General features: G+C 51.0%; 32 protein-coding genes, 1 tRNA gene and 3 pseudogenes. 20 read left to right on the top strand and 16 right to left on the bottom strand.

Annotated elements, in window-relative coordinates:
- A partial coding sequence (locus tag ENTHG_RS11620; RefSeq protein WP_044179853.1) for a CYTH domain-containing protein occupies positions 1-654 on the bottom strand: 654 nt, incomplete at its 3' end.
- Between the two features lie 233 nt (positions 655-887).
- On the opposite strand from ENTHG_RS11620, the gene ENTHG_RS11615 reads away from it, so the two are divergent.
- A complete protein-coding gene (locus ENTHG_RS11615) occupies positions 888-1,508 on the top strand; it encodes a TIGR04211 family SH3 domain-containing protein (protein WP_044179852.1) in 621 nt (206 codons plus the stop codon).
- A gap of 65 nt (positions 1,509-1,573) precedes the next feature.
- A complete protein-coding gene (locus ENTHG_RS11610) occupies positions 1,574-2,815 on the top strand; it encodes a multifunctional CCA addition/repair protein (protein ID WP_044179850.1) in 1,242 nt (413 codons plus the stop codon).
- Positions 2,816-2,826: 11 nt separating this feature from the next.
- Here ENTHG_RS11610 and bacA read toward each other — a convergent pair whose 3' ends face one another.
- Complete coding sequence (gene bacA / locus ENTHG_RS11605; protein ID WP_044179848.1) at positions 2,827-3,645, bottom strand: undecaprenyl-diphosphate phosphatase; 819 nt, start codon at positions 3,643-3,645, stop codon at positions 2,827-2,829.
- Between the two features lie 107 nt (positions 3,646-3,752).
- Complete coding sequence (gene folB, locus ENTHG_RS11600) at positions 3,753-4,121, bottom strand: bifunctional dihydroneopterin aldolase/7,8-dihydroneopterin epimerase (protein WP_044179846.1); 369 nt, start codon at positions 4,119-4,121, stop codon at positions 3,753-3,755.
- 107 nt (positions 4,122-4,228) lie between these two features.
- Here folB and plsY point away from each other — a divergent pair.
- Positions 4,229-4,837, top strand: a pseudogene (plsY, locus tag ENTHG_RS11595) (glycerol-3-phosphate 1-O-acyltransferase PlsY); the annotation flags it as partial.
- A 27-nt stretch (positions 4,838-4,864) separates the two neighbouring features.
- Here the strand turns inward: plsY and tsaD are convergent.
- Positions 4,865-5,879 (bottom strand): annotated as a pseudogene (tsaD, locus tag ENTHG_RS11590) (tRNA (adenosine(37)-N6)-threonylcarbamoyltransferase complex transferase subunit TsaD).
- A 237-nt stretch (positions 5,880-6,116) separates the two neighbouring features.
- Here tsaD and rpsU point away from each other — a divergent pair.
- The 8 genes and pseudogenes from rpsU to ENTHG_RS11550 all read left to right on the top strand — a co-directional run bounded on the left by rpsU (position 6,117) and on the right by ENTHG_RS11550 (position 18,107).
- Entirely contained in the window at positions 6,117-6,332 is a 216-nt protein-coding gene (gene rpsU, locus ENTHG_RS11585; RefSeq protein WP_001144069.1) for a 30S ribosomal protein S21, read from the top strand.
- A 114-nt stretch (positions 6,333-6,446) separates the two neighbouring features.
- A complete protein-coding gene (gene dnaG, locus ENTHG_RS11580) occupies positions 6,447-8,189 on the top strand; it encodes a DNA primase (RefSeq protein ID WP_044179844.1) in 1,743 nt (580 codons plus the stop codon).
- Between the two features lie 287 nt (positions 8,190-8,476).
- Positions 8,477-10,324 carry an RNA polymerase sigma factor RpoD gene (rpoD, locus tag ENTHG_RS11575; RefSeq protein ID WP_044179842.1) on the top strand — a complete coding sequence of 616 codons (1,848 nt, stop codon included), beginning with the start codon at positions 8,477-8,479 and terminating at the stop codon, positions 10,322-10,324.
- Between the two features lie 489 nt (positions 10,325-10,813).
- A complete protein-coding gene (locus ENTHG_RS11570; protein ID WP_042111155.1) occupies positions 10,814-11,782 on the top strand; it encodes a KpsF/GutQ family sugar-phosphate isomerase in 969 nt (322 codons plus the stop codon).
- A 71-nt stretch (positions 11,783-11,853) separates the two neighbouring features.
- Entirely contained in the window at positions 11,854-13,005 is a 1,152-nt protein-coding gene (locus ENTHG_RS11565) for a capsule biosynthesis protein (protein WP_042111153.1), read from the top strand.
- Between the two features lie 32 nt (positions 13,006-13,037).
- Positions 13,038-14,714 (top strand): polysaccharide biosynthesis/export family protein, encoded by a 1,677-nt coding sequence (locus ENTHG_RS11560; RefSeq protein WP_044179834.1) that lies wholly within the window; start codon positions 13,038-13,040, stop codon positions 14,712-14,714.
- Between the two features lie 95 nt (positions 14,715-14,809).
- On the top strand, positions 14,810-16,843 hold the full coding sequence (locus ENTHG_RS11555; RefSeq protein ID WP_044179832.1) for a capsule polysaccharide biogenesis protein: 2,034 nt from the start codon (positions 14,810-14,812) through the stop codon (positions 16,841-16,843).
- 26 nt (positions 16,844-16,869) lie between these two features.
- Positions 16,870-18,107, top strand: a pseudogene (locus ENTHG_RS11550) (capsule polysaccharide biogenesis protein).
- Positions 18,108-18,138: 31 nt separating this feature from the next.
- Here ENTHG_RS11550 and ENTHG_RS11545 read toward each other — a convergent pair.
- The 8 genes from ENTHG_RS11545 to mug form a co-directional block, all read right to left on the bottom strand.
- Positions 18,139-18,735 carry an acyltransferase gene (locus ENTHG_RS11545; RefSeq protein ID WP_052332703.1) on the bottom strand — a complete coding sequence of 199 codons (597 nt, stop codon included), beginning with the start codon at positions 18,733-18,735 and terminating at the stop codon, positions 18,139-18,141.
- A gap of 59 nt (positions 18,736-18,794) precedes the next feature.
- A complete protein-coding gene (locus ENTHG_RS25475; RefSeq protein ID WP_145973665.1) occupies positions 18,795-19,646 on the bottom strand; it encodes a glycosyltransferase in 852 nt (283 codons plus the stop codon).
- A complete protein-coding gene (locus tag ENTHG_RS11540) occupies positions 19,633-21,945 on the bottom strand; it encodes a capsule polysaccharide biogenesis protein (protein ID WP_044179829.1) in 2,313 nt (770 codons plus the stop codon). The genes ENTHG_RS25475 and ENTHG_RS11540 overlap by 14 nt, the downstream gene beginning before the upstream one ends.
- A 79-nt stretch (positions 21,946-22,024) precedes the next feature.
- Entirely contained in the window at positions 22,025-22,729 is a 705-nt protein-coding gene (locus ENTHG_RS24255; protein ID WP_275404606.1) for a right-handed parallel beta-helix repeat-containing protein, read from the bottom strand.
- A gap of 11 nt (positions 22,730-22,740) precedes the next feature.
- Positions 22,741-22,998 (bottom strand): hypothetical protein, encoded by a 258-nt coding sequence (locus ENTHG_RS25470; RefSeq protein WP_145973664.1) that lies wholly within the window; start codon positions 22,996-22,998, stop codon positions 22,741-22,743.
- Between the two features lie 24 nt (positions 22,999-23,022).
- Entirely contained in the window at positions 23,023-23,682 is a 660-nt protein-coding gene (locus ENTHG_RS11530; RefSeq protein WP_044179828.1) for an ABC transporter ATP-binding protein, read from the bottom strand.
- Positions 23,679-24,455: an ABC transporter permease gene (locus tag ENTHG_RS11525; RefSeq protein ID WP_044179826.1), complete on the bottom strand. Its 777-nt coding sequence runs from the start codon at positions 24,453-24,455 to the stop codon at positions 23,679-23,681. The genes ENTHG_RS11530 and ENTHG_RS11525 overlap by 4 nt, the downstream gene beginning before the upstream one ends.
- 547 nt (positions 24,456-25,002) lie before the next feature.
- Positions 25,003-25,509 carry a G/U mismatch-specific DNA glycosylase gene (gene mug, locus ENTHG_RS11520; protein ID WP_044179824.1) on the bottom strand — a complete coding sequence of 169 codons (507 nt, stop codon included), beginning with the start codon at positions 25,507-25,509 and terminating at the stop codon, positions 25,003-25,005.
- A gap of 125 nt (positions 25,510-25,634) precedes the next feature.
- On the opposite strand from mug, the gene ENTHG_RS11515 reads away from it, so the two are divergent.
- The 6 genes from ENTHG_RS11515 (at position 25,635) to ENTHG_RS11490 (ending at position 31,075) form a co-directional block, all read left to right on the top strand.
- A tRNA-Ile gene (locus tag ENTHG_RS11515) sits at positions 25,635-25,710 on the top strand.
- 566 nt (positions 25,711-26,276) lie between these two features.
- Positions 26,277-26,567, top strand: a complete 291-nt coding sequence (locus ENTHG_RS11510) for a hypothetical protein (RefSeq protein WP_044179822.1) — start codon at positions 26,277-26,279, stop codon at positions 26,565-26,567.
- A gap of 480 nt (positions 26,568-27,047) precedes the next feature.
- Entirely contained in the window at positions 27,048-28,262 is a 1,215-nt protein-coding gene (gene manD / locus ENTHG_RS11505; protein ID WP_044179820.1) for a D-mannonate dehydratase ManD, read from the top strand.
- A 30-nt stretch (positions 28,263-28,292) separates the two neighbouring features.
- Entirely contained in the window at positions 28,293-29,270 is a 978-nt protein-coding gene (locus ENTHG_RS11500) for a C4-dicarboxylate TRAP transporter substrate-binding protein (RefSeq protein ID WP_044179818.1), read from the top strand.
- 57 nt (positions 29,271-29,327) lie between these two features.
- On the top strand, positions 29,328-29,798 hold the full coding sequence (locus ENTHG_RS11495; RefSeq protein WP_044179816.1) for a TRAP transporter small permease: 471 nt from the start codon (positions 29,328-29,330) through the stop codon (positions 29,796-29,798).
- Positions 29,795-31,075, top strand: coding sequence for a TRAP transporter large permease (locus ENTHG_RS11490; protein WP_044179814.1), 1,281 nt, complete (start codon positions 29,795-29,797; stop codon positions 31,073-31,075). The genes ENTHG_RS11495 and ENTHG_RS11490 overlap by 4 nt, the downstream gene beginning before the upstream one ends.
- Positions 31,076-31,156: 81 nt before the next feature.
- On the opposite strand, the gene ENTHG_RS11485 is transcribed toward ENTHG_RS11490, so the two are convergent.
- The gene (locus ENTHG_RS11485; protein ID WP_044179812.1) at positions 31,157-32,182 is read right to left on the bottom strand and encodes an acyltransferase; all 1,026 of its coding nucleotides are present in this window, start codon (positions 32,180-32,182) and stop codon (positions 31,157-31,159) included.
- 464 nt (positions 32,183-32,646) lie between these two features.
- Between ENTHG_RS11485 and ENTHG_RS11480 the strand changes: the two genes are divergently transcribed.
- Positions 32,647-33,816 (top strand): DNA repair protein, encoded by a 1,170-nt coding sequence (locus ENTHG_RS11480; RefSeq protein ID WP_044179810.1) that lies wholly within the window; start codon positions 32,647-32,649, stop codon positions 33,814-33,816.
- Between the two features lie 321 nt (positions 33,817-34,137).
- On the opposite strand, the gene ENTHG_RS11475 is transcribed toward ENTHG_RS11480, so the two are convergent.
- On the bottom strand, positions 34,138-34,911 hold the full coding sequence (locus ENTHG_RS11475) for a siderophore-interacting protein (RefSeq protein WP_275404605.1): 774 nt from the start codon (positions 34,909-34,911) through the stop codon (positions 34,138-34,140).
- 224 nt (positions 34,912-35,135) lie between these two features.
- Between ENTHG_RS11475 and ENTHG_RS11470 the strand changes: the two genes are divergently transcribed.
- Positions 35,136-35,651: a PadR family transcriptional regulator gene (locus ENTHG_RS11470; RefSeq protein WP_044179806.1), complete on the top strand. Its 516-nt coding sequence runs from the start codon at positions 35,136-35,138 to the stop codon at positions 35,649-35,651.
- Here ENTHG_RS11470 and ENTHG_RS11465 read toward each other — a convergent pair.
- The gene (locus ENTHG_RS11465) at positions 35,648-37,210 is read right to left on the bottom strand and encodes a methyl-accepting chemotaxis protein (protein ID WP_044179804.1); all 1,563 of its coding nucleotides are present in this window, start codon (positions 37,208-37,210) and stop codon (positions 35,648-35,650) included. The genes ENTHG_RS11470 and ENTHG_RS11465 overlap by 4 nt on opposite strands.
- A gap of 437 nt (positions 37,211-37,647) precedes the next feature.
- A complete protein-coding gene (locus ENTHG_RS11460) occupies positions 37,648-39,168 on the bottom strand; it encodes a methyl-accepting chemotaxis protein (RefSeq protein ID WP_044179802.1) in 1,521 nt (506 codons plus the stop codon).
- A 431-nt stretch (positions 39,169-39,599) separates the two neighbouring features.
- Here ENTHG_RS11460 and ygjG point away from each other — a divergent pair, with 431 nt between their 5' ends.
- The gene (gene ygjG, locus ENTHG_RS11455) at positions 39,600-40,979 is read left to right on the top strand and encodes a putrescine aminotransferase (RefSeq protein WP_044179800.1); all 1,380 of its coding nucleotides are present in this window, start codon (positions 39,600-39,602) and stop codon (positions 40,977-40,979) included.
- The last annotated feature ends 24 nt before the right edge of the window (positions 40,980-41,003 follow it).

The following is a 41,003-nucleotide window of genomic DNA, read 5'->3' as shown; positions in this document are numbered from 1 at the left end:
CTTCGCTGGCACACTGAGGATGGCGGTAGGCCGCCGCTGGCGCACGGCGTTCCCCTGCGCCAGATGGTAGCCGCGGGCCGCTTTGCTCAGGCTGCCCTGACGCAGGCCGGAGAGCGTAACCAGCTGGCGGGCGAGTTTGAGGATATCCGCCGGGTCGCCGCTCAACAGTTCCAGTTCAAGCTCGCAGAGAGGCTCCGCGTCGTCGCCCGCTTTGACTTCACCCAGATCAAGGCCGATTTCAATGCGGCTTTCGCCCATATTCACCAGCCACTTCTCGCGGTAAAAATCGGTGCTGAACAGCGGACGAACGCGCGACTGTAAATCGTCCGGCAGATGCCCCTGCGGCCAGACTTCCGCCGGAAAGCGCGCCAGGTCAAGTTCAGGCTTTTCCAACGGGATGTTATATTCAGGGCGCTGGTGCAGCCCGCCGATAACCCGCCCGGCGATTTTCATCGTCATTTCGTAGACGCCGTTATTGCCCCGGATACGCAGCCCCATATCATGGCTGCGCAGCCAGCTGTCCGGCGTCTCGTAGTAGATGTTCAGCAACTGCGTTGCCGCGACCCGCTCTTCGGTCAGGGTGTGGAGGTGTTGACGAAGCGTCTCAACGCTTTCGGGGTGCACGATAAACTTTAATTCGATTTCCTGAGCCATGGCCTTGCACTTATGGTTGTGTCACATCAGTGAAAATTTCGGCGAACTAACGCGCCCGATGTTTGTCAGTAGATAGTATTTTGTGTCAGATTGCCATGCAATGCGCGATCTGCCGGGCGTAAAGTTCCGTGAGTGCCTGCCCGACCCGGAAGATTCCGATTGATGCCGCCTGCCGGCTGTCGTCAGACTGTCGGCACTTTATGTTCACGTTTTAAGATTATAATGATTGCCTGATGCTTAAATTACGCCTGATTGGATTGACCTTATTTGCGCTTAGCGTTACCACCCTCGCGCATGCCGAAGAAAAACGTTACGTTTCTGATGAACTTAACACCTGGGTACGTAGCGGTCCGGGCGACAATTATCGTCTTGTCGGCACCGTTAACGCCGGTGAAGAGGTGGAACTGCTGCAGACCAACGAAAACACCAACTATGCTCAGGTTCGCGACAGCAGCGGCCGTACCGCCTGGATCCCTCTTAAAGAACTGAATACGCAACCCAGTCTGCGCACGCGCGTACCGGAGCTGGAAAACCAGGTGAAGAGCCTCACCGACAAACTCGCCAATATTGATAACACCTGGAATCAACGCACTGCGGAAATGCAGCAAAAAGTGGCGGCCAGCGATGGGGTGATCAACGGGCTGAAAGAAGAGAACCAGAAGCTGAAAAACGAGCTTATTGTGGCCCAGAAGAAGGTAAACGCCGCAAATCTGCAGCTTGATGACAAGCAGCGTACCATCATCATGCAGTGGTTTATGTATGGCGGCGGCGTGCTGGGCGCAGGCCTGCTGCTTGGGCTACTGTTACCGCACATGATCCCGCGCCGTAAGCGAAAAGATCGCTGGATGAACTGAGTGAGTTAGCCATCTTCTCTACACTTACGTATTATCTGGCCAAATTAAGTGAGGAGTAGGACGGCGTGAAAACATATCTGGTCGGCGGCGCGGTTCGCGATGCCTTATTGAGTCTGCCGATCAAAGACAAAGACTGGGTGGTGGTCGGCGCCACCCCTGATGAGATGATTAACGCGGGCTACCAGCAGGTAGGCCGCGATTTTCCTGTTTTTCTCCACCCGCAGAGCCGGGAGGAGTATGCCCTCGCCCGTACCGAGCGAAAATCGGGCTTCGGCTACACCGGCTTTAGCTGCTATGCCGCGCCGGATGTTACTCTCGAACAGGATCTGCAGCGCCGGGACCTTACGGTGAATGCCTTAGCGCAGACCGAAAACGGCGACATCATCGATCCTTACGGCGGCCAGCGCGATCTGCAGCAGCGGATTTTGCGCCACGTCTCCCCTGCTTTCGCCGAAGATCCGCTGCGGGTACTGCGCGTGGCCCGTTTTGCCGCCCGTTACGCCCATCTGAGCTTTCGGATTGCCGACGAGACCATGACGCTGATGCGCGATATGACCGCCGCTGGCGAACTGGCGCACCTGACCCCGGAACGGGTATGGAAGGAGACGGAAAACGCCCTCAGAAGCCCTAACCCGCAGGTCTTTTTCCAGACGCTGCGCGACTGCGGCGCGCTGGCCGTGCTCTTCCCTGAAATCGACGCGCTGTTTGGCGTTCCCGCTCCGGCCAAATGGCACCCGGAAATCGACACCGGCGTCCACACGCTGATGACGGTGACGATGGCGGCGATGCTCAGCCCGGATGTGGATGTCCGTTTCGCCACCCTCTGCCACGACCTGGGTAAGGGTTTAACGCCCCCCGAACTCTGGCCACGCCATCACGGCCATGGCCCGGCGGGCGTCCGGCTGGTAGCTGGCGTCTGCGAACGCTTACGGGTGCCGAATGAAATTCGTGACCTGGCGAAGCTGGTGGCCGAATACCACGACCTCATCCATACCTTCCCGATGCTGCAGCCGAAGACCATTGTGAAGCTGTTCGACGCTATCGACGCCTGGCGTAAACCGCAGCGGGTAGAGCAGATTGCGCTGACCAGCGAGGCGGATGTGCGCGGACGTGCGGGGTTTGAAGCCAACGACTATCCGCAGGGACGCCTGCTGCGTGAGGCCTGGGAGGTTGCCAGATCCGTCTCCACCAAAGCGGTGGTTGAGGCTGGCTTTAGCGGAATTGAGGTGCGGGAAGAGCTAAGGAAGCGGCGTATTCGCGCCGTGGCGGAGTGGAAAGCGCAGCGTTGCCCCCAGCCGCAGGGCTGAGGGCAGGCCCGTTACATAAAGACCATGTAAACGGCGGCGGCGACGATAAAGCGATAGATGGCAAACGGAATAAACGAGATCCGCTTAATAATTTGCAGGAACGTCTTGATAGCGATCAGCGCCACAACAAACGCGGTGATAAAGCCCACGGCAAACATGGGAATATCGCCAACCGTTAAGAACTTCAGGCTCTTATAGAGATCGAGCGCCGTCGCGCCCATCATCATCGGCACCGCCAGCAGGAAAGAGAACTCTGACGCGGCATAGCGGCTGACGCCCATCAGCATGCCGCCGGAGATGGTCGCCCCGGAGCGGGAAAACCCCGGCCACAGCGCCAGGCACTGAAAGCAGCCAATCATAAACGCCTGGCCATAGGTCATGTCGTCCAGCCCCGGTGCGCGCGGCTCTTTCGGCTTGAAACACTCGGCGGCTATCAGCAGCACCCCGCCCACCACCAGCGCATACATCACGTTAATCGGGTTAAACAGCGACTTGATGGCATCGTGGAAAAGCAGCCCCAGCACCACTGCGGGCACCATGCCCAGCAGGATATGGATAAGGGTCAGGCGACCTTTACCGGTGCCCTCATGAGGCGGGCGGCCAAAGTGAATGCCGATCAGGCCAAACAGCCGCCGCCAGAACATCACCACCACCGCCAGAATCGATCCTAGCTGAATCACGACTTCGAAGGTTTTTGCCGTCTCGCCTTCAAACCCCAACAGGTGCCCTACGATTATCATATGGCCGGTACTGGAAACCGGCAGGAACTCGGTCAATCCTTCGACAACACCCAAAATTGCCGCTACCAGCAGCGAGTGCATATCGCTCATTAAATAAACCCCTAATAAACATAAAAAACGGCTTACCCCTCGGGGAAGCCGCGAAATGGCCGTGATGTATGACCTGAAGACTAGCGTTTGGTTTAACGATTATGAATTTAAATAGTTTTTTTCAGATTATTGCCACGCTCAATGATTACGCCAACGTTAGCCGCGCGCGCGACCGCGCCAGGCTTGCTCAATTTGATTCTCACCCAGGGAGAGTTAAAGCGGCTTAGTAACAGATCCGCTACCTCTTCGGCTACCCGCTCCACCAGCGCAAAGCGCCCCCCTTCCACATGCTTTACGACCGTTTCGGCGATATCGGCATAGCTCAGGCAGTCGTTGACGTCGTCGCTTTTCGCCGCCAGACGGTTATCCCATGCCATTTCGATATCGAAAATAAGCTTCTGTTCAATGGTTTGCTCCCAGTCATACACACCGATGGTGGTGATTACTGAAAGTTGCTCTATAAATACTATGTCCATCACGCCCCGCCTGCTTTTTGGCTAACCTGGATACCACTTTCCATAAATTATGCGTATTATCCACTGATGCAGATAATAAAACGACATTTTCACAATGGAACAGCGTTATGAGTGCAATCGCGCCTGGGATGATCATCCTCGCGTATCTTTGCGGCTCAATATCCAGCGCCATTCTGGTTTGCCGTCTGGCTGGTCTGCCTGACCCGCGCGTGAGCGGCTCCGGCAATCCAGGCGCAACCAACGTATTACGAATTGGCGGCAAAGGAGCAGCCGTAACGGTACTGGTTTTTGACGTGCTTAAGGGCATGTTGCCGGTGTGGGGCGCTTATGCGTTAGGCGTGACCCCTTTCTGGCTGGGGCTTATTGCCATTGCCGCCTGTCTGGGCCATATCTGGCCTGTGTTTTTCCACTTTCAGGGCGGTAAAGGCGTCGCGACGGCGTTCGGCGCCATTGCCCCTATCGGCTGGGACTTAACCGGCGTGATGGCGGGAACCTGGCTGTTAACCGTGTTATTAAGCGGATACTCTTCTCTTGGCGCGATTGTCAGCGCGCTGATCGCGCCATTTTATGTGTGGTGGTTTAAACCGCAGTTTACCTTTCCGGTCGCCATGCTCTCCTGCCTGATCCTGCTACGTCATCACGACAATATTCAGCGTTTATGGCGGCGGCAGGAGACCAAAATCTGGCGTAAGTTCGGCAAGAAAAAAGCTAACCCCGGCAGGCAATGCGCGCCGGGGTTAGGGTCAGGCAGCGGGCAGCTCAGCCAGCGGCCAGCGCGGACGCACGGTAACGCCCAGCCCGGCCACGCTGCCTGCTTTCAGGCGCACCATTCCGGCGTAGGCGATCATCGCGCCGTTATCGGTGCAAAATTCCGGGCGTCGCATAGAACACCTCGCCGCGACGTTTTTGCATCATCTCCGCAAGCTTTGAACGCAGCGTGCGGTTGGCGCTTACGCCCCCCGCCATCACCAGCCGCGTGAAGCCGGTTTTATCCAGCGCGCGTTTGCATTTGATCATTAAGGTATCGACCACCGCGTCTTCAAACGCCCTGGCGATATCGGCGCGGGTCTGTTCGTCGTTACCGTTATTACGAATGGTATTCGCGGCAAAGGTCTTCAGGCCTGAGAAGCTAAAATCCAGCCCCGGGCGGTCGGTCATCGGACGGGGAAAGACAAAACGCCCTTCGGTTCCCTGTGACGCCAGCTTAGAGAGCATGGGGCCGCCGGGATAATCCAGCCCCAGCAGCTTGGCCGTTTTATCAAACGCCTCGCCCGCCGCATCATCAATGGATTCCCCCAGCAACGCATACTGACCGATGCCGGTCACGCTGATAAGCTGGGTGTGACCGCCGGAGACCAGCAGCGCCACAAACGGAAATTCCGGCGGATTATCTTCCAGCATTGGCGCCAGCAGGTGCCCTTCCATATGGTGAACCGGAATAGCCGGAACGTCCCAGGCGAACGCCAGCGAGCGGCCTACGGTCGCGCCCACTAACAGCGCGCCTACTAGCCCCGGCCCTGCGGTATAGGCCACCGCATCGATCTCTTTTGCCGACAGCCCCGCCTCTTTCAGCGCCGCCTGGATAAGCGGCACCGTCTTGCGCACATGGTCGCGGGAGGCCAGCTCCGGCACCACGCCGCCGTAGTCGGCGTGCAGTTTCACCTGGCTATACAGCTGGTTGGCTAAAAGACCGTTTTGATCGTCGTAAATAGCGATGCCGGTTTCATCGCAGGATGTTTCAATGCCCAGTACACGCATGACTTTTTCTACCTCACTCAGATACCGCGCAGTGTAGGGTCTCTGACCGTGGATGTAAAACTTTGTTCGCCCCGGCAAAGGGCCTCGTGTATACTCCCCACCCTTACAAAAGTCCCTTTCAAAAAAGGCAGCGGTGCTTTACAAAGCAGCAGCAATTGCAGTAAAATTCCGCACCATTTTGAAATAAGCTGGCGTTGAAGCCAGCGGCAAACCGATTTAATCAAAGGTGAGAGGCACATGCCGGTAATTAAAGTACGTGAAAACGAGCCGTTCGACGTTGCACTGCGTCGCTTCAAACGTTCCTGCGAAAAAGCAGGTGTTCTGGCGGAAGTTCGTCGTCGTGAGTTCTATGAAAAACCGACTACCGAACGTAAACGCGCCAAAGCATCCGCAGTGAAACGTCACGCGAAGAAACTGGCTCGCGAAAACGCACGCCGTACTCGTCTGTACTAATTGATTGAGAGCAGTCGCTCTCAATTCAGACAGAGTTGTAGTTGAAAGGCCGTGCTTCCGAAAGGAATGCGCGGCTTATTTTCGTTTATGAATTGCTAACTACTTGCGGGGCTTATGGCTGGACGAATCCCACGCGTATTTATTAATGACCTGCTGGCAAGAACCGATATCGTCGATCTGATCGACGCGCGGGTGAAGCTGAAAAAGCAGGGCAAGAATTTTCATGCGTGCTGTCCGTTCCATAACGAGAAAACCCCCTCTTTCACCGTAAACGGTGAAAAACAGTTTTACCACTGCTTCGGCTGCGGCGCGCACGGTAACGCTATCGACTTTTTAATGAACTACGACAAGCTCGAGTTCGTGGAAACCGTCGAAGAGCTGGCCGCCATGCACAACCTTGAAGTGCCCTTCGAAGCGGGCAGCGGTCCCAGTCAGATAGAGCGCCACCAGCGGCAAAATCTCTATCAGCTGATGGACGGTCTGAACGCGTTTTATCAGCAATCCCTGACGCAGCCTGCCGCTGAGCCTGCTCGCCAGTATCTGGAGAAGCGCGGCTTAAGTAGCGAAGTCATCACCCGTTTCGCCATTGGTTATGCCCCTCCCGGCTGGGATAACGTGTTAAAGCGTTTTGGCGCAAACCGTGAAAACCGGCAGTCGCTGATTGATGCGGGCATGCTGGTGACCAACGATCAGGGGCGCAGTTACGACCGCTTTCGTGAGCGGGTCATGTTCCCGATCCGCGATAAACGCGGCCGGGTAATGGGTTTCGGCGGGCGCGTACTGGGCAACGATACGCCCAAGTACCTCAACTCGCCGGAGACCGATATTTTCCATAAGGGCCGCCAGCTATATGGCCTTTATGAAGCGCAGCAGGATAACGATGAACCCCAGCGGCTTTTAGTCGTCGAAGGGTATATGGATGTGGTGGCGCTGGCGCAGTACGGCATTAACTATGCGGTAGCCTCGCTTGGCACCTCCACCACGGCGGATCACATTCAGTTACTCTTTCGGGTAACGAAAAACGTGGTCTGTTGTTATGACGGCGACCGTGCAGGTCGCGCCGCCGCCTGGCGCGCGCTGGAGACGGCGCTGCCCTATATGAGCGACGGGCGTCAGCTGCGTTTTATGTTTCTGCCGGATGGCGAAGACCCGGATACGCTGGTGCGTAAAGAGGGTAAAGCGGCGTTTGAGGCGCGGATGGAGCAGGCTATGCCGCTCTCCACGTTCTTATTTAACAGCCTCTTACCCCAGGCTGATTTGACCACCCCGGACGGGACGACGCAGCTTGCCGCGCTGGCGCTGCCGCTGATTTCCCAGGTGCCGGGGGAAACGCTGCGTATTCAGCTGCGTCAGCTGCTAGGAAATAAGATTGGCATTTTCGACGATGCGCAGCTTGATCGATTAATGCCTAAACAGGCAGAAAATGCCGCGCCGCGCCCGGCGAGTCAGCTAAAACGTACGCCCATGCGTATACTTATCGGACTGCTGATTCAGAACCCGGACCTGGCGCCCAAAGTGCCGCCGCTGGATGGATTAGATAAAACCAGAATGGCGGGCCTTGGCTTATTTACGGAACTGGTCAACACTTGTTTGTCACAGCCCGGTCTGACCACCGGTCTGCTTCTGGAGCAGTACCGGGGAACAAAAGAGGCGGCCACCCTTGAAAAACTGGCCATGTGGAACGATATAAAAGATGAAAACGTCGAAAAAACGTTCACCGACACACTAAACCGTATTCTTGATTCGATGCTTGAACAGCGACAGGAGGAGTTAATCGCTCGCGATCGCACCCACGGTTTGAGCAACGAAGAACGCCGGGAACTCTGGCAACTTAACCAGGAACTGGCGAAAAAATAAATGAATGAAAGACAAAATCATTCAAGTTGCATCAAGGCAGCAAGTGAACGTATTCATGGGAGTGTACATAAGTACATGACCAGGATAAGGGAACGCAGCTAACGCAGAGGCAGCTTGAAGGATGAAGTATTAAACGGCTTAAGTGCCGATAATCGCTCGGGAAGCACCCGACAGCCGCATTGAGGGGCAGCGGCAATAAATCAAGTACGCCCTCGTTAGAACCAAGTTGGCGGTTTTATTTCGCTAACCGACACCAACCCTCTTGAATTAAGTGTGGATACCGTCTTATGGAGCAAAACCCGCAGTCACAGCTGAAACTTCTTGTCCAACGAGGAAAGGAGCAAGGCTATCTGACCTATGCCGAGGTCAATGACCATCTGCCGGAAGATATCGTCGACTCCGATCAGATCGAAGACATCATCCAAATGATTAACGATATGGGCATTCAGGTGATGGAAGAGGCGCCGGATGCTGATGATCTGCTGCTCGCTGAAACCTCCAACAACACCGACGAAGATGCGGAAGAAGCCGCTGCCCAGGTTCTGTCCAGCGTAGAATCTGAAATCGGCCGCACCACCGACCCGGTGCGCATGTATATGCGCGAAATGGGTACCGTTGAACTGCTGACCCGCGAAGGCGAAATTGATATCGCCAAACGTATCGAAGATGGTATCAACCAGGTCCAGTGCTCCGTTGCTGAATATCCGGAAGCGATCACCTATCTGCTGGAGCAGTATGACCGCGTCGAAGCCGAACAGGCTCGCCTGTCCGACCTGATCACCGGTTTTGTCGATCCGAACGCCGAAGAAGATCTCGCGCCTACCGCGACCCACGTTGGTTCTGAGCTCTCCCAGGAAGAGCTGGACGACGATGACGACGAAGACGAAGAAGATGGCGACGACGACAGCAGCGACGATGACAACAGCATCGACCCGGAACTGGCGCGCGAAAAATTCGGCGAACTGCGCACGCAGTATGAAGTGACCCGCGACACCATTAAAGCGAAGGGCCGCAGCAACCCGGCGTCTCAGGACGAGATCCTGAAACTGTCTGAGGTCTTCAAACAGTTCCGTCTGGTGCCGAAACAGTTCGACTACCTGGTGAACAGCATGCGCGTCATGATGGACCGCGTGCGTACCCAGGAACGCATCATCATGAAGCTGTGCGTTGAACAGTGCAAAATGCCGAAGAAAAACTTCATTACTCTGTTCACCGGCAACGAAACCAGCGAAACCTGGTTCAATGCCGCGCTGGCGATGAACAAGCCGTGGTCAGAGAAACTGCAAGACGTGAAGGAAGAAGTACAGCGCAGCTTGCAGAAACTGCAGCAGATTGAAGAAGAGACCGGCCTGACCATTGAACAGGTGAAAGATATCAACCGTCGTATGTCCATCGGTGAAGCGAAAGCCCGCCGTGCGAAGAAAGAGATGGTTGAAGCGAACCTGCGTCTGGTTATCTCTATCGCCAAGAAATACACCAACCGTGGTCTGCAGTTCCTCGATTTGATTCAGGAAGGCAACATCGGCCTGATGAAAGCGGTAGATAAGTTCGAATACCGCCGCGGCTATAAGTTCTCCACCTATGCAACCTGGTGGATCCGTCAGGCTATTACCCGCTCTATCGCGGATCAGGCGCGCACCATCCGTATTCCGGTGCATATGATTGAGACCATTAACAAGCTCAACCGTATTTCCCGCCAGATGCTGCAGGAGATGGGCCGCGAGCCGACGCCGGAAGAGCTGGCCGAACGCATGCTGATGCCGGAAGATAAAATCCGTAAGGTGCTGAAGATCGCCAAAGAGCCTATCTCCATGGAAACGCCGATCGGCGACGATGAAGATTCGCATCTGGGTGATTTCATCGAGGATACCACCCTCGAACTGCCGCTGGACTCTGCCACCACCGAGAGCCTGCGTGCCGCCACTCACGACGTGCTGGCGGGCCTGACCGCCCGTGAAGCGAAAGTTCTGCGTATGCGTTTCGGTATCGATATGAATACCGACCACACGCTGGAAGAGGTGGGTAAACAGTTCGACGTTACCCGCGAACGTATCCGTCAGATCGAAGCGAAAGCGCTGCGCAAGCTGCGCCATCCGAGCCGTTCTGAGGTACTGCGTAGCTTCCTCGACGATTAATCGTTTCTGCGCCAGAGACGCCGCCCCCAGGGCGGCGTTTTTTTTGCCTGTCGCCTGGGCAAGTGAAACGCCTGACACGGCGAAATAAACGTAATATTTTCCTGAATATTAAATTATTAAGTATTTGTAATTATTAAGAAGACAAGCCGTACCCTTGTTTGTAAATAAAGACGGTTTTTATCTGAATGAGCATAAAGCCAGCTAACATTGCGCGTGGAAAAGTACAAGCTATTAATTCTGGTATAGCAAACTCGTTGAGGTTGTGTATAAAAGCCGCTTGTGCTAAAAAGCAGGGAAAATAAATACAGTCCCCGACATTGCAAATGTCATCGTACCCAAAATCGGTGCCCGTCCGGTGCCGGGGTATTTTTTGCATTCCTACAAAAAGGCTGGCAACGGCGTGGTGCAAACCCAACCGGTTGCTGTGGCGGCGTGCCTGCAAACTGTGGTCCGGATACCGTCACTTAAAATTTACCAACAGGATAGAAGATGGATTTTAACTTGAAGACGGAAACAGAAGAGCAAACGCTGATTGATAGCGTGCGCAATACGTTGACGGAGCAAGGTGATGCCCTCCGCCATCTGGCAGAAGTGATTGATGCAAACGAGTACAGCACCGCGTTATCGCTGATGCTGAACTGCAAAGGTCACGTTATTGTCTCCGGTATGGGTAAATCCGGGCATGTCGGGCGTAAAATGTCCGCCACGCTCGCCTCGACCGGTACCCCCAGCTTCTTTATTCACCCGGCGGAAGCTTTCCACGGCGACCTCGGCATGATCACCCCTTATGACGTGCTGATCCTCATCTCCGCCAGCGGGGAAACCGACGAAGTACTGAAACTCGTCCCCTCTTTAAAGAACTTCGGCAACAAAATCATCGCTATTACTAATAATGCTAACTCCACGCTGGCGAAACATGCTGACGCTACGCTGGAACTGCATATGGCGAACGAAACCTGCCCGAATAACCTGGCGCCGACGACCTCAACAACGCTGACTATGGCGATTGGCGATGCGTTGGCGATTGCGTTAATTCACAAACGCCATTTCAAACCTGATGACTTTGCCCGCTACCATCCGGGCGGTTCACTGGGCCGCCGTCTGCTGACGCGCGTTGCCGACGTAATGCAGGTTCACGTGCCCAATGTCGATATTAACGCTACTTTCCGGCAGATTATTCAGGAATTGACCAGCGGCTGTCAGGGTATGGTCGTAGTAAAAGAGAACGGCAAACTGGCCGGGATCATTACCGATGGCGACCTGCGCCGCTATATGGAAAAATGCGAAGACTTCGTTAACGGCACCGCTCAGTCGATGATGACCCGCAATCCGATCACCATGCCGCTTGATAGCATGATCATCGACGCGGAAGAGAAGATGACTAAGCACCGCATTTCCACGCTGTTGATCACTGATAGCACCCAGGATGTCATTGGTTTAGTTCGTATTTTCGACTAGATCCTGGCTATACAGAAATATAAGTAACCCCCCAGCGGTTTGTTGCCGGGGGGCTCAACGTTGAAAGTGACATGTCTACACACAAAGTAAAGTTGCTGGCTTCCTCGCTACGTGCGCGTACGGCCAAATTTAATCTTGCCTGGATCCAGCAACACCTTGCATGGATTGTAATTGCCGCCCCGATGGCGCTGCTGATCGTCTACCTGGTGATCTTCAGCCAGCCGCGTTATATGAGCGAATCCAAAGTCGCCGTAAAGCGCCCCAGCGATATTGAAGGCGCCAGCCTCAACGTCGGGCTGCTGCTTGGCGCGTCAAACCCCAGCTCCGCGGAAGATTCGCTGTATCTGAAAGAGTACATTAACTCCGCAGATATGCTGCGCGTGCTTGATAAACAGCTTAATTTCCACGACGCGTGGAGCAAAAGCGGGCTGGACTTTATCTATCATCTCCCTAAAAACACCACCTCGGAACAGTTCCTGAACTATTACCGCGACCGTGTTTCCGTAGTGTTTGATGATAAAACCGGCCTGCTGACTATTCAGACTCAGGGGTTTAACCCGCAGTTTGCCCAGCGCTTCAACCAGGCGGTATTAAAAGAGTCCGAGCGGTTTATTAACGAACTGTCGCACAGCATTGCCCGCGACCAGTTGAACTTTGCCGAAGATGAGCTGCGCCAGGCGCGCGCGCGTCTGGATAAGAGCAAAGCGGAGCTGCTGGCTTATCAGAACAAAAATAACATTCTCGACCCGGAGGCCAGCGCCACTGCGGCGACCTCGCTGGTGATGACCCTGCAAGGCAAGAAAGTGGAGCTGGAAGCCGAACTGCGCAACCTGCTCACTTATTTGCGTGAAGACGCGCCGCAGGTCATCAGCACCCGCAACGCCGTTAAAGCGCTGCAGGCACAAATTGACGCCGAGCAGAGCAAAATCACCGCGCCGGACGGCAAACAGCTGAACAGCATGGCGGCGGATTTTGACGAAATTAAAGCGCGGGTAACTTTCGATACTGAAATTTACTCCATGGCCATTAAGGCAATTGAGAAGACCCGCCTTGAGACGGCCCGCAAATTAAAAGTGTTGTCGGTTATCAGTTCGCCACAGCTCCCTGAAGAGTCCAGCTTCCCCAACAGCGGTTACCTGCTGGCAAGCTGGCTGCTGGTTTGCTGCCTGCTGTTCGGCACCATTAAATTGCTGCTGGCCGTAATTGAAGATCACAAAGACTAATTTTTGACGCACGCAACGTTACAGAGTTGAACATGAAATTACTGAAATCGGTACTGCTCCTTCTGGTCTGCCAGGCGGCATATGCGGCAAGCCCGACCGACATCACGGCCGATCCCAATCTGACAGGGGCGGCCCCGCTGCCCTCGCTTATTTCCGGCAAAACGGAAGAACCCCAGACCGCATCTGGCTTTGACGACACGCCGCCGCCGGTGGCCGCCGCGCAGCCAAGCCGTATGTTCGGCGCGCAGCTGTTTACCTCTATCAGCGCCGCTTCCGGCGCGGGCCTGGGCTTTAACCCAGGCTATGTGATCGGCCTTGGCGACACCATTCAGGTGCGTCTGTGGGGCGCGTTCCAGTATGACGGCGCGCTAACCGTTGACCCGAAAGGCAACATTTTCCTGCCGAACATTGGCCCGCTGAAAGTCGCTGGCATGACCAACGCGCAGCTGAACAACACGGTGACCAACAAGATCAAGGAGGTTTACACCTCTAACGTCAACGTTTATGCCTCGCTGTTGCAGGCGCAGCCGGTGAAAGTGTTCGTTACCGGCTACGTGCGCAGCCCCGGCCTGTATGGCGGCGTGGCGTCTGATTCGCTGCTCTCTTACCTGAGCAAAGCAGGCGGCGTGGACAGCGAACGCGGCAGCTATGTTGATATCACCGTCAAACGCGGCAAGTCGGTGCGCTCAAGGGTGAACCTGTACGATTTCCTGCTTAACGGTAAGCTGGGGCTGTCGCAGTTTGTCGACGGCGACACCATCGTGGTTGGCCCGCGTCAGCACACCTTTAGCGTGGAAGGCGACGTCTTCAACAGCTACGATTTTGAATTCTCCAACAGCACCATTCCGGTAACGGAAGCACTGAGCTGGGCGCGTCCTAAGCCGGGCGCGACCCACATGACGATTATCCGCCAGCAGGGCGCGATGAAGCGCAGCGAATACTACCCGCTGAGCTCCGCGCCGGGCCGCTCGTTGCAGGATGGCGACAAGCTGATCATCAGTTCCGACCGCTATGCGGGCACTATTCAGGTGCGCGTTGACGGCGCCCATTCCGGCGAACATGCCGTGGTACTGCCGTACGGCGCAACCATGCGCCAGGTGCTGGCGCAAATCCGTCCGAACAGCATGTCTCAGCTCAGCGCGATTCAGCTTTACCGCAAATCGGTTGCTATTCGTCAGAAAGAGATGTTGGACCTGTCGCTGCAAAAACTGGAAGAGGCTTCGCTGTCGGCGCAATCCTCCACCCAGGAAGAGGCGCGTCTGCGTATGCAGGAAGCGCAGCTGGTGAGCCGCTTCGTAGCGAAAGCGCGTACCGTGGTGCCGAAAGGGGAAGTGGTGCTCAATGAGAGCAACATCGACTCCGTGCTGCTGGAAGATGGCGATGTCATCATGATCCCGGAGAAAACGTCTCTGGTGATGGTGCATGGCGAAGTGCTGTTCCCGAACGCCGTAAGCTGGCAGAAAGGGATGGATGCTGACGACTACATCAAAAAATGCGGCGGCCTGACGCAGAAATCAGGTAATGCGAAAATCATCGTCATCCGCCAGAATGGCGAATCGATAGATGCCGACGACGTCGACGATCTGCGTCCCGGTGATGAAATCATGGTCCTGCCGAAGTACGAATCGAAAAATATCGAAGTTACCCGTGGCATTTCGACCATTCTTTACCAGCTTGCCGTTGCCGCCAAAGTGGTGTTGACGCTGTAACAAGCCGGTTCTTAAGTCTTTCCCCGGCACAGGCCGGGGAAAGCTATTTATCCATTCCGGATTTTTTCTTACTGAACAATGTATTGATGGAGCGAATGAACAGCGTACTGGGCGTTTATTCTGGCGGCATCTGGCGTATTCCCTATCTGGACAGTTTCCTGCCCGGCGAGCGTGTCCGACTCTCGCCTTTTAAAGCCATCCCGGCCAATGTCAACGCTATCGCCGTCTGGGGCTATCGCCCGAGCGCGCAAAAACCGGCTGCGCTGGCGCAGGCTGCGGGCCTGCCCGTTATTCGCCTGGAAGATGGGTTTATTCGTTCTTTAGGGCTTGGCGTACAGGACTGCCCTCCCCTGTCGATAGTGATCGACAGACTGGGTATCTATTACGATGCCTCTACCCCCAGCACGCTGGAAACACTGGTACAGGACCGCGAGGGAAATCGCCCGCTGGCAGATGAAGCCCACGGGTTAATGCGCGCTATCGTGGATAGCGACCTGTCGAAATACAACCAGGCGCCGCCGTTTATTCCTCCCGCCGTGATGCCGGACGCGGTGCTGGTCGTCGACCAGACTTTTGGCGATATGTCCGTTGCGAAAGGCAACGCCAGCGCCGACAGCTTTCGCCTGATGCTGGAGACCGCGAAAGCGGAAAACCCCAATGCTGAGGTGTGGGTGAAAGTGCATCCGGACGTATTGTGCGGCAAAAAAGCAGGCTACTTTACCAGCCTGCAAAACGATCCGCGGGTAAAACTGTTTGCCGAAGACGTTAGCCCGCAGTCGCTGCTGCGTCACATGCAGAAGGTCTACGTAGTGACCTCGCAGTACGGCTTTGAAGCGCTGATGGCGGGTAAACCGGTTATCTGCTTTGGTCAGCCGTGGTACGCAGGCTGGGGGCTGACGGATGACCGTCATCCCCAGGCTGCGATGCTTGCCAAACGCCGCCAGCCCGCTACGCTTATCGAGTTATTTACCGCCGCCTACCTGCGCTATTGTCACTACCGGCACCCGGTCAGCGGCGAGCCGACAGGCCTTGCCGAGGTTGTCGACTGGCTGGCGTTACAGCGCAGCCACACGCTGGCGCGCCAGGGCACGCTGTGGGCGCCGGGGCTGAGCCTGTGGAAGACGGCCATCCTTAAGCCGTTCCTGAAAACCGCAGGCAACCGGGTGCGTTTTGCCGCTAAATGCCCACAGGCCAGCGCGCTTATCGCCTGGGGAACGCGGGGTGAAGCCCGATGGCAGGCACAGGCCGCCCGGCAAGAGATCCCACTCTGGCGCATGGAAGATGGCTTTATTCGCTCATCCGGGTTAGGGTCTGACCTGCTGGCGCCGCTTTCGCTGGTGCTGGATAAGAGCGGGATTTATTACGACGCCACCAGGCCAAGCGATCTGGAGAACCTGCTGAACGCCAGCAACCTGAGCGAACGCCAGCGCGCCCGTGCGCAGGCGCTGCGTTTGCTGCTGGTACAGAGCAAGGTCAGCAAGTACAATCTTGGCCAGGACTGGCATTTGCCGGCTGGAGCCGCGGGTAAAAAAGTGTTGCTGGTGCCCGGCCAGGTGGAAGACGACGCCTCTATTGCCACCGGCGCGCTATCTATTCGCACCAACCGCGACCTGTTGCGTACCGTGCGCGAGCGTAACCCGGAGGCGTTTATCGTTTTTAAGCCGCACCCGGATGTGCTGGTCGGTAATCGTAAAGGGATGGTTGACGTCGAGGATGTCGCCCGCTGGGCTGACTGCCAGGCGCTGGACGCGGACATCATTCAGTGTATTCAGCACGCTGATGAGCTGCATACCATGACGTCGCTTTCGGGTTTTGAAGCGTTGCTGCACGGCAAACGCGTATTTTGTTACGGCATGCCGTTTTATGCCGGTTGGGGCCTGACGCACGATGAGCATTCTATTGCCCGGCGTTCAAGCTCGCTTAGCCTTGATGATTTAGTCTGGCAGACATTAATTGCCTACCCGACCTATATCCACCCGCAACGCCTTGAGCCGATGCTGGCGGAAGAGGCGGCATTATGGCTGAGCGCCGCACCGCGCGGTGAAATGAAAATATCAAAAAAGAATATTGGCCGTTTAGCCAGACAGTACCGTAAGTTATTGATGTTTTATAAAGTTAGATTTGGTTAGCCTGCTCTCTGGATACATGGAAGATGATGCAAAACACAACCGTTAAGACATTACTCGCAGGGAAAAAATATCTGCTGCTGCAAGGACCGATGGGGCCTTTCTTTAATGATGTCGCTAACTGGCTGGAAACGCTGGAGCGCGAAGCGGTAAACGTTGTCTTTAACGGCGGCGATCGCTTTTACTGCCGCAATCGTCCTTATCTGACCTTCACCCAGACGCCAAAAGAGTTCCCCGGCTGGCTGAAAGAGACTGGAAGGATTACCCTTTCGATACCATTCTCTGCTTTGGTGACTGCCGTCCTTTGCATCAGGCGGCGCGGGCCTGGGCAAAAGCGAAGGGCATTCGTTTCCTGGCATTCGAAGAGGGCTACCTGCGCCCGCATTTTATTACGGTGGAAGAAGGCGGCGTTAACGCCTACTCTCCCCTTCCCCGCGATCCCGATTTTTATCGTCATCTGCCCGATATGCCCCCCGCAGAGGTTCAGCCGTTAAAGCCGTCTGCTGGACGCCGTTATATTCACGCGACCTGGTATTACCTGGTGGGCTGGCGCTATCGTCACGAGTTCCCCCGCTATCGTCACCACAAGTCTTTTTCGCCCTGGTACGAGGCACAGTGCTGGGTACGCGCCTGGTGGCGCAAGCAGTGGTACGGTTTTAAGCAGCGTAACGTGCTGGAGACGCTGCAAACGACGCTCGATCAGCGTTACTATCTGGCAATCCTGCAGGTTTATAACGACAGCCAGATTCGTAACCACAGCCCGTATGCCGACGTGCGCGATTATATTAACGATGTGATTTTCTCGTTTTCCCGCAAAGCGCCGCTGAGCCATGTGCTGGTGATCAAGCACCATCCTATGGATCGTGGCCATCGCCTGTACGGACCGTTGATTAAGCAGTTGAGTAAGAAGTATGGCGTGACAAGCCGGGTGGTTTACGTTCACGACCTGCCCATGCCGGAGCTGCTGACCCATGCGAAGGCGGTGGTAACGATTAATAGTACGGCGGGGATTTCAGCGCTGGTGCATAACAAGCCGCTGAAAGTGATGGGCAGAGCCCTGTACGACATCAAAGGCCTGACGTACCAGGGGCATCTGCACCAGTTCTGGACCGCGGACTTCAAGCCAGATATGAAGCTGTTCAAGAAGTTCCGCGCGTATTTGCTGGAGAATACACAGATTAATGCTGTGTATTATGGGGAGGAAAACGTACAGATTATTAATAACAACCCAAAACCAATTACGGGTTATAAATCAGCTCTATCCTAAGATACCCAGTATGTAAATAGAAGAGCGAAGTTTATCTTTCCCAGCGTATGTTTTGCTTAACTACCTTTGCAGGCGTACCTGCTATAATACTATTTGGGATTGTGAATTCTTTATTCACAAAAGATGAAGCACCAACGACACAACCGCTAGGTATTACGCTTCCCTTAGAAATAATGACTCTTGCTGCAATCCAAACATGATCACCAATCATTATTTTTTTGGCAGGATTAAGACGTTCCCCAGTATTAATATCATAAATTTTATGAACATCTGTTGAGCGTATTTCTATCTCCCTTGAAAACATGCAATCGCTTCCAATTGAAACATCCTCATCTCGACTTAAAATATATACACCTTGAGCAGTGGTATTTTTACCAATCTCCACAATCCTATTTGAACCAACTATAAGTATATGCCCAGTAAATTTAACATCATCGCCAAAAATTAGCTTATTATTATGCCCTTTTATCACTATTTTAAGGGAGTTACAGTAAAAGTTCGCACTAAAATCAATCAAATTTCCGGAAGATTGTCTCCAAAAATTGATCTGGTTATCTCCAATGGCATCAAAATCTAGATGTTGGATGGTATTCGCAGATACGTTGCCTGTGATTTTAATATTTTTCATCTTTTCCCCAGTTGAGGCGCATAGCAATAAAAATGAGATATTGCAATCTCACTGTATAATTATTTTAAGGAACCAAATCGAGACTGATATTTCTTTTTCAAGAAATCAACATTTTTCTCGATCCATTCCTCCAGTATATATGGTGATGAAGCAAGTTTTGTAGCATCCGTAAGGTAACGCTCACGTTTTCTTAGTGCGGCTATCATATAATTAGCAAGCTGACGATGACTTTGTCCGGTTTTAACAGTTGACCATCGACCCGGTGGAAACCAGCGAGGAGTGGTAACTACTGCTTTACCACAAGCGCATGCTTCATAAACACTTAGAGGTACGCCAGGACTGATAGAAGCTGTAAATAGAACATCAATACGCTCATAATCTTCTGGACCGGCAGCTCTTTGCTCATATATACCTAATTCAGCTATATGCTCTAATCCACGACCAATCATTATTACATCAAAATCAATTTCTTTTTTTGCAGCCAAAACGACTTTTTTGAAAACGTCGGAACCTTTCCATCTAAGCCTATTCTCTCCACAAAAAAACCCAACTGTTGGACGTTCCGGTATAGTTTGAAAGGGCTGTATAATTTTTCTAGCACCGATAGGAATAATTACTGATTGACCATTAAAACCGCTTCTTCTCCATAGCCATTCTTGCATAGGATGCGTAAATACAACTCCTAAGCACGCGTTAAATAAATGTATATCATGAGGTTCCATATTGTGAACTTGCACGACAGTTTTAGTAATGTCTGGCGAAAATTTCATTTCCGAAGATCTAATACATATCCAGGCATCATTTTTTCGTTCTGGGCTAGTACTTATTTTGCAGCCTAACTGTTGAAATTGTAATTTCAGATCATTAAAAAGCCAGCCTTTATCAAGACAAAATGCATTAACTGCTTTCATGGATTTTCTTCACAGTATTAATAAGTTGGGTGTCAATTTTCTTGGAAACTAAATCTAAAGCTTTTTTAACACTCTGTAATTCATTCTTTATAATTAAGATGTCATCTAATTTAATATCAGCATCTTCAACTTTTTCATCTTCTTTCTCATCAGATTTGTTAAGGCTGGTGAGATGTTTCATTTTTATAAGATAGTCTAAAGCTTCTTCTGGTGTTATATATTTTCTTGTCAAAGGATTTAAATACTTTGGATATAAAATATAAGCAGCAGTAAATAACTCATCTATAGTTAAAGTACGAGTTCTCCGTGGGTTTAGTTGGCGATCATCAGTTAAACCCCAACCAGAATAAAATGGGCACCCCATTGTTGTTACTTTAATATTTCTTATTAGAGCCTCAAAACCAGCTAAGGAAGAAATTGTATATACATGATCGATAGTTTCCAATGCTTGCGAAAGGGGCAAATCTTCAGTAATAACTTGACAAATGTTCTGTACATCTTTGGGATCGGATTGAAATTTTCTAAAACCATTCAGAACATCAGGGTGTGGTTTATAAAATATTTGAGCATCAGGATTTTCGAGACGTGCTATTGTTACAAGCTCATTGTTTGTATATTTTATAAGCGACCCATATTCAATAGAAGCATCGTCTTCAACTTGACCAACAACTAATATACGTTTTCCACTTTTTAAGCCATAAATAGCATTTATATCAATTGGGTTAGAATTATTATATTTACTTATACCTGATTTAATGAGTTTTTCTTTAAAGTTACGACCTCGCTCTAATAATTTCTCATCAAAGTCGAATGTGTTTAACAATGATTCAAGATCTGATTCTTCCCTAGCGTTAAAATATAATGTTTTAGAATCAAAATTGAGTGAAAGAGGCGGTGTATGAGCGGCTCCAAGACCAACAGATCTGAGAAAACCATCCTCAACATAAGTTTTTTTAATATCAATTGATTTGAAAGCTTGCGGTAAACGCATTCCCCAAATAAGCAATTCAGCATTTTTCTGACTATTGATTTTTTTTATCCAGCGTTCAATCGTAGCCTTATCTTTAAAATTGAATGGAACATAAATAAATTTTTTATCGGGAAACCAAGTTTCGATGATAGGACGCTTCCAATCATTAATATGAAAGCCAAAAACAGTAGTAACAGTTGGTTCTAGACTATCAGAAACTTCTACAGGGACTTTTTGTACAATTTCACGCTGGCGGATAAGCACATCCAGTGCTTGTTCAGGAGTAATATATTTCCTATAAATAGGATCAAAATATTTTGGATAAAGAATATATGAAGCGGCAAATAACTCATCAATGGTAAGAACGCGATTGCGTCGACTATTTTCTTGCCTATCGTCGGTTAATCCCCAACCTGAATAAAAAGGACAACCTAAAGTTGTAACTTTAATATCCCTGATCAGTGCTTCAAAACCAGCTAATGAAGAAATAGTATATACATGATCAATTGATTCTAAAGCTTGTGATAAAGGAATATCTTGTGTAATAATTTGGCAGAGATGTCTTACATCTTTTGGGTTAGATTGATGTTTGCGAAACCCATTGAGTACGTCAGGATGCGGCTTATAAATAATTTGAGCATCGGGGTTCTCCATATGGGCAATCATAACTATATCATTATTTGAATATTTAGTTATTGATCCATATTCTATAGATGCATCATCTTCTACTTGGCCTATAACTAAAATACGTTTCTTTTCCTTAGGGCCATATATTTCAGTAATATCACTTCTTGCTGAGTTATTATACTTACTTATTCCAGCTTCAATCAACTTCTTTTTAAGGTTTCTGGCTCTATCTAATAAATCCTCATCAAAATTATAAGTATTAAGCAAATACTCGAGATCTGATTCTTTACGCGCATTAAAGTACAAGGTTCTTGAGTCGAAATTAAGGGAAAGCGGAGGTGTATGTGATGCACCTAAACCAACAGAACGAATGAAACCATCCTCAATAAATGTTTTCTTAACTTCAAGTGAAGCGAACGGCTCAGGTAAATTCATGCCCCATATAAAGAACTCAGCATTTTTAGTATTTTTTATTCTGCGCAACCAATCATTTTTTATTTTATTATTCTTGAAATTGAATGGAACAAAACAAAATTTCTTGTCGTTAAACCAAGATTGCAGTATTGGCCTTTTCCAATCATTAATATGAAAAGCAAAAATGACACCATCGTTTTGTGGATTGTTTTTTTGCTTATAATTAGCAATGGCATCCCTAAAAAATAAGGAGGGGTTAGATAACAGTTTCTTAATTTTTCTGTTCATTAAAGTGGTTGCCTCAGCTGGTTACGCTTAGATTCAATAAATCCATTTGCAATGCTAAATAACTTATAAATCTTTTGGATTAGTTTATGAGATTATTTTCAATGCGATTGTTTTTACCGTTATCAATAATTGGTCTGCTAACAGATTCAAACCGATTTTGACTAACAATATTTTCGTCAGCGTAGTCTTGATAATATAAACCAGCACTGTCGATAGCTTTATCACCACAGTCCATGTGCTTTAAATTCTTTCCCTGCCTTGAAGCTAGCCAAATACCAACCTTTTCATTATAAAAATAATTACCTTTTATAACATTAAAATTAGCATGCATTTTTCTCAATTCTTGAGTTCCGCTATGAAATTTCTCACTACAATTTTTATATATGAAAACTCCACCTTTGCCATTATTTTTAAAAGTATTGCCAATCACAATGTTTTTCTGTGAAGAGTCGATAGCTATTGCTTCTCTTACTGGCCGATTGTTTCTATATCCATTATTCTCAATAAAATTACCTTCTATTCTATTTTTCCTTGAATCATGTTCAAGATAAATGGCTGTGGCACCAGAATTTTTTATAAAATTATTCCTAATTGTAACCAGCGAAGAATAATCATCCAAAAATATACCGTTTTTACCAGAATTAATTATGTGATTATTGGCAATCGTTATATTATGAGGGGTCTTAGCATATCTATCTGGAACATTAGATTTATTAATATCTTTACCCAACCATGAGACGCGTATTCCAGAGTCTCTTGCGTTTAAAATATTACAGTTTTTAATAGAGATATTATTTATTTTTTTCCGTCAGAGCTAATAACTATTCCATCTTTGAATCCTTCTGCATCAACAGTAGCGCTATTACAATCAAGCGTAGTATTACTCATATTTATAACTATTCCGCCTTTATAAATACACTTATCATCAAGCGTTACTACACCTTCTGTGACTTGTGGTAGAAGGCATATATTTTGAGCAAAGGCCGGAAGAGATGATATACAACTTAAGATACAGATGATGTTTCGGCGCAGAGTTAATTTTGCAAATTCCATAGCTCGCCTTAATGATGAAATTATTCATTCCTCTTCGAGAATATACTCTTCAATGGCTTCATCTATAGAGTCATATAATTTGATGCTTTCTCTACCAACCAAAAGAGCTATATCGCAATACTTTTTCAATGAATGAAGGCTGTGAGAAACCATAATAAAATTAGAGATATTTCTCTTACTTTCAAAAAGTTGCATGCATTTTCTTTTAAAACGGGCGTCACCAACCGCTGTTACCTCATCAACTAAATAGTAGTCAAAATCAAATGCCATGCTTAAACCAAACCCTAGTCGAGATTTCATTCCCGATGAATAAGTTTTGATTGGCATATCAAAATATTTACCTAGTTCTGCAAACTCTTCTACGAAAGATACTTTTTCCTTAAGTTCGCCACGATGAGCATACAGGCGAGCAACGAACTTTACATTTTCCCTTCCCGTCAAACTCCCTTGGAATCCACCAGATAAACCGACAGGCCATGAGATTGTTTTGTTGGTACAAATTTTCCCACTATCAGGCCTGTCAATTCCACCAATCATTCTCAATAGTGTTGATTTACCAGCGCCATTACGCCCAATCAAAGCTATGCTTTTATCCGCTGGTAATTCTAGGTCCAGTCCCTTAAAAACGTAATGTCTTCCTTTTGGTGTCTTGTACGATTTAGTTAATTTACTGATTTTAATCATGATGTTAGCATTGCCTCTTCGCTTATACGATACATGACTAATCCGATAAAAAGTGCACCAAGAGCACATATCGAGAGATAACCTATACTGACATCACCACTTGTATAACTAGCTACAACCGATTCACGGCTTAGCTCTATAGCATGTACTATCGGGTTCCATAAAAGATAAGACCAATAGTCTTTAGGTATAGCATGTAATGGAAACATTACGCATGACATAAAGTATAGAGGTTTAATTATAATAGGTAAGAACTTCTCCGTTTCAGGGAAAGTATTACCCAAAACCATGAATACAAGACCAATTCCAAAAGAAAAAATAACAAGTAGGGTCCAAGTGGCTACTAAAGTAATTACATGATTAAATGCGAACTCTTCACCTAATAAACCAACTATAGTCATTAGTATGATATAGACACCCACATATATTAAAGTTTCCAAAAGTGTGCGTGCAATAATAGTGTCTATTGGTTTTACTGGTCTATAATTAAAAAGGCCTTGATTTGCTTCGATAGCTCCAATTGAACGCGTAGCAATATGGCTAAAAATAAAATAAGGTATTAAGCCATTTAATAAAAATACCGGAAATGAAATATCCGGCATAGTTCGGTTTTTTATATAGCCAAATATACCCATTAAGACTATAAGATGCGCAGCAGGTTCAAGTATTGCCCACAAGTACCCTAACCGATACTTACCAAAACGCGTTTTTATCTCGCGTAAGAACAGCGCTTTCACCGCTGCTTGCTGAACTTCCAAACCACTTCTGGCCATGGGTGATCTCACCTTGACGTCTTGAGACACGCTACCGCCCCTGGCTATAGCTACCAGAGTGCTCGGTGCGCAAAATATGAGCATGCCAATAATTAGGCAGCTAACTGTAACAAAAAGCAGAAAAACGCTTTTCGATGAATTGTGTTGTTTGTAGGAAGGTGAAGTAATAAGCGTTAATAAGCGGAAATCTTCCTGACGCAAACGTCCTTAAGTCTAAATCGGCTCTAAATGTAACGGGGTATCAGGACAAATCCTATAAGTTCTAACCTATCAATTGAACTTTATTAATCATCACTAACTATTTATAAGATAAATCCCTTGAATGGAGCTGAATTTTTATGTGAGATCATATGGTTATAATCTGTTCATTTTCGTGCCCATTTCTCAAATTCCGTTTCTATAGAAGAATTTTTATCGAAACTCAAGCAAAACGCTTTGTATCACTCCTGTAGTTTTTTTCAATTCAGCCTCGGTTAACCCCTTAAAAGAGGTAGTACTGTGAAAAGCGATCTCGTCATAAAGGCAGGCTGCTAGTGTGGATATGGTTTCACACTCCCCTCATCGCCAGCGCATCATCCAGTTCCCGGTAGGACTCCACCAGCTTTTCAAGCGTTGCTCTGTTAAGTCCGCTCGGGTTAGGCAACACCCAAACCTGAGTCACGCCAATAGTGAATTTCTGTTTCCCCCAGGGCGCTCCGCGTACGCTGAAAGCTTGCTCAAAGGCTTTCTTACCCAGCACCGCCAGCGCAGCGGGCTGGTAGTCCTCAATCTTTTTAATCAGATCCCTGCCACCAGTCCTAAGCTCATGCAGCTCCACTTCACTTGCCTGCACCGTCGGTCGTTCAACCAGCATGGTGATTCCGCAGCGCGTATCCAGCAGGTGGCGTTCCTCTTCTGGCTTAAGTAACCGATCGGTGAAGCCAGCCTGGTGGATGACTTTCCAGAATCGATTGCCGGGATGGGCAAAATGAAATCCCGTATGGGCTGATGACTTACCGGGGTTAATACCGCAAAACACGACGCGCAAGCCAGGCGCCAGGATGTCATGAATCATTTTCACTCCTGCTTTATATATAGAGGCATAAGTATAAAGGATTGAAAATGTATTGCTTACAAAACAAGCAAGCGGATAGCAGACGCTGGATCGGTTGCGGAAGTTACTTTATAATCCCCGACCACGGCCCCTTAGCTCAGTGGTTAGAGCAGGCGACTCATAATCGCTTGGTCGTTGGTTCAAACCCAACAGGGGCCACCACATTTTAGGCTATTGTGACACTAAGCCACTCATCAAGAATGGCTTGTTTTTTCTTCTTTGCATGGCATATTTATTTCAAAGCAAAATCCTATAAGATGTACTTCTATTGAAGCGAGGCAACTATCATACATCCTATATTTCCTTAGGATTGATGTTGATCATTTCGTTTTATAAACAACATTTTATTAATTAATCTCATTTTGAAATTTATTTCTATAGCTTATGCTTTTTTGATAACCTCACTCTTTTAAAACATTTTTTATTTTAGAATGTATTTATTTATAAACAAGATTTCCCCTCACTTAAAAAAGTCTTTGCTGCTGGCCATATACAGAATTAAAACCGCAAATCCGCCTACAATACTTAACAACTGCTAATTTGTACACTTACAGCCAAACAACAGGTTATGGTTAAAATATTCATCACCTTGAACAAACCATTCATTTGATAAATACATTTACAACTTATCATATATCCCATAAATATATTTCATCGAAATATAATAATTTATGAAATTAGAAAAAATGGTGTATGATGTATTTATAATTACTCTTAGGACACAATTTATGGAACACCTAATTAAATTATGGCTGACGCCGAATCAATTGAAAGAAATCAAAAATGCCCTTTTTACAAATGAAGATGAAGAGAAATTCATTTTTAATGCAATTCAAAATGAAATCAAAAATCGAAACAATCCTCTAAAACCTAAGATGGATGCTACGATTTATAATCCCGAACTGATAAGTAACCTTGAAGGCATCACCGACCTTGCATTTTCCATTAATGAAAGGATCAACCATATTCTGAAAATTGTAGAATATGAGATTTCAAAAGTAAGTAATAAGAATAATTGATGCATATAATAAAGGTGTCTTCATAAGTCTATGGAGACATTGGCTTTTTTCAATCTCATAGCCCTGACAATAAGAATGCTTCACTAATTACCTAGCCTGACGTCAATCTTAACTTAAAATACCATTGTAATAAATCGCTTAATTTATAGTAATTAGCACAAAACTATTAACTTAATACTTTTGCTGTTATAAAAAGCGTGTGAATATTTGTGCTCGGGCTTGGAAGCTTATTCCTTAATTAAATCACTTCTTGTTAGCAACATCCTTTTACCAGCTTACTCGCTTGTAGCTCTGTGTCATATCTACATCTATCTTTTCCTTTCGCAGCCTTCACCCCCCACATCGAGGGTCGGTTTACCCCATCCTCCCAGAACGAGTTGTGATTCACCTCAAAATTACGTTATTGCATTCTTGTATGGTAGTTCTATCAATGTCATTTTTCATTGCAAATTATTATTACTATTAATGAAGGGCAACATTATGAAAATTGTTAGGGCAGAAGTCTTTGTCACCTGTCCGGGACGCAACTTCGTTACTCTTAAGATAACTACCGATGATGGGATTGTCGGTCTGGGCGATGCCACCCTCAATGGACGTGAGCTTTCTGTCGCCTCATATCTGAAAGACCACCTCTGTCCGCAACTGATTGGCCGCGACGCGCAGCGTATTGAAGATACCTGGCAGTACTTCTACAAAGGCGCGTACTGGCGTCGCGGGCCTGTCACCATGTCGGCGATTTCCGCTGTCGATATGGCGTTGTGGGACATCAAAGCGAAAGCAGCGGGTATGCCGCTGTATCAGCTGCTGGGCGGCGCGTCCCGTGAAGGCGTGATGGTTTACTGCCACACCACAGGCCATACCGTTGACGAGGTGCTGGACGACTACGCCCGCCACCGGGAAATGGGCTTTAAAGCTATTCGTGTGCAGTGCGGCATTCCGGGCATGAAGACGACCTACGGCATGGCGAAAGGCAAAGGGCTTGCCTACGAGCCGGCCACCAAGGGGCAGTGGCCGGAAGAGCAGCTGTGGTCAACAGAGAAATACCTCGATTTCACCCCCACACTGTTTGAAGCCGTGCGTAACAAATACGGTTTTGATGAGCATCTGCTGCACGACATGCACCACCGCCTGACGCCCATCGAAGCCGCGCGCTTTGGCAAAAGTATTGAAGAGTACCGTCTGTTCTGGATGGAAGATCCGACCCCGGCCGAAAACCAGGAGTGCTTCCGCCTGATTCGTCAGCACACCGTTACGCCGATTGCCGTGGGTGAAGTCTTTAACAGTATCTGGGACTGCAAACAGCTCATTGAAGAGCAGCTTATCGACTATATCCGCACCACCATTACCCATGCGGGCGGCATCACCGGCATGCGCCGTATTGCTGACTTCGCCTCGCTGTACCAGGTACGCACCGGTTCGCACGGCCCGTCGGATCTGTCCCCTATCTGCCACGCCGCCGCCCTGCACTTTGACCTGTGGGTGCCGAACTTCGGCGTGCAGGAATATATGGGCTACAGCGAGCAGATGCTTGAAGTCTTCCCGCACAGCTGGACGTTCGACCAGGGCTATATGCATCCGGGTGAAAAGCCGGGGTTAGGCATTGAGTTCGATGAAAAGCTGGCGGCGAAATATCCCTACGATCCGGCCTGTCTGCCTGTCGCCCGCCTGGAAGATGGCACCCTCTGGAACTGGTAATAAACCGCTACCCTACAAAAAGGAAAAAAAATGAAATTTAAACCCAGCCTGTTAAAAACACTGTTGTTCACTGTCTCTATTTCATCATTTTCTGCCATGGCAGCGGATTATTCACTCAATCTGTCCACCTCCCTGTCGCCGGATGACCCCATCTACAAGGGGCTGCAATCCTTTAAGAAAGAGGTCGAAAAGCGCAGCGATAAAAAAATCCGCATTAAGCTATTTTCCTCCGGCCAGCTTGGGGCAGACAACGAACTGTTACAGCATGCCCAGTCAGGCAGTAACGTAGGGATCATCGTTGATGGCGCTCGTCTGGCCTCGTTTGTGCCTGAACTCTCCATCCTGCCCGCGCCTTTTGTCTTCCCGGATTACGCCGCGCAGAAAAAATTCATTCAAAGCGACGTGTTCCGCTCGTGGGAAGACCGGCTGGGCGGCGCATCCGGGCTGGTGCCGCTCTCCTTCAACTGGTATCAGGGCGGGCGCATGCTGGTAACGAAGAAGCCAATCCACACGCCTGAGGACCTGCACGGCGTTAAAGTCAGGGCGCTGGAAGCGCCGGTCACCATTGAAACCATTAAATGCATGGGCGGGGAGCCGGTGCCGCTGTCCTGGTCCGAAATCTATTCCTCTATTCAGACCGGCATCGTGGACGCGGCAGAAGCCCAGCCCACGGCGGTATACGGCTCCAAGCTGTACGAAATCACTAAGAACATCACCAAGACCAACCATATCCATTTAATGACCGGCATTATCGTGTCGAAGAAATGGATGGACTCTCTGCCGGAAGACCTGCAGAAAATCTTGCAGGAAGAGTCAGAAAAACAGGGCAACCTGGCGTCGGAAGAGACCCTCAAGAAAGAGCAGGAGCTGCTGGGCGTCATGGCGAAAAGCGGCGTCAGCGTGGATGAAGTAGACGTCACGCCGTTTAAGCAGGCCTGCGCTTCCGTGCCTGAAAAACTGGGCCTGAAGGATGCATACGATCAGGTTCAGAAAGTGATCGCAGAGTAAAAGTAAAACCAGAGGTATGCGACCCGGCATACCTCTCCTTTTATTAAAGGACGGATTATGTATAACCGCTTTCGTCAACTCGAACTCGCTATTGCGAGAATCGGACTGGCTTCTATTGTGATCATCATTCTTGCCGGGGGGGTCGGACGCGCAATCGGCTATCCGCTGATCTGGTCGCTGGAAATCGCCATGGTTATTTTTGCATGGGTTTCGGTTCTGGCTATTGATTATGCCCTCCAGCTTCGCAGGCATATCGGTGTGGATGCCGTCGTGCGTCTGCTTCCCCAGTTCACCCGGCGCAGCTGTTTATGGTTCAACGAAGTGCTGATTCTACTCTTTCTGGGATGTGGCGTCTGGTACGGCTATAACTTCACCCTGACCACGGCCGGAAGCCAGCTTCCTGTCACCAGCCTCTCGTCGGCCTGGCTCAACAGCGCAGTCCCCACAGGCTGTCTCCTGATGTTCATAAATACAGCCCTGTATATGGTATCGGGGTGCCCGGAATCTGCAGAGGTATCTGAGTTATGATCCTGCTCACCTGTGTATTGTTTGTTGTCCTTTTAATTATCGGCATGCCGGTCGGGTTTGTGATTGCCATTTCCGGGCTGAGCTTCTTCTTTTTTGATGACTTCATGCCGCCGGGGATCGCATTTCAAAAATTTTCGGCTCCTACACAGTCTTTCCCTATTATGGCCACCCCGCTGTTTCTGCTGGTGGGCAACCTGCTGAACAAAACCGGCGTAACCGCCCGCCTGCTCGATTTCGTGCGTATCGTTTCAGGCTGGATGGTGGGCGGTATGGCCCAGATTAACGTCCTGCTGGCCTGCCTGCTGGGCGGGGTATCCGGCTCGGCAACCGCAGACGCCGCCATGCAGGCGCGCGTTCTTGGGGTGCCGATGGTGAAGCAGGGGTATCCAAAACCGTTTACCGCCGTTGTTATCGCGTTCAGCTCTCTGATTACCGCGACCATTCCGCCGAGTATCCTGCTTATCCTGTACGGCTTTGTCGGGAACGTCTCCATTGGCAAACTGTTCATGGCCGGGGTTATCCCAGGCCTTCTGCTGACGGTCATCCTGATGGGCACCAACTATGTGATGGTCAGAAAGATGAACATCGCGCCGGAGACGACCAGCCTGCCAACGCGCCATGACGTCTGGAAAGGGTTCAAAAACAGCTTCTGGGCGCTGATGTTCCCTATCGTACTGATTCTGGTCATCCGTCTGGGGTTCTTCACCACCACCGAAGCCGGCGCGTTTATCGTGCTGTATGCGTTTATCATTGGCCGGTTTATCTATAAAGAGCTGGATAACCAGGCGCTGTGGGAGGTGCTGAAAGACACTATCAGCGATATCGGCGTGGTGATGCTGCTGATCATGTCTGCGGCGATCCTCGGGCATATCACCATCATCGACCAGATTCCCCAGTCGCTGGCGGAAGTGCTGACAACGGTGACAGAAAACCCCTACGGCATTCTGTTCCTGCTGCTGGTGTTTATCGCGGTATCCGGGATGATTTTCGACGGCAGCGTGATTATCTTGCTGCTGACGCCCATCCTGCTGCCGATAGCGATGGAGGCAGGCTTCGACCCCATTCATTTCGGCATTATCTTTGTGGTGCTGACGCTGCTTGGGGCGAACACGCCGCCGGTGGGTATCTGTATGTATACCGTTTGCGGCATACTGAACTGCAATACGGTGTCGTTTGTCAGGGCTTCACTGCCGTACCTGATAGCGTTTTTCCTGTTCATCGGGCTGCTGGTGGCGTTCCCGTCGCTGATTATGTTCCTGCCTGACACCTTAATGTAAAACATCCTGAGCAAGGATTTCTGCTGCAGGCGTAACTACAATACGGCCCGTGCAGGCGTACGGGCTGCTTCGATTTTGTCCCTACAGATAACGCGCCACCCATTTCACCCTTCTTGCCAGAAAAACCGGCACCAGGCAGAGCGTAAAAATGATCGCCTGCCAGCAGATACAGGCAAAAAAGATGTGCAGAAAGTGAGCCAGATCCTGATACCAGGGATGGGTACGAACCAGCACAAAATCGGACGTCAGGTAGATGCCAAACACGCAGAGGGAGACCTCGCCTATCAACCGGCTCCGTTTCTGGATAGCGGGCAGGCTGGCGATATGCCTGAAGATGTAGAAAGCCGCGATGCTGGGCAGTGAAATATTAAGCAGCCCTAAATTACTCCAGAAAAGATATTGCGCAAAACCCTGTGAAAACTGCTGATAGCTGATCAGATCGGAAAAGATAATACAGGCAATAAAGACAATAATGGCGGCCACCAGCAGCTTTCTGTCGGGAACAATAAAGCGGTTAATATAATAACCGGCAAACAGGTAGCCGATGGGGTAACAAAACAGGGTAAAATCGGTCTGGCCGTATATGTTCACGCTGAAAATATGCCCCAACGCCATACTTAACCCCATTACCGCCAGGGAGATAATAATGACTATTTCTATATCGCGTTTTTCCAGCGCCTGCACCAGCCGTTGCAGAAAGGGCATGACCATTAACAAACAGAGATAAAGATAGACGTACCACAATGCGTTGGAAGCGGGCTTTTCAATCAACGACTTTATAACGGTGCCCGCCTCGCTCAGGCTGCCGGGAAAGCCGGGGTTCATGTTGTAGTAGAACAGCGAGAAAACCAGTAATACAGCGAACATCCGCCACATCCGCTGCAGGTGTCGACGATAGCCCTCCACCCTTCCCAGCAGTAGCGCGCCGGTCGCCATCAAAAACACCGGCACGGCAATGCGGCTGATATAAAAATAGGTTAGCGAAGAAAACCAGGTCACTGACGGTGAATAAGAAAGGAATATTTCACTGTTGGTATGGTTTACCAGCACTAAAAATATCGCCACTATTTTAGCGACGTCAATATATAAGGTTCTGTTAGCGCCCATGACACCCGGTTTAGTGAGAGGAATTTTAATTATTGACTGACTATAGCCTATCGCAAGCGCAAAACAAGACGAAAACTCTGCCGCCAGACTATTTTCTCTTAATAACACTCTCTAATGATTTTATTTTAAGCAGCCGCTGCCAATATAAAATATATTCTTATTGCTGCCGATAATAATAATGTGATGGCATTCATAAAATCGTTTTAAAGAAACGCGGCGTCAGCAAAACCGTTTGCTTTTTATCTTCTTTTTCCTCGGTCACGGAGGCTGACCGCCCCGGCAGGGCAGTAAACATTCAGCGAACGAATACTAAGCAACTGTAATTTATCGTCTGTATTATGGTTTTGGCCCTGTTAGCGTAGCGGCTCAGGTGCTAATCTGCGTGGATGAAGCGCGCCTGTTTCGTATTCATTCAGAACCCTCTACTTTTAACCTGTGCCTTGATAGCGCCTTAGCGAAACGCCATGAACAAACCTGTTAAACGGCTTGAGATCATTAAGTACGCCATAGAACTGGAAGATGATGGCATCATTCACAGCCAGCTTCCGATGTTAAAAAATGAGATTACAGACAGTGAACTGGCGTTCATCGTATGGGCGCTGGAAGAGAAAAACTATTCTGATGCGCTACGCGCCATCACTCACTGGCTGCAAAACCAGCGTTCCGTCGTGCACTGGCAGGATCCGCAGGTCGCCGCCAGCAAACTGGAACTCAAAGCGCTGGAAGAGCAGCTGCGCGAACTGATCGATAAGCGTAACGCGCGTATTCAGCTGCTGGATGACTTTAACGATCTCTATCTCACCCGTCTGGGGCCGCTGATGTCGCAGATATTGCGTCTGCGTAAGCTCCTTGCGGAGGCTGCCGTGCGTCGCCAGGAGGCGGAAGCGCGCAGGCGTGAGGCCGATTATCTGCGCTGCCAGCAGTATCTGGCGCAGGCGGTAACGGTGCTGGGCAAGCTTACGGAGCGCTGGCAAAGCATGCCGCCGCACTCCCCTCAGGCGGCGGAAGCGCGTAAGCATCTGCAGCAGCAGAATGCGCTTATCGCCTCGCTGCTGGCAGAGGCGCAGGAACTGGAACAGGGGTTAACGCGCGAAGACGAGCCGGCGCGTCAGGCGCGGGACGAAGCGCGCCAGGAGTATGAAGAGTATCAGGAGCAGCAGCACGATGCGGAAAAACGCGCGGGCTTTGAGCAGAAGATGTCGCAGGACGAGCGTGTCGAGTTAAAACGGCTGTGGCGTCAGGCCAGCAAATTGTGCCACCCGGACCTGGTGGACGGGGCCTTTAAAGAGGAGGCGCACGCCATAATGGTGCAGCTTAACCAGGCAAGGCAGCGCGGCGATTTAGGGGCAATTCGCGCTATTCTCACCCGCCTGCAAAAGGGCCTGGAGCCGCTGATGGCAAGCGATCTCCTTAACGATCTGGCGCGGTTGCGCCAGCGCATCGAGGAAGTGAAGCAGCACATCGCCAGTTTGATTGACGAGCTGAACGCGCTGGAGAAAGAGGAGTCGTGGCAGCTGGTGTCCTCATTAACCGATCAGGAAGGCTATTTCCGCCAGCAGGAGAAAGCCCTTGCCGAGATCCGCCAGACGCTGGAGCAGCAGGTCAGCGAAGCCGAATATGATGAGGTCGCATAGCGCGGATGTTTTACCCGGATGCGGCTTCGCCTTATCCGGGCTACTCGTACCCCGTAGCCCCGGTAAGCGTAACGCACCGGGGATGTCTTCCCGGATGCGGCTTCGCCTTATCCGGGCTACCGCGTCCCGTAGCCCCGGTAAGCGTAGCGCACCGGGGATGTCTTCCCGGATGTGGCTTCGCCTTATCCGGGCTACCCGCATCCCGTAGCCCCGGTAAGCGTAGCGCACCGGGGATGTCTTCCCGGATGCGGCTTCGCCTTGTCCGGGCTACCGCGTCCCGTAGCCCCGGTAAGCGTAGCGCACCGGGGATGTCTTCCCGGCTTACTTGTTGTGCCAGTAGGCCTGGCCGCGCACCCGTTGCGGGTCGATATCGTCCCGCTCAAACATTCCCAGCAGCGTTTTAACCACCGCGCCCTCGCCTGTCAGCCAGATGAAATAGTCATCCGCTGGCACCTGCGTCGACGCCAGCGCCTCTACCACCGCCTGCGGGTTATGGCCAACCACCCACTCAATGTTGTAATGACTCAGATGCGCAAGATAATCCTTGTACGCCTCGTCGCCAACGGTCACGACGGCGCGCACCTGCGGGCGCGACGCCAGCCGGTTTAACCCTTCCAGCCGACGACGCAGCGCGGGCATACCCGACTCATCGCACACATACAGCTGCCAGGCGTAATCTTCCGGCACCACCAGCGAACCACGCGGCCCGCCGATGGTCAGCGTATCGCCTGCGCGGGCATGCATGGCCCAGTCGCTCGCCACCCCACCTTCGTGGATGAAAAAATCGATCGCCAGTTCATGACGGCTCGCATCATAAAGCGGCGTGTAATCGCGGGATGCCGGTCGCGGCCCCTCACCCCAGAGGATGCCTTCATCGGTCACCTGCGGCGGGACAAAAACGCTCCCCGGCTGCGGGAAAAAGAGTTTGCTGTGATCGTCAAATCCCTGTGACGTAAACCCTTCCAGCGCCTCGCCGCCCAGCACAATACGCTGAAAGCCCGCGCTAATACGCTCAACGCGCAGCACGTCAAGCTGGCGGAACCGCAGCGTATTACGGACGCGCTGCGGATAACGTTGTTCTTTATCTGTCATAATCGGCCTTCGTGAATACGATATATCTAAATTTTCCAAATGATAATGATTGCTGTTTATCTGCAACGCAACCCTTTTTTAGATACGGCGATGAATAAGCGCACACATTGCCAACTTAAAAATAAAAGAGCTTAAATATCAATATATTATTGAATTATAAAAATCCAGCCTTGTTGCCACTTTGTTTTTAGATATAAATTAGATATATCAAAATAAGGAGAGATATAATGCAACATTCCCATCACCCTCATGGCGAACACCCCCACGGCGGCGGTCGCCGCCAGCGTTTTTTCGGCCACGGCGAACTGCGCCTGGTCATCCTTGATATCCTTACCCGCAACGCCAGCCACGGCTACGAGCTGATTAAAGCGATTGAAACCCTTACCCAGGGCAACTACAGCCCCAGCCCTGGCGTTATCTACCCCACCCTCGATTTTTTACAGGATCAGCAGTTTATTACCGTCAGCGACGATGAAGGCGGGCGCAGAAAAATAGCCATTACGCCGCACGGCGAAAGCTGGCTTGCGGAAAACCGGGAGCATCTCGCCCATATTGAAGCGCGCATTAAGGCGCGAAGCGTGGGCTTTAAACTGCGTAAAGATCCGCAGATGAAGCGGGCGCTGGAGAACTTTAAAGCCGTTTTAGATCTGAAAGTGAACCAGACGGAGATGAGCGCCGCGCAGCTTAAACAGATTATCGGGATAATCGACCGCGCGGCGCTGGAGATCTCCCAGCTCGATTAAGCCGCGACCGCTTCGTTACGCAGGCGGAAAACCTGCACCAGCTGCCGCAGATGCAGCGCCTGCTCATTGAGCGCCGCCGCCGCCGCAACGGACTCCTCCACCAGGCTGGAGTTCTGCTGCGTGGTGGAGTCAATAAGGCCAATCGCGCTGTTGATCTGCGAAATGCCATCGGTCTGCTCGCGGCTTGCCTGGCCTATCTCGCGCAGGATGAGATCCATCTCTTCCACATTGGTCACCATGCCGTTAATTAAGCCGCTGGCTTTTTCGACCAGCGCCATGCCTTCCCGGGCCTGGCTGGTGGAGTTTTCAATCAGCTGGCGAATCTCATTGGCCGACGAGGCGCTCTTCTGCGCAAGCTGCCGCACTTCCCCAGCCACCACGGCGAAACCGCGGCCATGCTCCCCCGCCCGCACCGCTTCCACGGCGGCGTTCAGCGCCAGGATATTGGTCTGGAAAGCAATGGCGTCGATGAGATTGATAATGTCCGACATCCGGTTAGAGGTGTCGTTAATCGCCCGCATTTTCTGGGTTACCTGCTTCATCATCTCGCCGTTGTTTTTTACCACGCTTGCGGCATCGGCAGAGAGGCCGGTCGCCTCGGTCGTGTGGTCGGCGGTATTTTTCACGGTGGCGGTGATCTGCTCCATCGAGGAGGCGGTCTGCTCTACGGAGCTGGCCTGTTCTTCGGTGCGCGCCGCCAGATCCTGGTTGCCAGCCACAATTTGCGCCGCCGCGCTGGAGATACTTTCCGACCCCGTCTGCACCTCATGCACAATCTCAACCAGCCGCTCTTTCATCTCCATCAGCGAGCGCAGCAGCAGCCCGGTTTCATCCTGGCTGCTGGAGTGAATAGTGCGCGTCAGGTCGCCGTTGGCAATCGCCCCGGCAAAGACCACCGCCTCGTGCAGCGGACGGGTAATCGCCCGCACGATTGCCCAGCCCATCAGCGCGGCAAAACCAACGCTTGCCAGCGCCAGCGCCAGCAATAGCAGACGGTCCGTGCGGAAATCATGCTGAACCTGCGCCCCGGCGTGGCGCATCTGCGCGTCGCGTATCGCAATCAGCGCCAGCACTTTTTCCTTGTAGGCTTTTTGCAGCGGCACGGTGGTATTCACCATTTCATTCATCGCCCCGGCGCGGTCGTTATTCTGCATCGCCTCCAGCAGGCGAAAACGGGAATCGAGGAACTGCTGGCGAACGACGCGGATGTCGGCCAGGATCTGCTGCGACTCTTTATCCTTCAGGTTGTTATTGAGGTCATTGAGCAAAGCCGTAATCTGGCCGCTGAGCGCATTGAGCTGCGCCTGCGCCTCGCCCTGCCATTTCCCTTCCGTATCCAGCAGCATCAGCTGCTGGGTGTTGACGAACGTCTGGAAGTCATCAATCAGCTGGTTAGCCTTTACCGTGGTCGGATAGTGTGTGTTAACGACGCCCTGCATTCCGTTATTGGTGCGATTCAGGCTATAGAGCGAGAGGCAGGAACTGGCAACCATCAGCACAATAAAAAAACCAAACGCAAAAAATAATTTCGTGCCAATTTTTACGTTACGTAAAAACATATATTCCCCTTGAGCCTGATAATAATAAAGGTAAAAAAAAGTCAGCCCGCCCGGAGCAAGGCAGTCGGCTGTCCCGGAAGCATACTGATTAATATTTCCACTTTTTATTATCGGTAAACGCAACGCTAACTTTATGAGTTTGATCGCTTTTTTATTTGATTATTGACTATAATGATAGATATCAACTATTAATAGAGATCTATCGATCGTTATATTGCACGGCACATAGCAAGACGAAAAATATATTAATCACGCTTAAATAGAGTTAATCAGTAATTAATAATGCCGATATTTTGATTCTGTTCGAGTAAATAATGGGCGATTATTAATATATTATTAACACCATATAAATATAATATTTACAGAGACGGGAGAATAAGCGGTAAATACCTCTCCCCGAGCGGGGAGAGGCGGCGCATAGCGCGGACAGAAGGTGATTAATGCAGTACCGATACCGCGTCCTGCAGGCGGCTGGCGCGGTGGCGCACCATGGCGGAGACCGAAGCGCTCTGCTCCACCAGGCCCGCGTTTTTCTGGGTGATGGTATCCAGTTCGGCCACAGCGTTGGTCAGTTCCGTCAGCCCCTGCGCCTGTTCTGACGTCGACTGGCTAATCTGCCCAATCAGCGCCGTTACGTTCTGTACCTGGCTGACGATATCATCCATTGTTCTTCCGGCGGCATGCACCTGGTCATAACCGGACTGCACCTTGCTGGCGCTGGCGTCAATCAGTTTGCGGATGTCGTTAGCGGCGCTGGCGCTGCGGCTTGCCAGATGGCGAACCTCCCCCGCCACGACCGCAAAGCCTTTGCCTTGCTCGCCCGCCCGCGCGGCTTCAACCGCGGCGTTCAGCGCCAGAATGTTCGTCTGGAAAGCAATATCGTTAATCAGTTTGGTGATCGAGCCGATACGCTGGGTGCTGTCGGCAATCTCATCCATGGTTTTCACCACGGTCTCCATCGCCCTGCCGCCGTGGCTGGCAGCGCTGCTTGCCGAGCTGGAAAGCTTGTCCGCCGCCGTCGCGGTCTGTGAATTGGTCTGCACCGACGCCGCCATCTGGCTCATCGTCGCCACCGTCTGTTGCACATTCACCACCGTCTGGCGGGTGCGCTCATTCAGATCTTCATTGCCTTTCGCCAGCGTTTCGCTTCCGCTCTGTACGCTGTGAACCTGGCTTGCCACGTCATGAATCAGCCAGCGGCACATCAGCCCAAGCTGGCCAATAGCGCGTAACGTCAGGCCCAGCTCATCGCTACGATTGAGGTGGGTCACGCTGTTGCGCTCGCCGGTGGCGACGCTCAGCGCCTGTTTTGCCACCTGCTCTACCGGGCGGATAATTTGCCATTCATAGCAGGCGCAGCCCAGCAGCATGACCAGCGTGCTTAATGCCAGCGCCGCCGCGCCGCTGCCGCACAGCCACAGCCCCGCCATCAGCATCGCCCACAGCAGCGCCATCACGCTGCGTGACCGCCAGCGCAGAGGCATCGACGGCACTTTTCCCCACCATCCTTTACTGACCACCAGCCCCTTATGGATCCGTTTGCTGCACCGGCCCTCCTGCAATGCTTTATAAAGCGGCGTGACGGCGGCAATCTCCTCCTCCGTGGCGCGGGTGCGAATAGACATATAGCCCGTCACTTTCCCGTTGCGCACCATCGGCGCGGCGTTGGCGCGCACCCAGTAGTGGTCGCCATTTTTGCGTCGGTTTTTAACGATGCCGCTCCAGGGCTCGCCCTGTTTAAGGGTGTACCACATATCGGCAAAGGCCGCTTTGGGCATATCCGGGTGGCGCACCAGGTTATGCGGTTTTCCTGTCAGCTCTTCCAGTGAAAATCCGCTTACCTGCGAGAAGGTGTCGTTAGCGTGGGTGATATAACTTTGCAGATCGGTGGTCGACATCAGAGTGGTGTCATCATCAAGGGAATATTCCCGTTGCGTGACGAAGGGAGGAGAAGACATGGCTGCGTCCTGTGCGAGTTATTTAAGTGTTAAAAGTTCTGGCGAATGTTATTTCGGCGATAATGAAATTATCTTTAACTGTTAAATTTGATTTAGATCGCAATTCGCCAAAAAACCGCACCGTTTGTATGATTTCTAACCCTATGATTTATATAGTTTCATAATGTTATTATTCATTAATGCTTATTTGAAGCGGTGCTAAAACAAGGCGAGGCATGCACTAAAACAGGGCAAAACGCGCAATAAACGTGCATATGTTGTTTATTTTTAAACCAGCCCAGACCGGCAAAACGCCGGTTATCGGGATCTAATCTCGCCGAACCCACTCTTCTCCTCTCGTTTATCCCGATTTTGCGTGGCAGCTTCGAAGTGGCGCAATCCCTGCAATACTTTAATCAGTATCATGTGATACGCCCGACCAGGAGCATATTTTGAACAGGTTACCTTCCAGCGCATCGGCCCTGGCCTGTAGCGCACACGCACTGAATCTCATAGAAAAGCGCACGCTTGACCATGAGGAGATGAGAGAACTTAATCGTGAGGTAAAAGAATACTTTCGAGAGCATGTTAATCCGGGGTTTCTGGAGTACCGAAAATCTGTTACCGCTGGCGGGGATTACGGAGCCGTAGAATGGCAGGCGGGAAGTCTGAATACGCTTGTCGACACTCAGGGTCAGGAGTTTTTAGATTGTCTGGGTGGGTTTGGCATCTTTAATGTGGGGCACCGTAATCCAGTTGTCGTTTCCGCCGTACAGAATCAACTCGCGAAACAACCTCTTCACAGCCAGGAACTTCTCGACCCGTTGCGGGCAATGCTGGCGAAAACGCTGGCCGCGCTCGCCCCCGGCAAACTGAAATACAGTTTCTTTAGTAATAGCGGCACCGAGTCGGTGGATGCGGCATTAAAGCTTGCGAAAGCCTATCAGTCGCCGAAAGGCAAATTCACCTTTGTCGCCACCAGCGGCGCGTTTCATGGTAAATCGCTGGGCGCGCTCTCTGCGACCGCGAAGTCAACGTTCCGCAAGCCGTTTATGCCGCTGCTGCCGGGCTTTCGCCACGTGCCGTTCGGTAATATCGACGCCATGCGCACCTTACTGAGCGAATGTCATAAAACCGGTGATGATGTCGCGGCGGTGATCCTTGAGCCGATTCAGGGTGAAGGCGGCGTCATTCTGCCGCCGCCGGGCTATCTTCCCGCGGTACGCCAGTTGTGCGACGAGTTCGGCGCGCTGCTTATCTTCGACGAAGTGCAAACCGGCATGGGGAGAACGGGCAGGATGTTCGCCTGCGAGCATGAAAACGTGCAGCCGGATATCTTATGCCTTGCCAAAGCGCTGGGCGGCGGAGTTATGCCCATCGGGGCGACCATCGCCACCGAGGAGGTGTTCTCCGTGCTGTTCGATAACCCCTTCCTGCACACCACGACCTTTGGCGGCAACCCGCTGGCCTGTGCGGCCGCGCTGGCGACAATTAACGTGCTGCTGGAAGAGAACCTCCCGGCGCAGGCGGAGCAGAAAGGCGATATGCTGCTGGACGGCTTTCGTCAGCTGGCGCGCGAATATCCCGATCTGGTGCAGGACGCGCGCGGTAGAGGGATGCTGATGGCAATTGAGTTTGTGGATAACGAAACCGGCTACGCGTTCGCCAGCGAAATGTTCCGCCAGCATGTGCTGGTGGCGGGCACGCTCAACAACTCGAAGACCATTCGTATCGAACCGCCGTTAACGCTGGCCGTCGAGCAGTGCGAGCAGGTGCTAAAAGCCGCGCGCACGGCGCTGTCGGCCATGCGCGTAGCGGTGGAAGAAGCGTAAACCCTCACCCCGGCCCTCTCCCTG

This window comes from Phytobacter massiliensis JC163 (genome assembly GCF_000321045.1).
GTDB lineage: Bacteria > Pseudomonadota > Gammaproteobacteria > Enterobacterales > Enterobacteriaceae > Phytobacter_A > Phytobacter_A massiliensis.
Note: the sequence above shows the minus strand (reverse complement) of the source record. Positions and strands in the feature narration are given on the sequence as shown.

What these genes read in the sequence shown, in the direction of transcription:
- ENTHG_RS11615 (WP_044179852.1), top strand. Translation starts at nt 888, where the DNA reads ATGCTTAAATTACGCCTGATTGGATTGACCTTATTTGCGCTTAGCGTT.
- bacA (WP_044179848.1), bottom strand. Translation starts at nt 3,645, where the DNA reads ATGAGCGATATGCACTCGCTGCTGGTAGCGGCAATTTTGGGTGTTGTC.
- folB (WP_044179846.1), bottom strand. Translation starts at nt 4,121, where the DNA reads ATGGACATAGTATTTATAGAGCAACTTTCAGTAATCACCACCATCGGT.
- rpsU (WP_001144069.1), top strand. Translation starts at nt 6,117, where the DNA reads ATGCCGGTAATTAAAGTACGTGAAAACGAGCCGTTCGACGTTGCACTG.
- dnaG (WP_044179844.1), top strand. Translation starts at nt 6,447, where the DNA reads ATGGCTGGACGAATCCCACGCGTATTTATTAATGACCTGCTGGCAAGA.
- rpoD (WP_044179842.1), top strand. Translation starts at nt 8,477, where the DNA reads ATGGAGCAAAACCCGCAGTCACAGCTGAAACTTCTTGTCCAACGAGGA.
- ENTHG_RS11570 (WP_042111155.1), top strand. Translation starts at nt 10,814, where the DNA reads ATGGATTTTAACTTGAAGACGGAAACAGAAGAGCAAACGCTGATTGAT.
- ENTHG_RS11565 (WP_042111153.1), top strand. Translation starts at nt 11,854, where the DNA reads ATGTCTACACACAAAGTAAAGTTGCTGGCTTCCTCGCTACGTGCGCGT.
- ENTHG_RS11560 (WP_044179834.1), top strand. Translation starts at nt 13,038, where the DNA reads ATGAAATTACTGAAATCGGTACTGCTCCTTCTGGTCTGCCAGGCGGCA.
- ENTHG_RS11555 (WP_044179832.1), top strand. Translation starts at nt 14,810, where the DNA reads ATGAACAGCGTACTGGGCGTTTATTCTGGCGGCATCTGGCGTATTCCC.
- ENTHG_RS11545 (WP_052332703.1), bottom strand. Translation starts at nt 18,735, where the DNA reads ATGAAAAATATTAAAATCACAGGCAACGTATCTGCGAATACCATCCAA.
- ENTHG_RS25475 (WP_145973665.1), bottom strand. Translation starts at nt 19,646, where the DNA reads ATGAAAGCAGTTAATGCATTTTGTCTTGATAAAGGCTGGCTTTTTAAT.
- ENTHG_RS11540 (WP_044179829.1), bottom strand. Translation starts at nt 21,945, where the DNA reads ATGAACAGAAAAATTAAGAAACTGTTATCTAACCCCTCCTTATTTTTT.
- ENTHG_RS25470 (WP_145973664.1), bottom strand. Translation starts at nt 22,998, where the DNA reads ATGGAATTTGCAAAATTAACTCTGCGCCGAAACATCATCTGTATCTTA.
- ENTHG_RS11530 (WP_044179828.1), bottom strand. Translation starts at nt 23,682, where the DNA reads ATGATTAAAATCAGTAAATTAACTAAATCGTACAAGACACCAAAAGGA.
- ENTHG_RS11525 (WP_044179826.1), bottom strand. Translation starts at nt 24,455, where the DNA reads ATGGCCAGAAGTGGTTTGGAAGTTCAGCAAGCAGCGGTGAAAGCGCTG.
- mug (WP_044179824.1), bottom strand. Translation starts at nt 25,509, where the DNA reads ATGATTCATGACATCCTGGCGCCTGGCTTGCGCGTCGTGTTTTGCGGT.
- ENTHG_RS11510 (WP_044179822.1), top strand. Translation starts at nt 26,277, where the DNA reads ATGGAACACCTAATTAAATTATGGCTGACGCCGAATCAATTGAAAGAA.
- manD (WP_044179820.1), top strand. Translation starts at nt 27,048, where the DNA reads ATGAAAATTGTTAGGGCAGAAGTCTTTGTCACCTGTCCGGGACGCAAC.
- ENTHG_RS11500 (WP_044179818.1), top strand. Translation starts at nt 28,293, where the DNA reads ATGAAATTTAAACCCAGCCTGTTAAAAACACTGTTGTTCACTGTCTCT.
- ENTHG_RS11495 (WP_044179816.1), top strand. Translation starts at nt 29,328, where the DNA reads ATGTATAACCGCTTTCGTCAACTCGAACTCGCTATTGCGAGAATCGGA.
- ENTHG_RS11490 (WP_044179814.1), top strand. Translation starts at nt 29,795, where the DNA reads ATGATCCTGCTCACCTGTGTATTGTTTGTTGTCCTTTTAATTATCGGC.
- ENTHG_RS11485 (WP_044179812.1), bottom strand. Translation starts at nt 32,182, where the DNA reads ATGGGCGCTAACAGAACCTTATATATTGACGTCGCTAAAATAGTGGCG.
- ENTHG_RS11480 (WP_044179810.1), top strand. Translation starts at nt 32,647, where the DNA reads ATGAACAAACCTGTTAAACGGCTTGAGATCATTAAGTACGCCATAGAA.
- ENTHG_RS11470 (WP_044179806.1), top strand. Translation starts at nt 35,136, where the DNA reads ATGCAACATTCCCATCACCCTCATGGCGAACACCCCCACGGCGGCGGT.
- ENTHG_RS11465 (WP_044179804.1), bottom strand. Translation starts at nt 37,210, where the DNA reads ATGTTTTTACGTAACGTAAAAATTGGCACGAAATTATTTTTTGCGTTT.
- ENTHG_RS11460 (WP_044179802.1), bottom strand. Translation starts at nt 39,168, where the DNA reads ATGTCTTCTCCTCCCTTCGTCACGCAACGGGAATATTCCCTTGATGAT.